This is a genomic window from Streptomyces sp. NPDC050549, assembly GCF_040655035.1.
In the GTDB taxonomy this organism is placed as follows: domain Bacteria; phylum Actinomycetota; class Actinomycetes; order Streptomycetales; family Streptomycetaceae; genus Streptomyces.
Window position 1 is genome coordinate 1 of record NZ_JBFAJD010000025.1, and the last position, 56,129, is coordinate 56,129.

Genomic DNA, 56,129 nt, shown 5'->3' on the forward strand with positions numbered 1-56,129 from the left:
GCGCCCTTACGCTACGCCGCCCACGGGCTCCCGGCGCGCGCCGGGAGCCCTTCGCCGTCGTAGCGGAGAGGCCTTTAGAAGGTGCCCAGTTTCACGATCGACAGCAGGGCGATCAGCTGGATCGCGGAGGCGCCCAGGGCCTTGGGCCAGGGAAGGTCGTGGGAGCGGCTGACCATCATGGTGAGGAGGGCACCGGCCGCTACCCAGGTGGCCCAGCCGAGGGCCTGGACGAAGGTGGCGTCGCCGCCGAAGAACATGGCGAAGACCAGGCGGGGGGCGTCCGTGATCGACATGATCAGCATGGACAGGCCGACCGTGGGCTGCCAGGCTCCGTCGCCGCCCAGCTGGCGGGCCAGGGTGTGGGTGACCACGCCCAGGACGAAGGACGACAGCACCAGCGCCACGGCGGTGATGAGGACGATCGGGACCGCGTTCGCCAGTGTGGCGTTTATGGCGTCCTTGCGGGCGCCGTCGAAGCCGAAGACCGCGAGCAGGCCGTAGAGGAACGTCACGATCAGGGCGGGGCCCCACATCGTGTAGTCCCGCATCTGGAGGAACGTCTGCTGGGGTGCGAGGACGATGCCCCGCAGCAGGTCCTTCCAGTGCAGGCGGGGGCCGACCGGGCCGGTGGGGGTCTGGGCCGAGCCCGCGCGGTACGTACCGCCCTGGGTGTACGGGTCCTCACCTACGGAGAACGCCTGGGTGTTGCCCGGATTGTTCGCCGCGTACGGGTCGGGGGTGGTCGGGTGACCGCCCTGGCCGTATGCGCCGCCGTCGCCGAAATACTCCGGCTCGTCGCCGTAGCCGCCGTTGCCGGCGTTCCCCTGGGACCACTGCCGGCCGCCGCCCGCGGGGTTTCCGTACTGCGGTTGCTGCTGCGGGTAGGGCTGCGGCGCAGAGGGGTAGCCGTACGGCTGTCTCTGCGGCGCTCCCTGCGGTGCCGGGGGAGCCTGCTGCCCGTACGGAGGTTGTTGAGGGCGCGCTTGCGGGGCCCGGCCGTCCCGGCCGCCGCGTCCGATCCTGAATCCAGCCACGTCATCGAACGTACCTGGTTCCGCAGAGTCAGGGGCCGGGCCGGGGGTTTCGGGCGGGGCTTTGCTGCCGAGCTGTGACATCCCCTAAGGGACGTAAGGGGGCGGGAGAGGACGGGGGCCGGGCCCGCGGCGGACGGCCGCGGGTCCGGCGTGGAAGAGGGGCTGGAGGAGCTGGAGGAGCTGGGGTCTAGTCGGCGAACAGTGCGCCGAACTGCGGTGTGCCTGCCGTCGAGACGCCCGCGGCGCCCGCGGAGATGGCACGGGAGCCGGTTGTGACGATCTTCGTTCCGTTGGAGGGCAGGTAGGTCACCGCGCCGTCGGCGCTGTTCTCGTACGAGCCCACGATCAGGTCCGCCCTGCCGTCGCCGTTGACGTCGTCGAGCTTGACGTCGGCGCCGAAGAGGTCGCTCTTCTCGTCGGCGCCGGGGACGCCGGCCGTGCTCTGGGCGAAGGACTGGACGCCGGTGGTGGTGTCGGCGCCGGACGCGGAGCCGTAGATGACCGTGACCATGCCGGCGTTGGTGGCGGCGCCGAGGTCCTCGTCCGGGGCGGAGACCACGACGTCCTGGTAGCCGTCGCCGTTGACGTCACCCAGGTCCAGGTCCCAGCCGAAGGAGTCGCCCTTCTCCGAACTGCCGGGTATGTTCCCGGAGTTCTGGGTGATGCCGGTGGTGGAGGCGGGGCCGGACGCGGAACCGTAGGTGATGTTCACCTTGCCGCCGTTCGCCGAGTCCGGGACGGTCGTACCGTCGCTCGTCGTGGCGTCCCAGCCTGCGCCGGTGACGATGTCGCCGTAACCGTCGCCGTTGATGTCGCCGATACCGGTGACGATGCCGGGCTTGAGGGTCTGCACGCCCGCGACGCTCAGACCGCTCGCGGTGCCGGGCACGAAGTAGTTGGTGTTCCAGCCGTTGCTGGTCTGGGTCTCGTAGCCGTCGACCACCAGGTCGGTGCGGCCGTCGCCGTTGACGTCACCGGCCGTGAGGTGGTGCGGGCCGTACGGGAAACCGGTCGAGCCGGAGTGGATCGGGGGCTTGATCGTGTAACGGCCGCCGGGCTTGCCGGTGGAACTGCTGAAACCGCCCTTGTAGACGTAGACGGTCGCGGCCGAACTGCCCACCGCCAGGTCCGCCTTGCCGTCGCCGTCGAAGTCGCCGGCGGCCAGGGTCTGGCCCCAGTTGTCGTGCCCGGACACGGCCGGGTCCGGTACGTCGCTGCTCTTGCCGGTGAGGCCGTTCTCCGAGCCCCACAGGATCGCGAGCGCGCCGCCGTCGGTGTCGGTGCCGACCTTCTCGTACGGCGAGCCGACGGCGAGGTCGTCGTATCCGTCGCCGTTGAAGTCGGCGTACGCCGTGGAGTAGCCGAAGTAGTCGCCCTTCTCGGCGGTACCGGGCACGTTGCCGGAGTTCTGGCTCAGCGTCGAACGCTTCATGGACGACACTCCGGTGGCCGTGCCGTACAGAGCCACGACCTGGCCGGCGTCGGCCTTGCCGGTGACGTAGGCGCCGGGCGCGGAGACGACGACGTCACCGATTCCGTCGCCGTTGAAGTCGGCCTTCGCGATCTTGAAGGAGTCGGCTGCGGTCGCTGTCGTCACCGAGAGGGTGAGCAGACCGCCCGTCAGCGAGGCCGCGGCGGCCGTCGCGAGGGCGAGTCGCAGGTACTGCTGCATGCGGGGTCTCCTGGCATGCGGGGGATGCTTGGCGGGCATCCGCGTCGATGGGGTGCGTACCGGCCGTGTTCGCTGGGAGTTGCCCTTGGATTCACGGGTAGTTGGCGATCAGGAGACCCTTGGTGGGGCGTAAGGGTTGTGCGTGAGCTCGGTAAATGTCTGAGGTTGGTGTGGGTAGGGGTGGGCCTGGGGTGGAGTGGGGTGGTGTTTGCGTGAGTTGCCCAACGGTCACTGTCGTCATGACGTACAGACGTTCTTGAGCCTGTCGGCTGCCGCGTCGATCTTGCTGGAATCCGGGTTCGTATCGCCGTTCAGGATCGCCTTGTTGTAGTCGGAGATCGCCTTGTCCAGGTCGTCGACCGCCTTGTTGACCTTGTCGTCGTCCGAGTTCGCGTTGATCTTGTCGAGGTTCTTGTCGATCGTCGTGATGGATTCGTCGGTCCGGGTCGGGTCCTTCGCCGCGTCCACGCCGGCCTCGTGGATCGCCCTGAGGCTGTCGGAGATCGTGTTCCAGTTCCCCAGGCAGTCAAGCGAGTTGGGAGTGTCCGTGGGGTCGCAGGCCGTGAGGAGTCCGGTGGTGAGCGCGGTGGCGGCCATGAGTGTGGCCATGGTGGCCGTACGGCGTGCACGCGGGCTGTGCGCGGTCATGGGAGGCCTTTCGGGGGCAGGGCAGGGCAGGGCAGGGCAGGGGTGGTGTGGGGTCGTGGGTCTGGGCGTCAGGCCCAGGGCTCGTCCGCCGGGGTTCGGGGTGACGTCTTGGGCGGCCCCTTGCGGAGGCTGGAGATCAGGCCGCCTGCCGCGCCCAGGGAGACCAGGCCCATTCCGGCGGCGGTCGCGATGCCCTTGGCGCCGTCCATGGCGAAGCAACTGGCCACGGCCACACCGCCGTTGAACAGGAACAGGAACCACAGGGTCGACGTCTTCGACAGGAACGCCTTGATCTTCGGCTTCTTCGCGATGCGCGAACCCGTCAGCACCGAGACGGCGATACCGGCGAAGGTGGCCGCGGTCTTCGCGGTGCCGTCGAGTACGGCGCCGGAGGCCGTGCTCGCGGCGAGGCCGCCGACGAAGAACGACCACAGCAGCAGGTTGGCGATGAACGACTTCACGGTGGCGAGCAGCGATTTCACGGGATTTCCTTCGGGGAGGGCCGCGGGAGGGGAGGGATCGGCGGGGCTTGATCTCTGCCCTTTACGATTCCGTCGCGCGCTCGCCGTCACGAGGGACCGTTCTCCCGAATGCGTGGTGTAGCGCGCTACACCATGGGGAGCTGGGGGGTGGGGTTTGTGCGCGCTGGGCTGGTGTGGACCGTGCGGCTGTGCGGGCTGGTGGGGTGGGTCGCTGTCGCGGTGGCCTGCACGTGGCTGCTCGGGGTCGGGGCCGTACGGCCGCCGTGGAACGGGCTGTTGGCGTGGGGAGTTGTTGCGGCGGGGTGCGCAGTGGTCCGGGCGGGGGCTCTGTGGGGGGTGCGGCGGATTGCGGGGGCCGGTGGTGGGTTTTCCCTCAACAAGTCGGATGGCGAAGGGAGTTGGGGGGTGTATGGCCTGCCGGGGTCCGAAGTGCCCGGTCGTCGGGCGCCCTTGGGTGACGTTCTCGGGATCGACTTCGATTCCCGGGGCTGGATCAGGGGCCGTACGTGAGCCGTGTGGCTTCTCGTGGGGTTTGCCTCCGGTGCGCTGTTCGTCGGGCTGCTGGGCACCGGCGGCGGTGACGACCGGGTCGACGCCCTGCGGGACGCCGGTGCCAGGGTGAGTACCGCGAGCGTTGTGGAGCGGCCGGGCGGGGTGCGGGCGGACCTGAGCGAGGACGTCGTACGGGGGTATTCGGCACGGCTGGTGGCCGCCGTGCCCGGCGGCCCCGAGCGGCTCGTCGTGAAGGGGGCCCACACGTACGACAAGCCCCGTGCCGGTGCCGGTGCCGGTGCCGAGGTCGAGGTCCTGTGGGCTCCGTCGGCGCCGGAGCTGGGCGGATACGTGCATGAGCGCGAGGATCTGCGCGCGCTCGCCGGGGCCGCTGGAGTGCCTTCTCGGGTGGGGCGGACGGCAGGGACGCCCTGGTCGCCTTTGTGCTCGTCATGGTCATCGGGTGTGTGCCGGTCGCCGTGTTCACTTTCACGGCCGGGCCGGGGGCCCTTCAGCGGCCGGCCTGGTCACCTGGGGTCCAGACGGTGCGTGCCGCCCTGGGCGTGGCGGTGTTCCTGGGCCGGCGCCCGTTCCTCCTGGGGCACGAGGCGAGCCTGCTGGAGGAGTTGTTCGCCGGGGGCGGTTTCATCCTCGTCCTCCTCGTGTACGTGTTCACGTCCGTGGGGACCATCGGGGACGACTGACGGGACGACGACGCCCCGCGCCCTCCGGTGAGGGTGCGGGGCGTCGACGTAGCGGACTGGCCGGTTGTTACTCGACCGGCTGGGGCTCCGGGGCGCTCTCCGGTTCCGCGGTGCCCGCCGGGGGTTCGTCGTCGGCCGGCTTCTTGACCGAGTCCAGGAGGAGTTGGGCCACGTCCACGACCTGGATGGACTCCTTGGCCTTGCCGTCGTTCTTCTTGCCGTTGACCGAGTCGGTCAGCATGACGAGGCAGAAGGGGCAGGCCGTCGAGACGATGTCCGGGTTCAGGGAGAGGGCCTCGTCCACGCGCTCGTTGTTGATGCGCTTGCCGATGCGCTCTTCCATCCACATGCGGGCGCCGCCCGCGCCGCAGCAGAAGCCGCGTTCCTTGTGGCGGTGCATCTCCTCGTTGCGGAGGCCGGGGACGCTGGCGATGATCTCGCGCGGGGGCGTGTAGATCTTGTTGTGGCGGCCCAGGTAGCACGGGTCGTGGTAGGTGATGATGCCCTCGACGGGCGTCACCGGGATCAACTTGCCCTCGTCCACGAGGTGTTGGAGCAGCTGGGTGTGGTGGATGACCTCGTAGTCGCCGCCGAGCTGCGGGTACTCGTTGCCGATGGTGTTGAGGCAGTGCGGGCAGGTCGCGACGATCTTCTTCGCGGACTTCGGTTTCGCGGACTCCGCGACCACCTTGCCGTCGTCGTCCAGTTCCTCGCCGAACGCCATGTTCAGTGCCATGACGTTCTCCATGCCGAGCTCCTGGAAGAGGGGCTCGTTGCCGAGGCGGCGGGCGGAGTCGCCGGTGCACTTCTCGTCGCCGCCCATGATGGCGAACTTGACGCCCGCGATGTGGAGGAGTTCCGCGAAGGCCTTCGTGGTCTTCTTCGCGCGGTCCTCCAGGGCGCCGGCGCAGCCGACCCAGTACAGGTACTCGACCTCGGTGAGGTCCTCGATGTCCTGGCCGACGACCGGGACCTCGAACTCGACCTCCTTGAGCCACTCCAGGCGCTGCTTCTTGGCCAGGCCCCAGGGGTTGCCCTTCTTCTCCAGGTTCTTGAGCATCGTCCCGGCCTCGGACGGGAACGCGGACTCGATCATCACCTGGTAGCGGCGCATGTCGACGATGTGGTCGACGTGCTCGATGTCGACCGGGCACTGCTCGACGCAGGCGCCGCAGGTGGTGCAGGACCACAGGACGTCCGGGTCGATGACGCCGTTCTCCTCGGCCGTGCCGATGAGCGGGCGCTCGGCCTCCGCCAGAGCCGCGGCGGGGACGCCGGCCAGCTGCTCCTCCGTCGCCTTCTCCTCGCCCTCCATGGACTTGCCGCCGCCCGCGAGCAGGTAGGGCGCCTTGGCGTGGGCGTGGTCCCGGAGGGACATGATCAGGAGCTTGGGGGAGAGCGGCTTGCCGGTGTTCCAGGCGGGGCACTGCGACTGGCAGCGGCCGCACTCGGTGCAGGTGGAGAAGTCGAGCAGGCCCTTCCAGGAGAACTGCTCGACCTGGGAGACGCCGAAGACGTCGTCGTCGCCCGGGTCGGTGAAGTCGATCGGCTCGCCGCCGCTCGTCATCGGGAGCAGGGCGCCGAGCGAGGTCTCACCGGTGGCGTTGCGCTTGAACCAGATGTTCGGAAACGCCAGGAAGCGGTGCCAGGCGACGCCCATGTCGGTCTTCAGGGCGACCGTGATCATCCAGATGAAGGAGGTCGCGATCTTCACGCCGGCGAAGAGGTAGGTGAGGTTCTGGAGGGTGGAGACGTCCAGGTGCTCCAGCGACGACACCACGGGGTACGAGATGAAGAAGGACGCCTCGTAGGCGTCGACGTGGTGCTGGGCGCCTTCGAGCGCGTGCAGCATGAAGATGCAGACGCCGACGATGAGGATGACGGCCTCGACGAAGTACGCCTGGCCGAAGTTGGAGCCGGCGAAGCGGGACTTGCGGCCCGGCCTGTTCGGCTTGCTGAGCTGGCGGATGACGATCAGGGTCAGGATGCCGAGGACCGTCATGGTGCCGATGAACTCGACGAAGACGTTGTACGGCGCCCATTCGCCGATGACCGGCAGCAGCCAGTCGGCCTGGAAGAGCTGGCCGATGGCGTTGACGATCGTCAGCAGCAGCGAGAAGAAGCCCACCGCCACGAACCAGTGCGCGACCCCGACGACGCCCCAGCGGTTCATCCGGGTGTGGCCGAGGAACTCCTTGGCCACGGTGACGGTGCGCTGGACGGGCTCGTCGGTGCGGGTGCCCGCGGGCACGTTCTGGCCGAGTCGCATGAAGGTGTAGATCTGCAGGACGGCGCGGGCGAACAGCGCCACACCGACCACGATCAGAACCAGCGACACGATGATCGCGGCGAGTTGCATTTCAGGGCTCCTCGGGCCTGCGAGGGGTCATTACCGAACCCAGAACATTACTAAGCGGTAACTTAATCGGTCGGACCGAGATTACCCCCATTCTCTGTCGCACTGTAGCCAGCCGTGCGGTGATCTATGTCGCTGAGGGTCGCCTTAAAAACCTGTGACGGTCCGATCGTGTTATTCATACTGAATTGGTACATTTGCGTCTAATTTGGAACCGTGCTCTACGGGATTCTCGCCGCCACGACCGCCCTGCTCCTCTCCGCCCTCCTCGCCGCCCTGCTCCGGGTGCCCGCCCTGCGCGCCCGGATCGTCGACCGGCGGCGGCGCGCGCGCCCGGTACCGCTGCTCGGGGGACTGGCCGTAGTGATCGCCGTCGCGGCGGTCACCTGGGGGTGCGACTGGACCGGCGTCGCGCCGCTGGGTGACGACGTCGGCGGCCTGCTGGTCGCCGGGTCCGCGGTGGCCGCGCTCGGGCTCGTCGCCGACGTGTGGCGGCTCAAGACGCGGGTCCTGGTCATCGGTACGGCGGTGGCGGCGGCCTGTGTCGTGCCGTACGGGGAGCTCGGGGTGCCCGGCGGGCTGCTGGCGGCGGCCTGGATCGTGTTCGTCGCCGCGGCCTTCAAGGGGCTCGATCACGCCGACGGGCTGGCGGGGACCGTGGGGGTGGTCACCGCCTTCGGGGTCGGGGCCTGCGCCGCGATGGAAGTGATGGACGGACTCGCGGTGTTGCTGAGTGTGCTGGCCGCCGCGCTCACCGGGTTCCTGATGCACAACTGGCATCCCGCGCGGATCGCGCTCGGTGCGTGCGGGTCGCTGTTCACGGGCTTCGTGCTCGCCTCGGCGGCGGTGCTCACGCGGGCCGGGCACGATCTCGCGTCCAGCGCGGGCGTGCTGTTCGCGCTCACCGCCCTCGCGAGCGCCGACGCCGTCCTGGTGCTGCTGTCGCGGCGGCTGGCCGGGCGGGCGCTGCTGCGGGGCGGCCCGGACCATCTCGCCCACCGGCTGCGGCGGCTGGGGCTCACTCCGCAGGGGGCGGTGGTGCTCCTCGGGGTCGCGGGGTTCTCCGGAGTGCTTGTCGGAGTGCTCGTGCACAACGGGTGGGCGGGTGAATCCGCCGTGATGTGGGTGGTGGGCGGGGCCCTGATCGTCGTACTCGGACTGCTGAAAGTATCTGTCTACGGCGTGCGGCGGGCAGGATCGTCGCAGGTCAGGGCTCAGTTGCGTGTAAGGAACGGATAAGAGTTGAGTCTGCTCGACTCAGCTCTGTTGACCCAGCGATGAGTGTGGTGCACACTTGAGTCCGTTCCACTCAAGTCATTGCTGGAGGAATCAACCATGGCACGTGCGGTCGGCATCGACCTGGGCACGACTAACTCCGTCGTCAGCGTTCTTGAAGGCGGCGAGCCCACCGTCATCACCAACGCAGAGGGCGCCAGGACCACGCCGTCCGTCGTCGCCTTCGCCAAGAACGGCGAAGTGCTCGTCGGCGAGGTCGCCAAGCGCCAGGCGGTCACGAACGTTGACCGGACCATCCGCTCCGTGAAGCGCCACATGGGCACGGACTGGAAGATCGAGCTCGACGGGAAGCACTTCAACCCGCAGCAGATGAGCGCCTTCATCCTGCAGAAGCTGAAGCGCGACGCCGAGGCCTACCTGGGCGAGAAGGTCACGGACGCGGTCATCACCGTCCCGGCCTACTTCAACGACTCCGAGCGCCAGGCGACGAAGGAGGCCGGCGAGATCGCGGGCCTGAACGTCCTGCGCATCGTGAACGAGCCGACGGCCGCCGCGCTGGCGTACGGGCTCGACAAGGACGACCAGACGATCCTCGTCTTCGACCTCGGCGGCGGCACCTTCGACGTGTCCCTCCTGGAGATCGGTGACGGCGTCGTCGAGGTGAAGGCCACCAACGGCGACAACCACCTCGGTGGTGACGACTGGGACCAGCGGGTCGTCGACTACCTGGTGAAGCAGTTCGCCGCGGGCCACGGCGTGGACCTGGGCAAGGACAAGATGGCCCTGCAGCGGCTGCGCGAGGCCGCCGAGAAGGCCAAGATCGAGCTGTCCAGCTCCACCGAGACCTCGATCAATCTGCCCTACATCACGGCGTCCGCCGAGGGCCCGCTGCACCTGGACGAGAAGCTCACCCGCGCCCAGTTCCAGCAGCTGACGGCCGACCTGCTGGAGCGCTGCAAGACGCCGTTCCACAACGTCATCAAGGACGCCGGCATCTCCATCAACGAGATCGACCACGTCGTCCTCGTCGGTGGCTCCACCCGTATGCCCGCCGTCGCCGAGCTGGTGCGCGAGCTGACCGGTGGCAAGGACGCCAACAAGGGCGTCAACCCGGACGAGGTCGTCGCCATCGGCGCGTCCCTCCAGGCCGGTGTCCTCAAGGGCGAGGTCAAGGATGTCCTGCTCCTCGACGTCACCCCGCTGTCCCTCGGTATCGAGACCAAGGGCGGCATCATGACCAAGCTGATCGAGCGGAACACGACGATCCCGACCAAGCGGTCCGAGATCTTCACCACCGCCGAGGACAACCAGCCCTCCGTGCAGATCCAGGTCTACCAGGGCGAGCGCGAGATCGCGGCGTACAACAAGAAGCTCGGGATGTTCGAGCTGACCGGTCTGCCGCCGGCCCCGCGCGGTGTCCCGCAGATCGAGGTCTCCTTCGACATCGACGCCAACGGCATCATGCACGTGACCGCGAAGGACCTCGGCACGGGCAAGGAGCAGAAGATGACCGTCACCGGTGGCTCCTCGCTGCCGAAGGACGAGGTCGACCGCATGCGCCAGGAGGCCGAGCAGTACGCGGACGAGGACCACCGCCGCCGCGAGGCCGCCGAGTCCCGCAACCAGGGCGAGCAGCTCGTCTACCAGACGGAGAAGTTCCTCAAGGACAACGAGGACAAGGTCCCCGGCGAGGTCAAGACCGAGGTCGAGGCCGCCGTCGAGGAGCTGAAGGCCGCGCTCAAGGGCGAGGACACCGCCGAGATCCGCACCGCCACCGAGAAGGTCGCCGCGGTCTCCCAGAAGGTCGGCCAGGCCATGTACGCCGACGCCCAGGCCTCCCAGGCCGCGGGCGGCGACGCCCCGGGTGCCGAGGCGCCCAAGGCGGACGACGACGTGGTGGACGCCGAGATCGTGGACGACGAGCGCAAGGACGGTGCCGCGTGACGGAGGAGACCCCGGGCTTCGAAGAGAAGCCCGACGTCCCCTCCGGCGCCACCCCCGACGACGCCGAGCCGCAGGCCGCCGCCTCCTCCTCCACGGGAGAGGGGGCGGCCCCGGCCGGGGACGCATCAAGTGCACAGATCGCCGGTCTGACGGCCCAGTTGGACCAGGTGCGCAAGGCGCTCGAAGAGCGCACGGCGGACCTCCAGCGGCTCCAGGCCGAGTTCCAGAACTACCGCCGCCGGGTCGAGCGTGACCGGGTCACGGTCAAGGAGATCGCCGTCGCGAACCTCCTGACCGAGCTGATGCCCACGCTCGACGACATCGGCCGCGCGCGGGAACACGGGGAACTCGTCGGCGGTTTCAAGTCCGTGGCGGAGTCACTGGAGACCGTCGCCGCGAAGATGGGACTGCAGCAGTTCGGCAAGGAGGGCGAGCCCTTCGACCCGACGATCCACGAGGCCCTGATGCACTCGTACGCGCCGGACGTCACCGAGACGACCTGCGTGGCGATCCTTCAGCCCGGGTATCGCATCGGCGAGCGCACCATCCGCCCCGCGCGGGTGGCCGTGGCCGAACCGCAGCCCGGTGCGCAGGCGGTCAAGGCCGAGGACGAGTCCGAGGCCGGCGACGAGAAGGACAACGGCCCTGAGGAGGGCTGACGCAGACACCGGGCGGGCAGACACCGGGTGGAAGGAGGGACGTCGAGGATGAGCACCAAGGACTTCATCGAGAAGGACTACTACAAGGTCCTCGGCGTGCCCAAGGACGCCACCGAGGCCGAGATCAAGAAGGCGTACCGCAAGCTCGCCCGCGAGTTCCACCCGGACGCCAACAAGGGCAACGCCAAGGCCGAGGAGCGCTTCAAGGAGATCTCCGAGGCCAACGACATCCTCGGTGACCCCAAGAAGCGCAAGGAGTACGACGACGCCCGCGCGCTGTTCGGCAACGGCGGCTTCCGCCCGGGGCCGGGCGGCGCGGGCGCCGGCAACTTCAACTTCGACCTGGGCGACCTCTTCGGAGGCGGTGCGCAGGGCGGCGGCGCCGGGGGTGCCGGCGGATTCGGCGGCGGGATCGGGGACGTGTTCGGCGGCTTGTTCAACCGGGGCGGCGCGGGCACGACCCGGACCCAGCCCAGGCGCGGCCAGGACATCGAGTCCGAGGTCACGCTCAGCTTCACGGAGGCCATCGAAGGAGCCACGGTGCCGCTGCGGATGTCCTCGCAGCAGCCCTGCAAGGCCTGTTCGGGCACCGGCGACAAGAACGGCACACCGCGCGTGTGCCCGACCTGCGTCGGCACCGGCCAGGTGGCGCGCGGCTCCGGCGGCGGCTTCTCGCTCACGGACCCGTGCCCGGACTGCAAGGGCCGGGGTCTGATCGCCGAGCACCCGTGCGCCGAGTGCAAGGGCAGCGGACGCGCCAAGTCCTCGCGGACCATGCAGGTCCGGATCCCCGCGGGGGTCACCGACGGCCAGCGCATCCGGCTGCGCGGCAAGGGCGCACCGGGTGAACGGGGCGGTCCCGCGGGCGACTTGTACGTCATGGTGCACGTCGACACACACCCCGTGTTCGGCCGCAGGGACGACAACCTGACGGTGACGGTCCCGGTGACGTTCGCCGAGGCGGCGCTGGGCGGCGAGGTCAGGGTGCCCACCCTGGGCGGGCCCCCGGTGACGCTGAAGCTGCCGCCGGGCACGCCCAACGGCCGTACGATGCGGGCCCGCGGCAAGGGCGCCTTCCGCAAGGACGGCACCCGGGGCGATCTGCTGGTGACCGTCGAGGTGAGTGTCCCCAAGGACGTCACGGGGAATGCTCGTGACGCACTTGAGGCGTACAGAGAGGCCACCGCGGGCGAGGACCCGCGGGCGGAGCTGTTCCAGGCCGCGAAGGGAGCATGAGAGAGATGGACGGCCGTCGACGCAACCCGTACGAGCTGACCGAGGAGACCCCGGTCTACGTCATCTCGGTGGCGGCCCAGCTCTCCGGACTGCACCCGCAGACGCTGCGCCAGTACGACCGCCTCGGCCTGGTCTCCCCGGACCGCACGGCCGGGCGCGGCCGGCGCTACTCGGCCCGCGACATCGAACTGCTGCGCACCGTCCAGCAGTTGTCGCAGACCGAGGGCATCAACCTGGCCGGCATCAAGCGCATCATCGAGCTGGAGAACCAGGTCGTGGCGCTCCAGCAGCGCGTCGCCGAACTCCAGGCGGCGGTCGACGGAGCGGCGGCGGCGATCCAGCAGCGCGAGGCCGCCGTGCATGCCTCCTACCGCCGGGACCTGGTCCCGTACCAGGAGGTCCAGCAGACCAGCGCGCTGGTGGTGTGGCGGCCGAAGCGGCAGTCCTCGGACTGACGCGCCGACAACCGTGCAGGGGCCCGGAGGCTCACCCGCCTCCGGGCCCCTGCACGGTTGTGGCGATCTTTGCCCTTTCCTGAACTCCCGTTGAGTGGAGGGTCGGTAAAGAGCGTTTGGATGGGATTCCGCAAGGTCTCCACATCCAAACGGAACGTGGTGTTGCCATCTCGTTAAGTAGTTCCGCTTGACGCCGACGGCCGCAGCCGCGTTGGCTTTTCAGTCTCCTGGGTTGCAACGCTGCACCCACGTCCGGACGGCACCAGAAGTGAGCTCACCAATGCGTCGTATCGCCATATCCGTGGCCGCGTCCTCGCTGGCCCTGCCCCTGGCCGCCTGTGGCGTGCTCAACTCGTCGGGGAGCAGCTCGGACGCCACCCCGGCCAAGGGCAACGACATCACGGTGGGCGTCCTGATGCCGGAGACGACGAACACGCGGTACGCGGAGTTCGACTACCCGATCATGAAGTCGACGATCAGCGACCTCACCGACAAGAAGGGCAAGGCCGAGTACCAGAACGCCGGCGGTGTCGCGAGCGTCCAGAACAAGCAGATGCAGAAGATGATCGACGAGAAGGTCGACATCATCGTGCTCGACGCCGTCGACTCGCACCTCATCCTGCCCATGGTGAAGAAGGCCAAGGCCGCCGGCATCCCGGTCATCGCCTACGACCGCCTGGCCGAGGGACCGATCGACGCGTACGTCTCCTTCGACGGCGAACTCGTCGGCGAGGTGCAGGGCCGCTCCCTGGTCGAGGCGCTCGGCAGCAATGTGGACACCTCCGACAAGGTCGTCATGATCAACGGCTCGCCGACCGACCCCAACGCCGGGGTGTTCAAGGCGGGGGCGCTGTCCGAGCTGCAGGGCAAGGTGACGGTCGCCGCGAGCTACGACACCAAGGCCTGGGACCCGGACATCGCCCAGTCGGAGATGACCAAGGCGATCGACAAGCTCGGCAAGGACAACATCGCCGCGGTGTACTCCGCCAACGACGCCATGGCCGGCGGCATCATCAAGGCCCTGCAGAACGCGGGCGTGACGAAGATGCCGCCCATCACCGGCCAGGACGCCGAACTCACCGCCGTGCAGCGGATCGTGACCGGCGAGCAGTACATGAGCGTCTACAAGCCGTACCCGGACCTGGCCGAGGCCGCCGCGAAGATCGCGGTCGCCAAGGTCCAGGGCAAGGACATCGAGTTCGACGCCCTCACCCGGGACTCGGTGGACAGCCCCACCAACAAGAAGATCCCCTCGCAGCTGGTGTCCGTGGTCGCGCTGACGAAGGACAACATCAAGACGACGGTGGTCGCGGACGGGATCTACAAGATCTCCGACATCTGCACCAGCAAGTACAAGTCGGCGTGCGTGGCGGCCGGGCTGAAGTAGGGCGGGTTCAGCCGGCGGCAACGACGGCGTGGAGCCGGGTGTCGTCGCTGCCCACGTACAGCACCCCGTCGGCGACGACGGGCGAGGAGACGACGGGCCCGCCGGTGGGGAAGCGCCAGCGCTCCCGGCCGGTGGTGACGTCCACGGCGTAGATGTTGCCGTCGTCGCTGCCGAAGTGGACGGTGGTGCCGGTGACGGCGGCGGTGGTGCGGACCGCGCCCATGGCCGTGAAGCGCCACTTGACCTCGCCGGTGGCCGCGTCGAGGGCGTACAGGCGCTCGTCGTCGTTTCCCGCGTAGACGGTGCCGTTCGCGACCGTCGGGGCGGAGCGGATGGCGCTGCCGGTGTCGTGGCGCCACTTCCGCTGGCCGTTCGAGGTGTCGAGGGCGTGCAGCTCGCCGCGCTGGTTGCCGACGTAGAGGATTCCGTCGGAGAGGGCGGAGGGGCCGGAGACGGGGCTGTCGACGACTCGGGTGCCCCACTTCCTCCGCTGGGCGTAGGCGTCGACTGCGTACACGTGGTTGCCCGTGTTGCCGACGATCGCCAGCGGACCGTCCATCACCACCCACCGGTGCGGCGTCATGCCCACGGCGTATCCCCAGTGCCTGGTTCCCGTTTCGGCGTCCAGCACGAACAACGTGCCGCTGTTGGCGACGCATACCCGGTCGGCGACGACTCCCACCGTTGCGGACACGTCGGCCCTCCTCTCGCCGAAGTCCCAGCGCCCCTGTCCGGTGCCCGTGTCGGTGGCGTACAGGGTCCGGCCGGCGGTGGCGTACACGAGATCGCCCCGGACGGCCGGGGTCGACCGCACGGGCCCGGCGTTGAGCGCGCGGCTCCACCTCCGCCGCCCGGTGACCGCGTCCACGGCGTGCAGGGAGCCGCCGTCGCCGCCCACGTACACCACCCCGTCCACCACGGTCGGCGTGGACCGAACGCAGTTGTCGGTCTGGAAGCTCCACAACCGGGTGCCGGACGCCGGGGGAACGGCCCTGGCGGGGGTGGGAGCCGGCGCGGGCGCGGGAACGGCCTTGGCGGGGGCGGGTGTTGGCGCGGGGACCGGTGGGGCGGCCGGGGCCTCGACGGCGGGCCCGTCCTGGAGATGCGCGGCCGCCGCGCCCGACACGCTGCGGCTGTCGTCCTCGGTCAGGCGCCGGAGTTCCTCCTCCGCGCGGTGGCGCACCGTCGCGTTGCCGAAGCGGCGCAGATGGGCGAGCGGCTCCACGGCGCCGAGCCGTACCAGGGCGATCGGGCTGTCCAGCGCGACCTGGATCTGTGCGGGCAGCGTCCAGTTGACGTTGCGGGCGATGACGATACGGCCCTCTACGTTGTCCTGTTTCTTGGGCCGCTGCTGCGGCAGTTCGGCCACGACGCGGTTGTGGACGTAGGAGTACAGCTCGTCGAGGGTGATGTCGCCGTCCCCGTCGAGGTCGGCGCTGCCGTCGCGCAGACCCTGCACCAGATGGCGGGTGAAGACGGACTGCGGGGCGCTGCCGCTGACCCGGTCGCCCTCGAAGGAGTACTGGGTGGCGTCGGAGGCGGTGAGCACCGTACGGCCGCGGCCGTGGAACGTGTCCAGGGTCCGCACGTCGGTGTCGCCCTTGGCGGTCAGCCGGGCGGCCGGGAAGGCGCCGCTGTAGCAGCAGTCGAGGATCAGTACCTGCCGGCGTGACATGCAGGCCGTCATCGCCCGGTCGATCCGTTCGGCGGGCAGCGAGGTGAACAGCAGGTTGTCGCGGCGGGTGTCGGCCGTGGCGAGGTGGAGCTGGCCCTCGTCGTCCTTGAGGCCGTGGCCGGTGAAGTACAGCAGGGTGAGGTCGTTGTGGGCGCGGTCGCTGAAGAACTCGCCGATGACCTGGCCGATGCGGTGGTGCGGTTCGTCGACCAGGACGGTGACCTCGTCGAAGGCGGCGATGTCCGGGTCGCGCAGTACCTCGGCGAGCGCCTCCGCGTCGTGGGCGGGCGCGGTGAGCCCGCGCAAGCCCTCGTCCTCGTAGGTGTAGTTGGCGATCAGGAGGGCCAGTTTCCGTCCCACGGCTACTCGGCGTCCCTTCCGTGCCGGCGGACGAACGCGTCGACCAGTTCCCGGCGTTCGTCGGCGGACGCCCGCTCCAGTTCGATGGTGTCGCCGTCGATGGTGACCGAGACGCGGTGCCGGGCCGACTGCCGGCCGAGCCAGTCCCGCAGGGTCTCGACGAGCGCAGTGAGGACCCCGCCCGGCGCGCTGAGCGCCAGCACCACGGCGCCGACGGTCACCGGGTCGACGCCCCCCTTGGCCCCGGCGGGCTCCACCGTGCCCGGCACGGTGTGCAACTGCAGCGAGTCCAGGTCGAGTTCGCGCAGTTCGGTCCGGACCCGGGCGAGAAGCCGCTCGGTCTCCTCACGGTCCGCGTCGGCGGCCGGAGCCAGTCTCAGCAGCACGTCCATGGCACACCTTCCCCGTAACTCCCCCTGTCGGCCAACATGATGCCTGCCGGGGGAAGCTACGGGAAGTCGATCAGACATGCCGTCAAGAGCCGGCCCCGCCGCCGTTCGCTCATGCCACGCGGGTGAACTCCACCGTCACCTCGGGCGGTCCGCCCGCCACCCCCCGGTAGATCCCCTTGTGCGGGGTCACGTCGTCGTAGTCGCGCCCGCGCCCGACGACCACATGGGACTCGTCGGGGCGGGTCCGGTTCGTCGGGTCGTAGCCGCACCAGTCGCCCGCCCAGTACTCGATCCAGGCGTGGCTCTGGCCGGCCACCGGGCGGTGCAACTCGGCCTCGCGCTCCGGGTGGAGGTAGCCGGAGACATAGCGGGTGGGCAGGCCGAGGCCCCGCAGCAGGGCGATGGTGACGTGCGCGATGTCCTGGCAGACGCCGGCGCCCTGCTCCCAGGCCTCGGCGGCGGAGGTGTTCACTCCGGTGACACCGGGGAGGTACGCCACCCGGTCGGCGACCAGCGCGGAGACCGCGACGGCCGTCCCGTGCGGATCGAGTCCCACGGCCGCCTTGCGCGCCTTCTTCAGCAGCCTGGGCGGGACCGTCGTACGGACGGTGGGGCCGATGAACTCCAACAGGCGGGAGTTCGTGGTCCGTTCGGTCACCTCCTGCCAGCTGGGCGCGGGGCTCAGCGCGTCCGGCGGGGACGTCTCGACCAGGCTCGACGCGGTGATCGTGAGGTCGGCGTGCGGGTCCATGAGGTCGAAGCCGGTGACCTGGGTGCCCCAGTAGTCCCAGTACGACCAGGTGGGTGTCGTGGGGTTCACGGTGACGCGCGCGTCCAGCGTGGTCTGGCCGGGCAGCGTCAGCGGGGTCATCCGCACTTCGTTGTGGGAGGAGACGGCCGCCTGGGCGTACGACACGCGGGTGGTGTGGCGGATGCGAAGCCTACGGGTCATCTCAGGCTCCTTCCTGGGCCCACTCGACGGGCCCCTGGTACGGGAAGAACAGTTCCGCGACGGCCTCCGCCGAGGCCATGCAGGCGTGCTGCAAGTCCTTGAGGAGGGCGGGGAGTTGTTCTTCCAGGGCGTGCGAGTCCAGGTATTCGAGGCGGGTGCGGAGCCGGCCGATGGGGCGGCGCGCGGGGTCCTGGCGGGGGCGGCCGAGCGCGGTGAGGCACTCCTCGGCGGTCGTCAGCGCGTGCAGTGCCGAGCGTGGGAAGTCCCGGTCCAGGAGCAGGAATTCGGCCACGCGCGGGGTGTCGCCGAAGCCGCCGTACACCCGCGCGTACGCCTCGTCGGCGCCCGAGGCGCTCAGCAGCGTCGGCCAGTCGGGCGCGTGCGCGGCGTCCAACACCCGTACCGACAGCAGCCGTACGGTCATGTCCACCCGTTCGAGACTCCGGCCCAGGACGACGAAACGCCAGCTGTCGTCGCGGCTCATCGTGGAGTCGGCGAGGCCGAAGAACAACGCGGCGCGTCTGCGCACGAGTTCGAGATAGGCGTAGGGGCCGGTGCGGCGGGCCGCGAGGCGCTGGTCGGCCAGGGCGTGCCAGGTGGAGTTGAGGCACTCCCACATCTCCGAGGAGACGGCCTCCCGCGCGCTGCGGGCGTTGAGGCGGGCCGCGCCGAGGGCGCCCTCGATGGAGCAGGTGGAGCGGGCGTCGAAGGCGAGCTGGTCCAACACCTGCTGCATGTCGACGCGTTCACCGCCCGCGTCGACCCCGAGGATCGCGTACAGCGACCGGCAGGCCACGTCCTCGTCGCGCCAGGGGTCCTCCAGCAGGCGGTGCAGATAGGCGTCGAGGATGCGCCCGGTGGCGTCGGCGCGCTCGACGTAACGGCCCGTCCACGTCAGGGCCTCGGCTATCCGGGAGAGGATCACGTCGTTCACTGCTGCTGCGCCCCTTCCTGTACGACCGTGGGGTTGCCGTCGGGGCCGAGCTGGCGGGGTGCCACCTCGGGCAGGTCGCCCTCCGCGGTCGGCGTGGCGGGCTGTTCGGTGGGACCCTCGGCGAGCACCCAGGTGTCCTTGGAGCCGCCGCCCTGGCTGGAGTTGACGATCAGGTTGCCCTCCTGGAGGGCGACGCGGGTGAGGCCGCCGGGGAGCACCCAGACGTCGGTGCCGTCGTTGACGGCGAACGGGCGCAGGTCGATGTGGCGGGGTGCCATGCGTTCACCCGCGAGGGTGGGGGAGGTGGAGAGGGCGACGGGACGCTGGGCGATCCAGCCGCGCGGGTCGGCGGCGACGGCTTTGCGAGTGCGTTCGAGAGTCTTGGCGTCTGCCTTGGGTCCGATGACGATGCCCTGGCCGCCCGCGCCGTCCACCGGCTTCACGACCAGCTGGTCGATCTGGTCGAGGACCGCCTCCAACTGGCCAGGCTCGTCGGGGCGGTAGGACTCCACGTTGGGGAGAATCGGTTCCTCGGAGAGGTAGTAGCGGATGAGGTCGGGGACGTAGGTGTAGAGGAGTTTGTCGTCCGCGATGCCGTTGCCGACCGCGTTCGCGAGTGTGACGTTCCCGGCCTGGGCGGCGTTCATGATGCCCGGGCAGCCGATCACCGAGTCGGGGCGGAAGTGCAGCGGGTCGAGGAAGTCGTCGTCCAGACGCCGGTATACGACATGGACGGGCACCTCGCCGCGGGTGGTCCGCATCCACACCCGGTTGTTGCGGCACACCAGGTCGTGGCCCTCCACCAGCTGCACGCCCATCAGCCGTGCGAGCAGGGCGTGTTCGAAGTAGGCGGCGTTGCTCGGGCCCGGGGTGAGGACCACGACCCTCGGGTCCGTCGTCCCGGCGGGCGCGGCGGCCCGCAGTGCGGCGAGGAGCCGGCCCGCGTACCCGTCGACGGGGACCACGTGCTGCTCGGCGAAGAGGGACGGGAAGATCCGCGTCATCGCTCTGCGGTTCTCGATGACGTACGAAACCCCGCTGGGGACCCGCACGTTGTCCTCCAGGACCCGGAAGTCCCCGGCCTCGTCCCGGACGAGGTCGATGCCGGCGACATGGATGCGGATCCCGCCCGGTGGCTCGACGCCCTGCGCGGCCCGGTGGAAATGGGCCGAGTTCAGGAGCAGCCGCCAGGGCACCACTCCGTCCTCGAAGGCGCGGCAGTGCGAGTAGGCGTCGGAGAGATAGGCCTCGAGTGCCCGCACTCTCTGTGCCACCCCGCGCTGGATGAGGTCCCACTCCAGCGCGTCGATGATCCTCGGCACCAGGTCCAGTGGCCAGGGCCGTTCCTCGCCCGCGAAGGCGTAGGTCACCCCTCGGTCGGTGAAGGCGCGGGCCATCTGGTCCGCGCGGAAGCGCAGTTCACTCGGCTCGATCGGCTGGAGTGCCGCCAGTACCGGCTCGTAGGCGGTTCTGACCTCACCCGGCCGCACAAACATCTCGTCCCACGCATCGGCCAATGCGTATGCGTCAAATATGTCCGCCATGAGGGGACGTTAAGTGCGGTACGTAACACGGCGATCTCTGAGTGATTTCCGGCAGCTCACGCGGAAAGTGATACGCCGAAGCGGCCGGCGGCCGAGGCCGGGTACCCCCCAGCTTGTTGCAAGGTGACGCGCGGAGGTGGGGAGATCGCGGGCGATATCGGTAGTTTTCGGGGCGCGTTCGAGCGGGAGCCGTGTTGCGGAGCAGGTCGGGTCCGCGCATAGTTGCGCTGCAAAGAGCCGGGAACCGGGGGTGGGATGGGCAATGACCGGGCACGGGACGGACGCGCATCCACACGGTGCTGACCAGCTCTGCGACGCCGGGGACCTCGTGTACTCCCGGGCCGTACGGCGGGGCCGGGTACCGCGCACGGACGCCGAACCGGTGCCGTGCCTGCTGGAACTCGCCCTCCTCCACCCCGACCCCGACGACATGGACTGGCTGGTGCCGACCTCCCCGCAGGAGGTCATGACCCGGCTGCTGCGCGGGGTCTACGAAGAGTTCAGCGAGAGCCACCGGCGGGTGGGCTCGGCGGTCGACGCCTTCGAGCGGTACGCCGGTCTCGGCCGCCGCATCGAGGCGTTCACGCCGGCGTCGGGGGCTCTGGAGGGCGCCGCGATCCGCGTCCTGGACGGGCTCGCCCGCATCCAGGCGGCGATGGACGCCGCGACCGAGGCCTGCACCGGCGAGGTACTCACCGTCCAGCCCGGCGGCATCCGCCGCGAACCCGAACTCACCGAGGGCCTGCACCGCGCCCTGGCCCTGCGCTCGCGCGGGGTGCGGATGCGCGACCTGTACACCCATGTCGCCCGGCACGGCCAAGGCCTGCTGAACTACCTGGAGCTGATGGGCGACGCGGTCGAGGCGAGGACCCTCGACGAGGTCGTCGACCGCCTCATCCTCTTCGACCGCACGGTCGCCTTCATCCCCGCCAACGCCGACCACACCATGGCGCTCGAACTGCGCCACCCCGCGCTGATCGACTACTTCGTCACGGTCTTCGACCGCCTGTGGCGCCTCGCGATCCCCGTCGCCGCCCCCCTGCCCGACACCGGCATCGAGGGCATCTCCCACCGCGAACAGTCCATCGCGGCCCTGCTCGCGGAGGGCCACCAGGACGCGGTGATCGCGGAACGGCTCGGCATAAGCGTCCGCACCTGCCGCGCCCACATCGCCCGGCTGTCGGAGACGCTCGGCGCGGCCAGCCGTACCCAACTGGGCGTCCGCATCGCCCAGGTAGGCCTGGACGGCGCCGCGTCACGGATGCCGGACGTCCCGGCGCAGCTCACTCCCGTTGATCAAGAATCCCCGACTGTCCGATGAGGTAGCCGAGTTGGGCCCGGCTCTCGCTGCCGAGGGCCGTGATCGTCGGGGTGCCCATGGCCGCCGTACAGGAGCCGCCGGGCAGCGGTGCGAGGACGGTCCCCGTTCCTCCGCCCCGTGTGAACGGTCTCTGGTCACGGGTGGCTTTCTTCTCCGTGCGCAGAGTGATCCTGCTTCAGCATCCCCGACTGGGCTATGAGGAAGCCGAGCTGCGCGCGGCTGCCGCTGCCCAGGGCTGTCGCCAGTTTGGCGATGTGGGCGCGGCAGGTGCGCACGTTCATGCCCAGCCTGCGGGCGATGGCCTCGTCGACGTGGCCCTCGACGAGGAGCTTGGCGATGGAGTGCTGGATGTCGGTGATGCCGTCCGGGTCGGTCTCGTAGGGAGTGCCCGCGCTCAGCGGCACCGCGCGGCCCCACATGAATTCGAAGACCTTGACCAGGTAGCGGACGAGACCGGGATGCCGGAGTTCCAGAGCCACCTGCCGGTCGTTGCGGATGGGGATGAAGGCCACGGTCTCGTCGCAGATGATGAGGCGCTCGACGAGCTCGTCGATGGTGCGGTACTCCACCTTGCCGTCGGCGAACTGGTCCACATAGGCGAGCCGGTCGGGGCTGTACCTGGCCGTGTGCTGGTAGAGGGTCCGGATCCGAACTCCGCGATCGGCCATGGGCTTGTCGCGCTCCAGCGCCTCCAGAAGCCTGTTCTCGGGGCTGCGGTGGCCGCCGGGCTGGACGGCGAGCATCTCGGTCTGGCACTGGGAGGTCGCGAGGTCGAGCGCCGAGTTGATGCGGTCGAGACCCTCCAGCACCGTGATCGAGTGCGCGGGAGCCGTCTCCTGGGCGCTGAGAGCCATGAACGGCTCGAAGGCTTCCGAGAGGGCGATCGACAGCCGCCGGTGCTCGGTGATCTCCCGTTCTATGGGATTGAGCCGCTGGGCCAGGGCGACCGACGGCGGAAGCGGAAGCAGCCAGCTCGGATCGTCAGGATCAGGGTGAAGCAGGGCAAATTCCATCAGGCAGGGCGCGGGCTCGACCTCGCCTCGCGCGATGCGCCCTGTACGCAGGGCGTTCGCGTAAAGACGGTTACCCTCCTCGCACAGTTCGGTCACCGCATGGGGATGTGTCGCCTTAGTCCCATTTGTTGCCAAATCTCCACCCCCCAGGGTCCTGAACATGCAGGAACATGATGCACCGATCGTGTGGCCATGACGTGCCTGAATAAGCCATCGTCTTACATGACGGGGGAAGAGGGGACCTTCAAGTGAGGACGAAGCCGACTATGCGTAACAGAATGCTTCGCTCGGTGCTTGTTGCCGCCTTCTCCGCCGTTGTGGCCTTCGGAACGCTGGCCGGCCTCTCCGGTGTGAGGAGCGACGCGCACAGAGCGGGTAGTAGTGCTCAGTCCGTGACTGTCGCGGCCGACACCGACGAAACACTCGTGTACCCCCTCGACAGCAGGTGGGACTGAATACGATGACGACCCCACCCGACGACCGCAGCTTCCGACGCGAGATGGCCACGGCCTACCGCTCCGGCTGGCACTTCATCGATCTGGCCACCGCCATCCCCCACAGCGGTGACTCGCTCATGGTGACAGTGTTCGGCGAGCCGGTGGTGGTGACCCGCGACGAGGACGAGGACGTACGGGCGTACCGGTGTCTGCGACGGCCCCGGGGGGCGCCGCAGCCAGTGCGATGTGCCATCCGGTACGGAATGATCTTTGTGAATCTTGACCAGAGAGACCACCGGCTGGTGGAAACGGATGCCCCCGACGTCCAGACCATCTCAGCCACCCCCCGCAGTGCCTGACGCGATTCCCCCGTCGTAACAGATCGCTCAGGTGCTTCCCCCCCGCAGCGGCGTCACCGTGACCTGAACACGGTGACGCCGCTGCAGTTTGGGCGAAATGTCAGGGTATGGGGCCGACCGTAGTGGCCTGAACTGATCGTTTCAGCCTCTCCCCAGTGCCCGCGTCAGCTCGATCTCGATCACCACCCGGGACGGGTTCGGCGACGGTGTGCGCCCGTAGCGCCCGGCGTACCGGCGCTCCGCCTCCGCGACCCGGTCCGGCTCCGCGCGTACGAAGGCCCGGCCCTCCAGCGTCGCCCAGCGCCGCCCGTCCACCTGGCACACGGCGACCCGTGCCCCGGGCGGGCCCGCGGCCAGCACGTTCGCCACCTTCCGGCTCGACTTGTCCGCGATCACCCGAGCCAGCCGCGCCTGCGGGTCGTATGTCACTCCGACAGGGACGACATGCGGGCTGCCGTCGGGTCGCGGGGTCGTGAGGGTGCACAGATGCCGTTCCTGCCAGAAGGTGAGATACGACGGGTCGGGATCGCCCGGGTCGACGGGATATGAGGCCATGGCCCCGGAACTTAGTCTCCCGATCCGCCCCGCCACCGCCTTGAGTGGAATAGACTCAACTTTGTGCACGTTGACCCAGTCAGTCCGTGCACGAAGGCTGCAGGAGGAGGAGTACGGGAACGTGGACGCCGAGCTGACCAACAGGAGCCGGGAAGCGATCAACGCGGCCAGCAGCCGCGCCGTCACCGGGGGGCACGCCGATCTGACCCCGGCGCACCTGCTTCTCTCGCTGCTCGCGGGGGAGGACAACGAGAACATCACCGACCTGCTGGCCGCCGTCGACGCCGACCAGGCCGCTGTACGGTCCGGGGCCGAGCGGGTCCTCGGCGCGCTGCCCAGCGTGACCGGGTCGACCGTCGCGCCCCCGCAGCCCAGCCGCGAACTGCTCGCGGTGCTCGCGGACGCCGACGAGCGCGCGAAGGAGCTCGGCGACGAGTACCTCTCGACCGAGCACCTGCTGATCGGCATCGCCGCGAAGGGCGGCGCGGCCGGGGACGTACTCTCCCAGCAGGGGGCCAGTGCGAAGAAGCTGCTGGACGCGTTCCAGAAGAGCAGGGGAGGGCGCCGGGTGACCACACCCGACCCCGAGGGGCAGTACAAGGCGCTGGAGAAGTTCGGTACGGACTTCACGGCCGCCGCGCGCGAGGGCAAGCTCGACCCCGTCATCGGGCGGGACCAGGAGATCCGGCGGGTCGTCCAGGTGCTGTCCCGCCGCACCAAGAACAACCCCGTCCTCATCGGCGAGCCCGGCGTCGGCAAGACCGCCGTCGTCGAGGGGCTGGCCCAGCGGATCGTCAAGGGGGACGTGCCGGAGTCCCTCAAGAACAAGCGGCTGGTCTCGCTCGACCTCGGTGCGATGGTCGCGGGCGCGAAGTACCGCGGCGAGTTCGAGGAGCGGCTCAAGACCGTCCTGTCCGAGATCAAGGACTCCGACGGCCAGATCATCACCTTCATCGACGAGCTGCACACCGTCGTGGGCGCGGGCGCCGGCGGCGACTCCTCGATGGACGCCGGCAACATGCTGAAGCCGATGCTGGCCCGCGGTGAACTGCGCATGGTCGGCGCGACGACCCTCGACGAGTACCGCGAGCGCATCGAGAAGGACCCGGCGCTGGAGCGCCGCTTCCAGCAGGTGCTGGTCGCCGAGCCGTCCGTCGAGGACACGATCGCCATCCTGCGCGGTCTGAAGGGACGCTACGAGGCGCACCACAAGGTCGTCATCGCGGACAGCGCGCTGGTCGCCGCCGCGACCCTCTCCGACCGCTACATCACCTCCCGCTTCCTCCCCGACAAGGCGATCGACCTCGTCGACGAGGCCGCGTCCAGGTTGCGCATGGAAATCGACTCCTCCCCCGTCGAGATCGACGAACTCCAGCGCTCCGTCGACCGGTTGAAGATGGAGGAGCTCGCGCTCGACAAGGAGACCGACGCCGCCTCCATCGAGCGCCTGGAGAAGCTGCGCCGCGACCTCGCCGACCGCGAGGAGGAGCTGCGCGGCCTCAACGCCCGCTGGGAGAAGGAGAAGCAGTCCCTCAACCGGGTGGGCGAGCTGAAGGAGAAGCTCGACGAACTCCGCGGCCAGGCCGAACGCGCCCAGCGCGACGGCGACTTCGACACCGCCTCCAAGCTGCTCTACGGCGAGATCCCCTCCCTGGAGCGGGACTTGGAGGAGGCCTCCCAGGCGGAGGAAGAAGCCGCCAAGGACACGATGGTGAAGGAGGAGGTCGGCCCCGACGACATCGCGGACGTGGTGGGTTCCTGGACCGGCATCCCCGCAGGCCGCCTCCTGGAGGGCGAGACGCAGAAACTCCTGCGCATGGAAGAGGAGTTGGGCCGCCGGCTCATCGGCCAGCAGGAGGCCGTACAGGCGGTCTCCGACGCGGTACGGCGCACCCGCGCCGGCATCGCGGACCCCGACCGCCCCACCGGCTCCTTCCTGTTCCTCGGCCCGACGGGCGTCGGCAAGACCGAACTCGCCAAGGCCCTCGCGGACTTCCTCTTCGACGACGAACGGGCCATGGTCCGCATCGACATGTCGGAGTACGGCGAGAAGCACAGTGTGGCCCGGCTGGTCGGCGCGCCTCCCGGCTACGTCGGCTACGAGGAGGGCGGCCAGCTCACGGAGGCGGTGCGCAGGCGCCCGTACTCGGTGATCCTGCTGGACGAGGTCGAGAAGGCGCACCCGGAGGTCTTCGACGTCCTGCTCCAGGTACTGGACGACGGCCGTCTGACCGACGGGCAGGGCCGCACGGTCGACTTCCGCAACACGATCCTGATCCTCACGTCCAACCTCGGCAGCAACTTCCTGATCGACCCGAGCACCGGCGAGGCCGAGAAGAAGGAACAGGTCCTCCAGGTGGTCCGGGCCTCCTTCAAGCCGGAGTTCCTCAACCGGCTGGACGACCTGGTGGTCTTCTCCGCCCTGAACCGGGAGGAGCTGGGCCGGATCGCCGCGCTCCAGATCGGCCGCCTGGCCAAGCGCCTCGCGGAACGCCGCCTGACCCTGGAGATCAGCGACGAGGCCCTGACCTGGCTCGCGGACAACGGCAACGACCCGGCGTACGGCGCGCGACCGCTGCGGCGTCTCGTCCAGACCGCCATCGGAGACCGGCTCGCCAAGGAGATTCTGGCGGGCGAGGTCAAGGACGGCGACACGGTACGGGTGGACGCGTTCGGCGACGGGCTGATCGTGGGGCCGGCGACCGGCAAGACGCTGTGACGCCCGGCGCTCAGTAGGAACTCGCGTCGAAGCTGACGAGGGCGGTGTCCCCCGCGGACCCGCCCTCGTAGTGCACGCTCACCGTCACGGCGTAGGCACCGGGCGTGTGCGCGTGCGTTTCGCGGACGACATGGACACACCTGTCGTCGTCCCCGTCGCAGGGGAAGTCCGTCGCGTCGGGGAAGGACTCGGCCAGCCAGCCTCGCACCGCCACGCGCGGCATGCGGAAACTGCCGTCGTAGGCCTGGCCTCCCCAGGTGTACGAGGTGCAGTCCTCGTCGCGGGTGCCCTCGGGCAGCGCGGCGCCGGAGAAGTCCATGGCCTCGGCGCAGCCGGCGCCGGTGACGGTGCCGGGAGGGTCGTCACCGGAGGCGGCGTGGAGCATCGTGCGTCCGAACCACCAGCCCGCCCACACCACGAAGACCAGGCAGGTCCACCACATCCCCCACAGCGGCCACCGCAGCCCCCTCTGCATGGGCATGACCGTATATCGGTCAGCCCGTGGCGGACAGACCCGGCAGGGGTTGCCACGCCCCTCCCCGGATGGGGGAGGATGGCGGAATCCGTACGAAGGGAAATACACGGTGAGCATCGACCCGTCCTCGATTCCGAACTTCGGGGGCCAGCCCGAGCCTCAGCAAGGACCGGCGGGCCCCGTCGTCCCGGATCAGGACCTCGTGAAGCAGCTCCTCGACCAGATGGAGCTGAAGTATGTCGTCGACGACGAGGGAGACCTCGCGGCGCCGTGGGAGCAGTTCCGTACGTACTTCATGTTCCGCGGTGAGGACGACCAGCTCGTCTTCTCCGTCCGGACGTTCTACGACCGTCCCCACGAGATCGACACCAAGCCGCAGCTGCTGGAGTCCATCGACGACTGGAACCGTCGCACCCTGTGGCCCAAGGTCTACAGCCACACTCACGACGACGGCACCGTCCGTCTGATCGGTGAGGCGCAGATGCTGATCGGCACCGGCGTCGACCTGAACCACTTCGTCTCCTCGACGGTCAGCTGGGTGCGCGCCGCCATCGAGTTCGACCGCTGGCTCGTCGAGCAGCTCGGTCTGACCGAGGAAGTCGACGAGGCCACGGAGAAGCCGGAGGACGACGAGGAGTAGTCCTCGGTCCCGTAGCACCCGTAGCACCCGTTGTACCTGCGTGAACGAGGGCCCGGCCCGGTATGCGACCACCACCGTCGCGTGCGGGGACCGGGCCCTCGTCGCTTCCGGAGTTGACGTCCAGAAGGTGTTCGGGTTCGCTGCCGGGATGCCTGGCCTTCGCATTCAACAGCCGGACGACGACGCCACGTTGAAAGACTGGCAGCACGTCCACAACGTGATCATCCCTACCCACACCCTCTCCCTGGACGACGTACGGGAACGCGCCCGGCGCCACCACTTGGAGATCGCCTACCTCGACGGCGAAGGCGACGACCTCGTGGGCTGCAGCACGGTTCGCCCGCCGGTGGACGAGACTCGGACGGCCACGGTCATCGCCCGCGTTCTCGCCCAGCACCGCGGGCGTGGGTTCGGCCAGGACCTCTACGCCCGCGGGCTCGACCGCGCCCGCGCGCTGGGCGCCGAAGTGATCGAGACCGTCGTCCTGTCCTCCAACGAGGCCGGACTCAGGTTCGCGCTGCGGCACGGCTTCGTCGAGACCGAGCGGTATCTGCTGCCCGGGGAGAGTGTTCCCTGGATAGACCTCCGGCTCAGCCGGCCAGTGACTTGAGCCGCCCCACGGCCTCCTCCAACACTCCCACCCGCTTGCAGAACGCGAACCGCACGAACGGCGCCCCCGCCTCCCGGTGGTCGTAGAAGACCGCGTTGGGGATGGCGACGACCCCGGCGCGCTCGGGCAGCGCGCGGCAGAAGGCGAAGCCGTCGGTCTCGCCGAGCGGACGGATGTCGGTGGTGATGAAGTACGTGCCGGCCGGCCGGAAGACCTCGAAGCCGGCCTCCGTCAGGCCCGTCGCCAGGACGTCCCGCTTGGCCAGCATGTCCGCGCGGAAGGCGTCGAAGTAGGAGTCGGGGAGGGAGAGGGCTTCCGCGACCGCGTACTGGAAGGGGCCCGACGCCACATACGTGAGGAACTGCTTCGCCGAGCGGACAGCCGTCACCAGGTCCGGGGTTCCCGTCACCCAGCCCACCTTCCAGCCGGTGAAGGAGAACGTCTTGCCGGCCGAGCCGATCGACACCGTGCGCCCCCGCATCCCGGGGAGCGTAGCGAGCGGGATGTGCTCGGCCGTGTCGAAGACCAGGTGCTCGTAGACCTCGTCCGTGATCACCAACAGATCGCGTTCTACGGCGAGTTCGGCGATGGCGGTGAGTTCCTCGCGGGTGAGGACGGTGCCGGTCGGGTTGTGCGGGGTGTTGATCAGGAGGAGGCGGGTGCGGTCGGTGACGGCGGCGCGCAGTTCGTCGAGGTCGAGGCGGAACGACCCTTCGTGCGGTCGGAGCGTGACCGGTACGCGGGTGCCGCCCGCCATCGCGATGCAGGCGGCGTAGGAGTCGTAGTACGGCTCGAACGCGATGACCTCGTCGCCCGGCTCCACCAGTGCCAGCAGCGCCGCGGCGATGGCCTCCGTCGCGCCCGCCGTGACCAGGACCTCGGCGTCGGGGTCGTAGGACAGGCCGTAGCGGCGTTTTTGGTGGGCGGCGATCGCGGTGCGCAGTTCGGGGACGCCGGGGCCCGGCGGGTACTGGTTGCCGCGTCCGTCGCGCAGCGCGCGGACCGCCGCCTCGCGGATCTCCTCGGGGCCGTCCGTGTCGGGGAAGCCCTGGCCGAGGTTGATCGACCCGGTCTTCAGGGCGAGGGCGGACATCTCGGCGAAGATCGTCGTTCCGAACTCGGCGAGCCGGCGGTTGAGGAGGGGACGTGAGCTGGAGGTCATGCCCGTCATCCTGCGCCCAAGCTCTGGAGTTCCTCAACTCTGCTTTGGCTGGTGAGACGGCCGGGCATCCCTGCTTCACGCACCACACGAGGCGCCCACGGGGGGCCGCTTCGGGGGAATCGGAAGGAGGGTGACGCCATGTTCTTCTTCGTCATCCTGGCAGTGATCGCGGCCGTCTTCGTGGGGGCCGTCGTTCGCGCGGCGCGCAAGTCGGACCGCAGGACGGGGGCGTACGGGGGCGGCGGTGCCGCCGGTACGAGCAGCTGGTGGGCCGGGGACGGGGGGTCGTCGTCCTCGGGCGGCGGTCACTCCGGGGGACACCACGGGGGCCACTCCTGCGGTGGCGGGCACTCCTCCTGCGGTGGCGGCTCGTCGTGCGGCGGCGGTTCGTCCTGCGGGGGCGGCTGCGGCGGGGGCAACTGACCGGCGCGGCGGGGGCGCGGCGCCCGTCGGGAGACCGCTCCCGGCGGGCGCTCCGGCGCGCGTCCGACACGCCTGGGCGTACGCCTTGGTTGAACAGTTGAGCTGTGGAGCCCCCTGAGGGATGGAAACCCCACGAAGTTGGGTAAAAAGACTGTGGTGGCGCCACCGTTCATGATTCCCTCTACATCACCGACGCAGCCCCTCGGGCGCCTGCAGACACCTTCTCCTGACTGGGCCGACCGGGTGGATGTCCCGGTGTCGGCCGGGGTGTGCCAGACCCCCACACCTCCCCCTGCCTTTTCTTTGCGTGCTAGCGGAGCCGATCCATGCTCACGACCCTGAACACCTCCTACACCGACACGCGCGCGGCCGACCTCGCCTGGACCCTGGGGCGCGAGCCGCTTCCCGCGCTGGCCACACTCGACCTGGAACTCGCCGGTGCGCGGCTCCAGTTGAGACTGCTCGGCGCGTCCCACCAGGTACTCCTGGACGAGGCGCGGGGCAGCTGTTCGGAGACGGTCGCGTGCATCCCGGGTTCCAGCACACCGCTGCCGCTCGGGGTCGCCAAGCGGGTGGGCGACTGGGAGTACGAGTTCGCGGCCCGGGTCGAGTTGCTGTCCCCGGGACAGTTCGCGGGCCGCGCCCAGGAACTGCTGGCCCTGGTCGCCGACCATCCCAACGGTCTGGCGGGGGTCTTCCCCGGCAGCCCGCACGCCTTCACCGCGCTGCTCGCCCAGCGGTACGAGGGCCAGGTGCACTGGCGCACCTGGCACGCCTATCCGCAGGACGGCCAGCTGGTGGCGACGCGGACGAGGGTGGGCGTACGGGTGCCGGTGGCCTACCCGGTGCCGTCTCCCGTCTGAGCCGCAGGCGGGTTGCGCCAACTCCCGCGGTCGTAAACACATTCCACACGTGTGGGTGACGAAGCGTGCCCGTTCCGTGACGTAACGTCGCAGCGTGATCGAACCGCACGCGCCGGCCCGGCCGAGTACCCAGCCGCCCTGGGCAGGCCCCGCGCGGCTGCCCGTACGGCCGGGCACGGGCCGGTTCCTGGTGCTCGCGGGGGTCTTCGTCTGCGCGGCCTGCGGACTCGTGTACGAACTCGAACTCGTCGCGCTCGCCTCGTACCTGATCGGCGACTCGGTCACCCAGGCATCTGTCGTCCTGTCCGTGATGGTCTTCGCGATGGGCATCGGCTCGCTCGCCGCGAAGCGGCTGCGCTGGCACGCGGCGGCCGGCTTCGGCGCGGTCGAGGCGGCCCTCGCGCTGATCGGCGGCTACAGCGCGATGGCGTTGTACGCGGTCTTCGCCTGGACCGGGAACTGGGGCGGCCTGTGGGCGCAGGGCCCACGCTGTCTCCTGGTCGCCTTCTCCCTCGCGATCGGTCTGCTGATCGGCGCCGAGGTCCCGTTGCTGATGGAGCTGATCCAGCGGATCCGCCGCCAGGACGCGGGCGGCGCCGTCGCCGACCTCTTCGCGGCGGACTACGTGGGTGCACTGGTCGGCGGCCTCGCGTTCCCCTTCCTCCTCCTCCCGTTCCTGGGCCAGCTGACCGGCACCCTGCTCACCGGCACGGTCAACGTGGTCGCCGGCAGCTGTCTGGTCCTCGGCCTGTTCCGCCGCGACCTCACCCGCCGGGGCCGCTGGCTCCTGGTCCTCGCCAACCTCACCGTCCTCGGCCTGCTCGCCTCCGCCGCCGTACTGGCCGACGACTTCGAACGGGCCGCGCGGCACGCCGTCTACGGCAAGGACGTCCGGGTGGCTCTCCAGACGGACGTCCAGGAGATCGTCCTCACCGGCGGCGACCACGGCCGCCCCCTCGACCTCTTCCTCGACGGCCGCCTGCGCGTCAGCGGACGCGACGAGCGCCGCTACCACGAGGCCCTCGTCCACCCCGCGATGGACGGCCCCCACGCGCGCGTGCTCGTCCTCGGCGGCGGCGACGGCCTCGCCGCCCGCGACGTCCTCCGCCGCCGGGGTGTGCGCCGCGTCGACATCGTCGAACTCGATGCGGAGGTCGTCCGGCTGGCCCGCCAAGACGCCGCCCTGGCCGCGCTCAACGACCACGTCTACGGCGACCCGCGCGTCCACGTCACCACCGGCGACGCCTTCGACCTGCTGCGCCGGGTCCACCCCGGGACGTACGACGTGGTCATCGCCGACCTCCCCGATCCCGGCATCACCGCCAGCACCAAGCTGTACTCCCAGGAGTTCTACGGCCTCGCCCGCCGAGCCCTCACCGAGCGGGGCCGGCTGGTCGTGCACGCGGGGCCTGTCGCCTCCCGGCGCCGCGTCTTCTGGACGGTGGTCTCCACGGTCCGCGCGGCCGGTCTCCACCCCGTCCCCTACCGCGTCGGCGGCCGGGCCTCGGGCTTCGCGGCGGGCCCCGACCGTACGGCGGGAACGTCCCGTTCCCCGCGCGACTGGGGGTTCGTGCTGGCGGCACGGGGGGCGGTGCCCGCGGAGCCGGGGCTGGAGAGCGACGAACGGGCGGCGGAGCGGACCCGGTTGCCGGGGCTGCCGGCCTCGACGCTGGTGCACCCCCGGTACTGATGCGACGCGCACCAACACGGCGGCACTTCCGGGCAACGGCAGGTGTACCCGGGGTCAACCTAGGTAGGCTCCGCAAACATGGAGCATGAGGTGCACGTTCCGGTTTCGCCCGAGCGGCTGCGATCCGCGCTCGGCGACCCCGCCCGGGTCGCCCGCGCCGTCCCCGGCCTCCAGCAGGACGCCGGCACCGAACCCGTCGCCGGACGCCTGAAGGTCCGCGTCGGCAGCCACTCCATCACCTACCGCGGGTCCGTCCGCGTCTCCGCCCGGGACGACGGCTCCTACGCCGTCGAGGGCGACGCGACCGAGGCCCGCGGCACCGGTTCCGTCAAACTCGCCCTCACCGTGCGCGTCCGCGAGTCCGACGGCGGCTCCACGATCACCTTCGACGGCACGGCGACGGCTGACGGCCGGGTCACCGAACTGGCGCCGGACGCGGTGCACGCGGCGACGACCAGACTGCTGGAGCGGTTCGCGGCGAACCTGGGGGCGGAGGCGGACCCGGAGGAGGAACCGGAACAGGCGGTGGTCACGGACGGCATCGACGACATTGAAGACATTGACGACATCGACGAGGTGGACGTGGACGACGTGGTGGGCGCCATCGAGGAACTCCACGTCTCCGAGACCTTCGCCGAGACCCCCCAGCCCCCCGCCGAGGCCGCACACGCCCGCCGCACGATGATCGGCCGCAGCGCGGAGGAGGTCGACCACGCGCCGCCGCGCGGGCGTTACGCCCCCGTCCCCGCGCCGCAGACCGTCTCCGCGAACGCCACGCTGCGCTGGGCGGCCCCCGCCGCCGCGCTGGTCCTGGCGTCGGCGATCGTGGTGAACAGGGTGCTGCGCAAACGCCGTTGAGCGGCCCAGTAGGGTCGTGCCGTGAGTAACGAAGAGATCACGCTGACCGCGGGCGACGCGGAAGTGACGGTGCAGCCGGGCAACGGCGGCCGTATCGGAGGACTTCGCGTCGGCGGCGTCGAACTGCTGCGCCAGGGCGAGCGGTTCGGGTGCTTCCCGATGGTCCCCTGGTGCGGGCGGATCCGCGACGGCCGCTTCCGGGACGGCGGAACCGTCCACCAGATGCCCCTCAACTCCCCGCCGCACGCCATCCACGGCACCGTCCGCGACGGCGCCTGGCGCACCGCCCGCAGGACGGCCGACGAGACGGTCATCACGTACGACCTGGTCGAGCCGTGGCCCTTCCCGGGCCGCGTCACCCAGGCCGTCGCGCTGACCGGGGACTCCCTGACGCTCACCATGGCGATCGAGGCGTACGACGACTCGTTCCCGGCGCAGATCGGCTGGCACCCGTGGTTCAACCGCAACCTCGGCGCCGAGGACGTGCTCGTCGACTTCAGCCCCGCCTGGCAGGAGGAGCGCGGCGCCGACCACCTGCCCACCGGCAACCGCATCGACGTGAGGCCGAGCCCCTGGGACGACTGCTTCGGCATGCCGGACGGCGTCGACGTCACCCTGACCTGGCCGGGGCAGCTGGAGCTGAAGGTGAGGAGCCCGGAGAAGTGGGTCGTCGTCTACGACGAGCAGGAGGCCGCCGTCTGCGTGGAACCGCAGACCGGCCCGCCGAACGGCCTGAACACCCTGCCCCGCCTGGTCACTCCGATCGAGCCGCTGGAAGCCACGACGACCTGGGCCTGGACGCGCTTCTAGGCCGGCGGGCATCGCCTCTAAGCTGGCAGGCATGACGGACGTACGCGGCGCGCTGCTGCAGGAGATCAAGGACAAGGCCGTGGTGCACGGCAAGGTGACCCTGTCGTCGGGGCTGGAGGCCGACTACTACGTCGACCTCCGCCGCGTCACCCTCGACGGGGTGGCCGCCCCGCTCGTCGGGCAGGTGTTGCTGGACCTGACCGCCGACCTCGACTTCGACGCGGTCGGCGGGCTGACCATGGGCGCCGACCCGGTCGCCACCTCGATGCTGCACGCCGCCGCCGCGCGTGGACGGAAGCTGGACGCCTTCGTCGTGCGCAAGGCCGCGAAGGCGCACGGCATGCAGCGTCAGGTGGAGGGCCCGGAGATCGCGGGCCGCCGGGTCCTGGTCGTCGAGGACACCTCGACCACCGGCGGTTCCCCGCTCACCGCCGTGGAGGCCGTGCGCGCGGCCGGTGCCGAGGTCGTCGGCGTCGCGACCATCGTGGACCGGGCGACCGGCGCCGCCGAGAAGATCGAGGCGGGCGCGGGAGTGCCGTATCTCTTCGCCTTTTCCAAGGACGAGCTGGGCCTGGACTGACCGCACGCTCCTAGCATCGGGCCACGTCTGGAAAGATGGGGCCGACGATGACGTCGCACCCAAGGTCTAGGTCAGGGCCGTAGTACGCAGATCGCGAAGATCGCCAACCCGCAGATACCAAGGAGCGGACCATGCCCATCGCAACCCCCGAGGTCTACAACGAGATGCTCGACCGGGCGAAGGCAGGCAAGTTCGCCTACCCGGCCATCAACGTGACCTCGACCCAGACCCTGCACGCTGCGCTGCGCGGCTTCGCGGAGGCCGAGAGCGACGGCATCGTCCAGATCTCCACGGGTGGCGCCGAGTTCCTGGGCGGCCAGTACGCCAAGGAGATGGTCACGGGCTCCGTGGCGCTCGCCGAGTTCGCGCACATCGTCGCCGAGAAGTACCCGGTCACGGTCGCGCTGCACACGGACCACTGCCCCAAGGACAAGCTCGACGGCTACGTCCGTCCGCTGCTCGCCGTCTCCGAGGAGCGCGTGAAGGCCGGCGGCAACCCGCTGTTCCAGTCCCACATGTGGGACGGCTCGGCGGAGACCCTCGCCGACAACCTCGCCATCGCGCAGGAGCTGCTGGCCCGCGCCGCCGCCGCGAAGATCATCCTTGAGGTGGAGATCACTCCGACCGGCGGTGAGGAGGACGGCGTCTCGCACGAGATCAACGACTCCCTCTACACCACCGTCGAGGACGCGATCCGTACGGTCGAGGCGCTCGGCCTGGGCGAGAAGGGCCGCTACCTGCTGGCCGCGTCCTTCGGCAACGTGCACGGCGTGTACAAGCCGGGCAACGTCGTCCTCCGCCCCGAGCTTCTCAAGGAGCTGAGCGACGGCGTGGCCGCGAAGTACGGCAAGGCGTCCCCGTTCGACTTCGTCTTCCACGGCGGTTCCGGCTCCACCGAGCAGGAGATCGCCACCGCGCTGGAGAACGGCGTAGTGAAGATGAACCTCGACACCGACACCCAGTACGCGTTCACGCGCCCCGTCGCGGACCACATGTTCCGCAACTACGACGGTGTCCTGAAGGTCGACGGCGAGGTCGGCTCCAAGAAGACCTACGACCCGCGCACCTGGGGCAAGTTGGCCGAGGCGTCGATGGCCGCGCGCGTCACCGAGGCGTGCGCGAACCTGCGCTCGACGGGCACGAAGATCAAGTAGTCGTTACGGTCTGCTCCGAGCCCGGTGCTACGGCACCGGGCTCGTTGTATACCTGGGGCATGTCCTCCGACGTCCGGCTCGCCTCGACCCAGGGCAAGTGGATCCTGCTGACCACGGTGCTCGGCTCCAGCATGGCCATGGTGGACTCCACCGTCGTCAACGTGGCCCTGCCGCGCATCGGCCGCGATCTCGACGCCGACCTGGCCGCCCTCCAGTGGACGGTCAACGCGTACATGCTGACGCTGGCCGGACTGATCCTCCTCGGCGGCTCCCTCGGCGACCGCTACGGGCGCCGCAAGATCTTCGTCCTGGGTGTGGTGTGGTTCGCGGCGGCCTCGCTGCTGTGCGGGCTGGCCCCCAACGCCGGGGTCCTGATCGCCGCCCGCGCGCTCCAGGGCATCGGCGGCGCGCTCCTCACCCCCGGTTCCCTCGCCCTCATCCAGGCATCCTTCCACCCCGACGACCGGGCCAGGGCGGTCGGCCTGTGGTCAGGTTTCGGGGGTATCGGCGCGGCGATCGGCCCGTTCCTGGGCGGCTGGCTGGTGGACGGCCCCGGCTGGCGCTGGGTGTTCCTGATCAACGTCCCGATGGCGCTGGTGTGCGCCCCGATCGCCGTACGCCATGTCCCCGAGTCGGCGGACGGCCGCGCACACGGCCGCTTCGACGTACTGGGCGCGGCGCTGGGCGCGATCGCACTCGCCCTGGTCACGTACGCGCTGATCGAGGCGGGCGACGGCTCACTCGTCGTCGTGATCGTCACCGCCGTGGCGGGCGTGGCCGCCGGGGTCGCGTTCGTCTACGTCGAGAAGCGCAGCCCCGATCCGATGATGCCGCCGGGCATCTTCGCGTCCCGCCAGTTCACGGCGGTCAACCTGGTCACGCTCTGTGTCTACGCGGCCTTCGGCGGTTTCTTCTTCCTCACCGCGCTCCAACTCCAGGTCGTGGCGGGCTACTCGGCGCTGGAGGCCGGCACGGCCCTGCTCCCGACGACCGCCCTCATGCTCCTGTTCTCGGCCCGCTCGGGTGAACTGGCCCAGCGCATCGGCCCCCGCATCCCGCTCACCGTCGGGCCGTTGCTGTGCGCGGCGGCGATGCTGCTGATGATGCGGGTCGGCCCCGACGCCTCCTACCTCGCCGACGTCGTACCGGCCCTCCTCGTGATGGGCAGCGGCATGGTCATCCTGGTCGCGCCGCTCACGGCCACCGTCCTGGCCTCCGTGGACACCGCGCGGGCGGGCCTGGCCAGCGGCATCAACAACGCGGCGGCCCGCGCGGCCGGCCTCATCGCGATCGCCGCGCTGCCGCTGCTCGCGGGGATGGGCTCGGAGGCGTACCGGTCGGCGAGCGCCTTCGACCACGCCTTCGACCGGGCGATGGGGTGGTGTGCCGGAGTGCTGGTGGTGGGGTCGGTCCTGGCCTGCGCGACCGTACGGCGCCCGGCCCCGGGCTGCCGCCGTCCCGAGTGCCTGACCCACGGCTCGATCACGGCACCGCCGCTGGAACCGCGGGTGGGGAAGGGGCGGCTCGACGCGGGGTAGCGACCGGATGCCGGGCAATGGCCGCGGCTGGGGGAGACTGGAACCCATGACGATTCACGAGAACCTCCTCGGGGACCGCCCCCGACCCACCTCCCCGAAGACCCCGGGCCGCGCGACCTCCTCGCGAGCGGGGCCGCGCCCGCCGAGGTCGCCGCGAAGTTTCCGACCTCCTCGCTCGCCTGGGCCCTGCTGGCCGACGACGCGTTCGAGCGGGGCAGCGTCGTGGAGTCGTACGCCTATGCGCGTACGGGTTACCACCGCGGGCTGGACTCGTTGCGGCGCAACGGCTGGAAAGGGCACGGTCCGGTGCCCTGGGAGAACGGCGCTACATGTAATCGTTCAATTTCTGCATTCCGCGCCGCCGTCGCTGCCTGAGTAACGGCGGCACAGACGTCTCAACTGCGGTGACTACCGCTTCAGTTCGGCGTACGCCTCGGCGCTGCTGTCCTTGAGGAACTGCCAGCAACGCTCCGTCTCGTCCTTCTCGTCGATCGCGCCAGCGGCACGGGCGAGGCCCGCGAGGCAGCGCAGGAACCCACGATTGGCCCGGTGGTCCCAAGGGATGGGGCCGTGCCCCTTCCAGCCGGCCCGGCGCAGCGAGTCGAGACCCCGGTGATAGCCGGTGCGCGCGTACGCGTACGACTCGATCACTTGCCCCGCCTCGAAGGCGTCGTCCGCGAGCATCGCCCAGGCGAGCGAGAACGTGGGGTGCTTCGCCGCGACCTCGACCGGAGGCTGGGACTCCTCGCCCAGGAGGCGGTATGCCTCTTCGTTCTCCGGCAGGTAGGTCGGGTCCGGGCCGCCGAGCAGGTTCTTGTGCGTCGTCATGCAATCAGTCTGCCACTCGGGGACGGACGTTCGGGACGCCTTCATGGGATATCGGCCGTGGATCGAGTTGATATGAGAATGGCGCTTGATGTACCTGATCGTGATATGCAACGCTCCGGCACATGGCAGCACGACGGGGGTCCTCCGGGGCCATTCAGGTGGGCATCTACACCCGGATCAGCAAGGACGACGAGGCCGAAGGGCTGGGCGTCGCGCGGCAGGAGGAAGACTGCCGACTGCACTGCGCTGCCCGGGGGTGGGAGGTCGCCAAGGTCTACGAGGACAACGACCTCTCCGCGTACAAGCGCAAGACGGTACGGCCCGAGTTCCGGCAGATGCTGGAAGACCTCAAGGCCGGGCGGATCGATGGGGTCGTCGCCTGGGACATCGACCGCTTCACGCGTCAGCCGCGTGAACTGGAGGCATGGATCGACGAGTACGAGGACGCCGAGCGCCGGAAGCGCCACCTCGTCTTCGACTCCGTGTCGGCGTCGGACATCGATCTGTCCACGGAGAACGGCCGGTTCATCGCGCGGATCAAGGTGACCATCGCAAACAAGTCCTCGGCGGACACGTCGAAGCGGACGAAGCGCAAGCACCTGGAACTGGCGGCGAAGGGCAAGCTTCCCGGTGGTCGGGCGCCGTACGGATGGAACCGCGAGGACCGCAGGACGCTGGTGCCGGAAGAGGCCGAGAACCTCCGCAAGGCGGTGAAGGACTTCCTGGGCGGCATCCGCTGGGCGTCCATTGCGCGTGAGTGGGGGGAGAAGGGGATCAGGTCGCATAGCGGCGGCGTCTTCGACGACTCCAAGATCAAGCGGATGCTGATGAACCCGCGGATCTGCGGCTACCGGATGCACCAGGGCGAGCTGTTCCTGGACGAGAGCGGCGCTCCCGTCGTCGGTGACTGGGAGCCGATCATCGCCCCCGACGACTGGTACCTGCTGACGGAGAAGGTCAAGCGGGAGTCGGAGGGGCGTGTCCCACGGGACAACGCCACCAAGTACCTGCTCTCCGGCATCGCTCGGTGCGGGCGGTGCGGTACGAAGATGCGGGCTTTCCCGTCGTACCGGAAGTCGAAGACGTCATCGCAGTTCAAGTACGCGTGTCCCGGTAGGAACGACGGTGGATGCGGGGGAGTGGCCCGGGCCGGTGAGCCGGTCGACCGTCTCATCAGGAATGCCGTGTTTCTCAGCTCGGACAAGGCGCTGGCGAACGTCCGCGAACGTGCGCCGGAGTGGACCAAGGAGGAGCAACTGGCCTCCCTGGAACGGGATATGGCCGAGTTCAAGCAGGCGTGGCAGGAGAAGCGCATGTCGGCCTCCCGCTACATCGCACTCACCGAGGATCTGGAGCGGCAGATCGCGGAACTGCACCGGGAGCGAGCCCTGCACCGGGCCGAGGCCGCGACCTTCGCGGCCGGCCCCATCGACATACGGGGCCGGTGGGAGAACCTGGCGATCGAACAGCAACGCGCTGCGGTCCTCAAGTTCTTCCGCGCGGTCATCATCAAGCCCGCGTCCAACGGGCCGATCTTCGATCCGGCGGATATCGAGCCGGTGCTCCGGTGATACGACGATGCCGGGTCCCCGTTGTGGCTGGGGACCCGGCTCCGCTCGTTCATGACTGGTCTGGTGCGGCGGGAGGCGACGTGCAGCACCGTGATCTCGTGCGCGAGCGCGTCGTCGGCGGCCTGCCGGGCATGGCGGGCGGCCTCGCCCTCGCGCCACGCGTAGTAGGAGGAGCGGGCGACGTTCAGCACCCGGCACAACAGAACGATCGGGTAGTTCGCCTTCTCCGCATGGATGAACCGGCACAACTCGCTCACCGGTCGTTGTCCTTCACGAAGAAGGCGGTCTTGGGTTCAGTCGCTGCCGACACCGGCTGTCTGGGCCGTCCGCCAAGTTCTGGGACTTCGACGTACGGCCCTGTCCTGCTTGCCGAGCATCAGTAAGCCTGCTGACGAGTGTCAGCTGGCCGGCCCCCAATCCCCGGGCCTGGAAGACAACCGAACCACAGGGAAAACCGGAACCCGCCTCTCGCGAACGATTGCGCGGACCGCGATTCCTCGTCCTCCAGCCCGTTCGAGTGGGGTGCACTCCCGCACGCCCTGCGGGTCATGAGGACGATCCCGCGCGAGACTTTGCGGCCTTGGGGGGACGCGAGTCCTCGCACAGGCGGCCGTCGTCATCGCCGACGAAAGGGCGACGGCCGCCACACCCGGTGTTCTCGGGCGCCCTCTTCAGTTGTCGGCGCCAAACCGATGCGCGGCGTGTCTCCAGCAGAACGAAGTCCGCACCTGTGCGACTGGTCCGGCCACCGCCTCCATCAGCCCGACGACGTCCGAACCACCACGACTTCACAGAAAGAGGCATCAGGGTCTGGCACCAGGACAGCACGCTGCCCGGCGGTACGGGCACCGATTGCCGTGCCATGAGCCCGCGCCGGGGTACCGGAATTTCCGGTGTGCTTCAGTCCGTGCTGGTCGTGTCGCGATCGGCGGCCGGGTTCCCGGACCTGTGCTCGAAGTGACGGACATGCGCGTCGGGGCCGGGGAACACCAGCGTGACCTCGTGCGTGTCCGACCAGCGCACGTCGTAGGGAGGCGTTCCGTCGTCGTGGTGCAGCGCGACGATCTCGCCGTCGCGCTTAGCGACGCCGGTGGTCGGGCTTTCTACAACAAGCACATCACCGAGTTGAGCTCGCATGATCGCCACCCGCTTCCTCAGGGTTGTTTCTGTACCCAGGCTGGCCCGCATGACATGCCGCCGCATGGGGTCGACAAGTCTCGTCACACGGGGCCAAGTGGCCCGGTTTTCAGGGCCGTCCGGCCCTCATCAGGCCCTGGGCGGCTCTCTCTGGGACCGGTCGGCTCCTGACAGGCTGAAATGCGATGGCCATCGCCTGTCACTCTTGGAAGAGGAAGGGCGCCGTGCAGCACCGTACTGTCGCCGACCTGATGACCCATGATGTCGTCCGGGTCCGGCGCGACACGCCGTTCAAGGAGATCGTCGAGCTGCTGGCGGCGAACGATATCGCTGCCGTACCCGTGGTGGACGAACTGGACCACCCCGTCGGTGTGGTGTCCGAGGCCGACCTGCTGTGCAAGTGCTCCGCCCAGGCCGACGCGTCCAGCCGGACGCCGGTTCCCCATAGAGAGGCATGGGAACGGGCCAAGGCCGAGGGTGCCACGGCCGAGGAGCTGATGTCGGCTCCCGCTGTGTGTGCACGTCCTGAGTGGCCCGTGGTCGAGGCGGCCCGTCTCATGGCGCTCCGGAACGTCAAGCGGCTGCCCGTGGTGGACGAGGCCGACCGGCTCATGGGCATCGTCAGCCGGGGTGACCTGCTGCGCATCTTCCTGCGCCGGGACGACGCCATCCGTGACGAGATCACCCCCGACGTGCTGCAACGGACACTGTGCCTCGCTCCTTCAGAGGTCACGGTCGAGGTGTACGAGGGACAGGTGACTCTCCGAGGATCCGTCGAGTCGAACAGCCTGATCCCCATCATCGAACGGCTGTGTCGGAATGTTGACGGCGTGGTCTCGGTCCGCGCGCACGTCGGGTACCGGATCGATGCCTCCCGGACATCTTCCACCACGGCATGAGCGCCTCCGGGCTTCCACGCACGGTTCGGCATGATCGCGAGCCGCACTGGCCGGTGGGTCCGCGAGTGACAGGAGAGGCGGAACGATGACCGACATCCAAGCCCTGCTGGGCGACGACGCCAAAGATCTGCTGACCCACACCGCCGAGGGGATTCGCAAGGAGGACCTGGTGCTGCCCGGTGACGACTTCGTCGACCGAGTCGTGGCCGCGACCGACCGCTCGCCGCCGGTACTGGGCAGTCTGCAGTCCCTCTTCGACCACGGCCGGCTGACCGGCACGGGGTATGTGTCGATCCTGCCGGTCGACCAGGGCATCGAGCACTCCGCAGCGTCCGCGTTCGCCGCCAACCCCCGCTACCTCGACCCCAAGAACATCGTCGAACTCGCCCTGGAAGGCGGCTGCAACGCGGTCGCCAGCACGCTCGGCGTCCTCGGGGCCGTGTCACGGCGCTACGCGCACCGGATCCCGTTCATCGTGAAGCTCAACCACAACGAGCTGCTGACCTACCCCAACCATCACGACCAGGTCATGTTCGGCAGCGTCCAGCAGTGCTTCGACCTCAGCGCGGTCGGCGTGGGCGCCACGGTCTACTTCGGCTCCGAGGAGTCGGACCGTCAACTGCGCGAGACCAGTGAGGTCTTCGCGCGCGCCCACGAACTGGGCATGTTCACCGTGCTGTGGTGCTACCTGCGCAACCCCGGGTTCAAGAAGGACGGCACGGACTACGCGGTGTCGGCCGACCTCACCGGGCAGGCCAACCACCTCGGCGTGACCATCGAGGCGGACATCGTCAAGCAGAAGCAGGCGGAGAACAACGGTGGTTACCGGGCGTTGGGCTTCGGCCGGACCGACCCGCTCGTGTATGACAGGCTCACCACCGACCACCCCGTCGACCTCACCCGCTGGCAGGTGGCCAACTGCTACATGGGCCGGGCGGGGCTGATCAACAGCGGCGGCGCCTCGGCCGTCCAGGACGACCTCGCGCAGGCCGTCCGCACCGCGGTGATCAACAAACGGGCCGGAGGCACCGGCCTCATCACCGGCGCAAAGCCTTCCAACGGCCCGCCGCCGAAGGCGTCGAACTACTCAACGCGGTCCAGGACGTCTACCTCGACGACAGCATCACCATCGCCTGACGGAAGCCCCGACGGCAGCACGGCCGGAGGCACCGGGATCACGGATCAGGTATCTCCGGCCGTCCGTATCCGCACCCAACTCACACGGGCGTCAGCTCGTCGACGGGATACGGGTCGGTGGGTGCCTCGGCGTGCCGCAGGAGCTGTTCAGCCCCTTCCGGGGAGGGCAGTTCACGCGTGAAGACGTCCTGTCCGACAGACGTGGCCTCCCAGGCGCTGGTCGCGATCGCGGACGCGGTGAGCAGCCAGGTGACATAGATTTTCTCCCCACCGTCCTCGTAGTACTGGCCGCTCCAACTGGTCACCGACCCGGCGTCGGTCCGCCCGTTGCGCCAGGCAACCGCCCAGCCGAGCGGGGTCCCGTGGCCAGGGACGGCGGCCGTGTCGTAGCGTCCGACCAATGGGTAGGTGCCTACGGCGTGGCCGGTGGCCGAGATGTAGGTGCCCCTGATGCTGCCGTTCGGGTCCGCCGTGATCCGCAGGTGCGAACCGAACTCGTTGTACCAGTCGCCGCTGATGCTCATCGTTCGTCCTTCCATCGTTTCCTGTCGCCCTTCCCGCACGGCCGTCGCACCCGAAGCAGCTGTCTCAGCCAGGGATGTCGTCGGCCTTGCCCACGACGACGGCGAAGAGGTCGGCGATGCCCGCAAGGGACGCGGCCTGGAGCGCCGCGGCCGGTACCTGCGTGCCGTCGGCTCCGGTCAGTGCGCGGGTCGCGGTGGCGGAGGCCACGATCGTGGAGTGGTAGCCCAGGTTGAAGGCGTCGCGGGCGGTCGAGTCGACGCACATGTGGGTCATGAATCCGGCCAGGACGAGGTCGCCGCGCCCCGTCGTCCCCAGGCGCTCGTCCAGGTCGGTCCGGAAGAACGAGCTGGGGAAGTTCTTGACGACGACGGGTTCACCGGGCCGCGGTGCGACTTCCTCGCTGATCCGGCCGATGGGGGCGGTGATGTCGTACGCAGATCCCTTGCCCGCGTCGTGCATGACGTGGAAGACCGGGATGCCCGCCGCCCGTGCGCGGGCCAGCAGGCGGGCCGCCTCGGCGAGGGCTTCCTCGACGCCCTCAAGGCGCATAACGCCCTGCCGGTAGGTGTTCTGACAGTCGATCATGACCAGTACGGAGTCCTTCAGCGCGGCGGGCTCGTCGCTCAGGCCGAGCAGGCTGCGGAGTGTCACGGCAGGAGACATGGTTCTCAGCTCCCTTGGCTGCAGCTCCTTCTGCTGATGCCGAGGCTAGGACGAGGGACGCTGCAACCCCGCTGCATGGCCGGTACTCGGGCCGGTCCAGGGACGTCCCGGCCCCTGCGCGGGGGACGTTCGGTACCTGCCTGGCGGGCCGTGTGGGGCGCCGTATGGAGGCATGACGAATCTGCGAGGTGTGCCGCCACAGGCCGCGGCGCCGGAGGACCGCGGTGCGGCGGGCCGCTGGGTGGCACTGGTCGTGCTCTGTGTGTCGCTGCTGATCGTGACGCTGGACAACACGATCCTGAACGTGGCGCTGCCGACTCTGGTCAGGGAACTCGGAGCGACGACCACCCAACTGCAGTGGATCGTGGACGCCTACGCGCTCGTCTTCGCCGGGCTGATACTGGTGGCGGGCAGCACCGCGGACCGGTTCGGCCGTCGCCGGGTGTTCACGGCGGGGCTGGCGGTGTTCGGGGTGACGTCGGCGTGGGGCCGCGTACTCCGGCTCGACGGGGATGCTCATCGCGGCAAGGGCCGGCATGGGCGTGGGCGCGGCGATGATGATGCCGGCCACTCTGTCGATCATCACGGACCTGTTCCGTGACCCAGGTGAGCGGCGCCGGGCTATCGGCGTGTGGGCGGCGACCAGCGGACTCGGGATCGCCATCGGGCCGGTGGCCGGCGGGCTGCTGCTCGGCCACTTCTGGTGGGCGTCGGTGTTCTGGGTCAACATCCCCTTCGCCGCCGTCGGTCTGGTGTGCGCGCTGCTGCTGGTGCCGGATTCCCGCAATCCCGCGGCACTGCGGCCCGATCCGGCCGGGGCGGTCCTGTCGATCGTCGGGCTGGGGCTGCTGCTGTGGGCGGTCATCGAGGCGCCGGTGCGCGGCTGGACGTCGGGCGTCGTGCTCGGCGCGGGCGGCGGCGGGCTGGTGGTGCTGGTGTGCTTCGCCCTGTGGGAGCGGGCCAGTACCCATCCCATGCTGAACCTGGACTTCTTCCGTGAACGCCGCTTCTCGATCGCCACCTCCTCCGTGTCCCTGGCGATGTTCGGGCTGTTCGGAGCCCTGTTCGTGCTGACCCAGTACCTGCAGTTCGGCCTCGGCTACAGCGCCCTGCAGACCGGGGGGGCGCATCCCTGCCGGTGGCCGGACTGCTGGCACTGGTCGCGCCGCTGTCCCCTCTCCTCGTCCGCTGGGCGGGCACCAAGGCCGTGGTCGGGACCGGGCTGCTGGCCGTCGCGGGCGGCCTGTGGCAGCTGTCCGCCGCGGACGTCTCCGCCACCTACGGGGACGTGCTCCCCGGCATGCTGCTGCTCGGGCTCGGTGCAGGGCTGGTCGTACCGGCCTCGCTCGACTCCCTCATGGGCACCCTGCCGCAAGGGGACACCGGGGTGGGCTCGGCCACCAACGGCGTCTCCGTCCAGCTCGGCGGGGCGCTCGGCGTGGCGGTGATCGGCAGTCTGCTGACGACTCGCTACCAGGACCGCATGGGCCCGCCGCTGGCCCCCTACCGGCTGCCGCAAGGCGTGTCCGACACTGTGCTCGGCTCGCTGGGCGGAGCGCTGGGACTGGCCGGACGAGTGGGCGGTACTGCCGGACGGATGCTTGCGGAGCTGGCCCGCTCGGCATTCGTCAGCGGCATGGGCCTCGGGCTGTCCGTCGGGGCCGTGGTCGCCGCGGGCGGGGCCGTCCTGGCCTTCGCCGCGCTGCCGTCCCGGCCACGACACCGCAGGCCGGCGGATTCGTCCGGAGACTGACGCTCTCGTGTCGTTCGTCTCCGTTCGCGCCCTTGTCGGACAGGGGCCGGATGGTCCACAGCCAGGGCCGGTTGTCCTTGCCGGACCCGTCGACAGCGCGCTGCAATGGAGGAGGCAGGGAGGAAGGAACCTGAAGGCAACGCCCGCAGCAGGGCGGCCGAGTGCTGCCGGGCCGCGGTCCATGGTCCGCGCGGGGAGGCTGCGTCATGCGTTTCGACGATCGCAGGGCGGCCGGCCGGCGGCTGGCCCGTCGTCTGGATGTTCTGCGCGGCCAGGACGTGGTGGTGCTGGGGCTGCCGCGCGGCGGGGTGCCCGTGGCGTACGAAGTGGCCCAGGCGCTCGACGCGCCGCTGGACGTGCTCGTTGTGCGCAAGCTGGGCGTGCCGTGGCAGCCGGAACTGGGATTCGGCGCCGTCGGGGAGAACGGGGTACGCGTACTCAACGAAAACGCTGTCGACGACACCCGGCCGAGCCCGGCGGAGCAGGCGGCCGTGGAGCGCACAGAGCAGGCCGAGGTCGGCCGACGCGTGCGCCGCTACCGTGCCGGGCGGCCTCGCGTCCCGGTCGCCGGGCGGACGGTGGTCGTGGTGGACGACGGGCTGGCCACCGGGGCCACGGCAGAGGCGGCCTGTCGGATCGTACGCGGCCAGGGCGCGGCCCGGATCGTCCTCGCGGTACCCGTCGGACCAGCCTCCACCGTCGAGCGCCTGCACGAGGTGGCCGACCGGGTCGTCTGCTTGCGGTCGGTCCAGTACCTGGGCTCGGTCGGCGCCTGGTACGAGGACTTCACGCAGACGACCGACGCCGAAGTGATCGCGCTTCTCACCCGTTCCGCCCGGCCCGCGTCCGCACCCCGCGCCCCGGTCGGTCCTCATCCGCCGCCCAGCCGGGAAGTCGAAGTGCCCGCCGCAGGTGTGTCGCTGGCCGCGAGTCTGACACTCCCCGACTCGGCCCGGGCGGTGGTGGCATTCGCACACGGCAGCGGCAGCAGCCGGTACAGCCCGCGCAACCGGTACGTCGCCGCGACCCTCAACAGGTCCGGGCTGGCCACGCTGCTGCTCGACCTGCTCACCGAGGAGGAGGAAGCGGACCGGAGCAACGTCTTTGACGTGCTGTTGCTCGCCCGGCGCCTGCACGCCGCCTCCGTCTGGCTGCGCCACCGCACCGCCCTCCCCGTGGCCTACTTCGGGGCCAGTACGGGAGCCGCCGCCGCGCTGGAGGCAGCCTCGGCCCACGGGGCCGACATCCGCGCGATCGTCTCCCGCGGCGGGCGCCCCGACCTGGCCACCCCCGCCGCACTGGCGCAGGTGAAGGCGCCGACCTTGTTCATCGTGGGCAGCCGGGACTCCCGGGTCCTCAGCCTCAACCGTCTCGCCGCCGACCGGATGCACTGCGAACACGGCCTCTCCGTCGTCCCGGGTGCCACCCACCTCTTCACCGAGCCCGATGCCCTCGCCATCGTCGCCGAACTGGCCCGGGACTGGTTCACGGCCCATGTCGCCTCTCCCGAGGCCCACGTACCGCCACGGCGCTCGGCCTGACGACCGCCGGAGCCCCGGCGCGGGCGCATCGAAGGCAGCCGTCAGGGGATGCCGAACGGCTCTCTTTCCAAGGCCACTTGGCCCTCGGTCACCGTGACGCCGAAGCGGTGTACTGAAAGTGAGGAATGCCTTTGGCCCCCGCACGGACGAGGGGAGGAGAGGACCATGCCGACGTCCCGTGCGTTACACCATGTCTGCCTGGGTGCCGCGGTGCTGGCGATCGGACTGATCGCACCGGCGGCCCTGGTCGGTGACACAGCGGATGCAACGGCAACGGCCACTGTCACCGCTCCGAGCCGCAGCGGCAGCCCGCAGTCCACCGTCGACCACGTCACCGACTTCTACGGTGCGTACACCGACGCCCTCTACGACTCCGGTCACGGACGCCTGACCGACGCCCTCCGCAGCCACTATCTGACCGCGGATCTGCGCCGCAGCCTCGCCCGCTGGGAGGCGGTCCACCACATGGACGGCGTGCTGCGCGGCAAGAGCGTTCCGACCGAGTGGAAGGTCGTCTACAACGACAGCGGTATGGGGCACTGCTGGACCCGGGCCACTCTCACCTGGCAGGACGCCGGCCACCGGGTCCACCACACTCGCTTGATGATCCAGTCCGACCTGGCCACACGGCTTATCTCGGACATCCGGACCGACCGGTGACCGCCCCCGGTGATGGGCCGATCGGCCGGGTGACGGCCCGGTCGGCCCCTGCCGAAGCTCGCGTCCGGAGGGCAGGGTGACGACACGCCCGGCCGTACAACAGCACGACGCACCACACGGGTACTGCGGGGAGGGCTTCTGAGGAGGTCACCATGAGCACAATCCCCTGGCGTCGATCGCGTGAGCGTCCGACGGCCGTTCTGGCCCTGCGGTGCGCGCAGCGCACCGTCGGAGTGGAGGCGGCGCTCCAACTTCCGAGCGTGATGGTGCTGGTCGTCGAGGACGCGTGCACAGCCTTCGCTCTTGAGGACTGGCGACGGCGGGAGCCGCCCCGCCGGCATCTCCAGGCTCGTCGTGGCTGGCAGGCCGAGGGCAGGCGGTTGCGGACCAAGGAGGGCCGGCTGAGGGAGCTGGCCGCCCAGTGCCTGGATACGCCGGAGTGAGCGGGTCACATCCGTCCCGCCTGCCCATACGAGGCAACGCGCTCGGCCTCGGGGCGGACGGGACGGGAATCCGGCTTCCGGGACCGGGCGCGGAGAGGCGGGACGACCGATGAAGGAAACCGTCTCCCTGAAGCGGATCGCCGGTGTCCGCGTCGGCCTGCACTGGAGTGTGCTCGTCATCGTCATGCTGGTGACCGTGACGCTCGCGGCCGGTCGTTTCCCCGACGCCCATCCCGGACGTCCCGCCTGGGTGTACTGGTCCCTCGGCCTGCTGGCCGCAGTGGTGTTCCTGGCCTCGCTGCTGGCCCACGAACTCGCGCACGCGGTAGTGGCCCGCCGCAACGGCGTTCAGGTCGACGGCATCACCCTGTGGATGCTCGGCGGCGTCGCACGGCTGCGCGGCGAGGCACCCACACCCGGCGCGGAGCTGCGCATCGCCGCGGTGGGCCCGCTCACCAGCGCTGTGGTCGGTGTGCTGTTCACCGGGCTGGCGTTGTGGCTGGACGCACTGCGTGCATCGGGGCTGGTGGTCGAGGCGGTGGCGTGGCTGGCCGCGATCAACATCGTGCTGGCCGTCTTCAACGCGCTGCCTGCTGCCCCCTTGGACGGAGGCAGGCTGCTGCGCGCGTTCCTGTGGCACCGCACCGGCGACCCGGTCCGCGCCACCCGAGGTGCTGCCGCGGCGGGCCGGGTACTGGGCTGGTTCATGATCATCAGCGGCTTCGCGGCGATGCTCTTCGGCGGTGATCTGTCAGGACTGTGGCCCGCGCTGATCGGCTGGTTCCTGATCACCACCGCGACCGCGGAGGAGCGGCAGGCCCAACTGCGCGGCGCCCTGGACGAGATACCGGTGAGCCGTGTGATGACCCGTGACCCCGTCACTGTCCCGGCCAGGGCCTCCGTCGCTGGATTCCTGGCCGAGGGCCCCTTCGGCCGCTACCGGCACTCCGCTTTCCCCGTCCTCGCCCCGGATGGCTCGGCGGTCGGCCTGGTCACGGTCACGCTCGTCAACCGGGTCCCCCTCCAGGCCCGTTCGACCACGCTGATCGGTGACGTGATGCGCCCGCTGTCCGACGTGATCAGGGCCGTACCGGACGACCTGGTCGTGGACCTGCTGCCCCGTCTGGAGGCGAGCAGGGACCGCAGGGCCCTGATCTTCGGCGACGGGGATCTCGTCGGCATCGTCACCCTCGCCGACATCGGCCGCGCTCTGTCCTGGCTCACACCGGCCCCCGGACCCGATTCCGGAGTGCGGCGGGCACACGGCAGCTTCGGTGAAGGAGATACGAGATGACCGCGACCTCACCGACCCGCGATTCCCGCTTCCCGTACTCCGCCCACTCCGTTACGGCGTCACCCGGGCGGATTGAGGTCGCACATGTCTCGGACCACTTGTTCGCCGCCTTGGTGCGCGGCCACGAACTCACCGTCGACGAGCCGGTCGAGGCAGGTGGAGACAACGACGGCCCCACGGCGGTGGAACTGTTCGTCACTTCCCTCGCCTCCTGCGCCGCGTGCGACGCGGTCCGGTTTCTCCGGCTCCTCCACCTGCCGTACGACCAGCTACGGGTCGAGGCGGACTTCGCGACGGCACAGGACGGAGCACCTCGCCTCTTATCCGTTCGCATACGCATCCTGCTGCCTGCTCCGCTCAACCCGGTCCTGCGCGAGACCCTGTGCGCGGTGGTCGGCCGCTGCGCCGTCCACAACACGCTGCGCGTCCCGCCCGAGGTCACGGTCGAGTTCGGCTGACAAGGCGGCAAACGCCCTGCCAGACGCCCGAGCAGCGGAACGTTCCGGCCTCAGTGACACTGGTTCGGCCCGCACCGGGATTCCCGCGACATCCAGTGCGCCCCAGGGCCGCTCGGCCCCACTGCGAGAGCCGGGAAGCCCTGCTGCCCACCACCGCGCTCCCGCGAGGGTGGAAGCGGCCCCCTCTCTCCCGCAAAGGCGGGGATCGAGTCCGTGGCTCCTCTCCGGGAGCTCCGTCCGCACCACCGATCGGAGATGCGTGATCATGAGCCGACCCGTCATCGTCGGGATCGACGGCAGCGCTGCCAGCCTTGCTGCCGCGGTCTGGGCAGCCCGTGAGGCCGAACTCCGCAGCAGCCCACTGCACCTGGTCGCCGCCTGGCCCGCGTCAGCGGGTACGCCGCCCGATGCGCCCGAGGCGTCCGCGCGCCGGCGCTGGGCCACCCGCTCCCTCGACCTGGCGGTCGACCGGCTGCGCGCTCGCCACCCGGTGCTCGACATCGACACCGAACTCCTGAACGCGCCGCCCCACGAGGCACTGCTGACCGCCGGCGCCGAAGCGGAACTCCTCGCCCTCGGCTCCCACGGCCTGGGCACCACGTCCAGCCTCCTGCTGGGCTCCACCAGCACCAGGACCGCCGCTCTGGCCGACTTCCCGGTCATCCTCATACGCTCCGCCGGCCCGGCGCCCGAGCCACCAAGCGGCCCCGTCCTGCTCGCACTCGACGCCGGTCATCACCCGCAGGACAGCCTCATCTCCTTGGCCTTCGAGGAAGCGGCCCTGCGCGACGTCCCCGTGCGCGCCCTGTACGCCTGGCTGCCGCCCGGCCTCCTCCCCGCATACCCGGTCATGGCAAGGCGTCACGGTCATGCGCCTCATGCCAGGCGGGCCGAGAACCTGCTGACCCGGGCCCTGCTGCACTGGAGGCTGAAGTTCCCGGACGTGCGGGTGGAGGAGGTCTGCCTGGAGGATGTCCCCGCCGGCGCCGTCGTCGCGGCAGCCCGGCAGTCGTGTCTCACCGTGCTCGGCCACCGCTTGGGGCCGGCCGCCACCGGTCCTAGGCTGGGCACGGTCGCACAAGCCGCCGTACGCGACGCGACAGGTCCTGTGGTGCTGGTCCCGGACACGTGACCGCGCCGGCGCGGGCTGTGCACGGACAGTCGTCGCCCGCGTAGACCCGGCAGGGGCAGGCCGGGGCAACCCGACCCGCCCCTCCCAAGGTGCCGCCATGGGCGGCCGACGCCGGTCCCCAAACCGGCGTATGAGTGGCTTCCTCCCCAGATTCACACCGCAAGCGGTGCCGGAGCAGGGGCCGAAAGACACGTGCCAGGGGCCGTTCGGCCCCCGGAACGGGCCTTCGGGCCTCTGCCGAAGCCCGCTCCCGGGGTACACGCTCGACACTGACCCCGTGAGGCGGCCGTACGGACTCTCCCGAGCCCTCACCAGAAGTTCGCACGCGACGCGATCCGGTGGGCCGGTTCTCGCACGACGGACCTGGACGTGACTTCCGCCTCACGGGCTCCACTCTCACAGGTTCGCTCCCGCCGTCTGGAAACGGCGCACGAACCCGACGGCAGAAACGGCGGTACCGGTCATGACCGCCACCTTTGCACCGCCCGATCCCGCGGCCCAGTACCTCGTCCGCGCGGCCGTCACGGCGCCTTCCCCCTGTAACACCCAGCCCTGGCGCTTCGTCAGCCGGGACGGCGAGTTGCAGCTGCACGCCGATCCCATCCGCCGCCTCCCGGCCGCGGACCCGGACGGCCGGGAGATGCTCATCGGCTGCGGCGCGGCCCTGTTCAACGTGCGGCTGGCCATGCGGCACCTCGGCTTCCTGCCCCGGCTGCGCCTCCTCCCCGATCCCGGACTGCCGTGGCTCCTGGCCACCGTCCGCTGGGGTCCGTATGCCCGTCCCACCGCGGACGAGGAGGCGATGTTCGCCGCGCTGCCGCGGCGCCACACCCACCGCGGCCCGTTCCAGCCCGATCCGCTCCCTCCCCACCTCATCGAACAGCTGCGCGGACACGCCCGCCACGAAGGCGCGGAGCTCTGCACCACCCTGACCCGCGCGGAGGACCTACGTCGGCTCGCCGGCCTCATCCGCACAGCGGAGTCCGTACAGCGGACCCACCCCCTCTTCACCACGGAGCTCGCCAACTGGGCCCCGCCGAGAGGCAGTCGCCGCCGCGACGGCATCCCGGCCGGCGCGTACCCGCGCAGCCCCGACACCACCGCCTTCGCCGGACGCGACTACGCCGGTCACGCGCGGATGGGCTACGAACAGGAGCGGGCACGGCACATCGCTCACCCGGCTCTCGGCCTGGTCGTCCTCCTGACCACTCGGCACGACCTGCGTGACGACTGGCTCAGGACCGGACAGAGCCTCCAACGCGTCCTTTTGTATGCCACCGTCCACCGCGTCGCCGCGGCCGTGCACACTCAGCCGCTGGAACTGCCCGAACTGCGCGAGCAGGTACGGCGGATGGTCATCGGCCGACAGCATCCGCAGATGATCCTGCGGCTCGGCTACGACAACAAGACGCACGCCACGCTCGCCACCTCCAGGCGGCCCGTCCCCGATGTCATGGGGCAGCACGAGAAGCACCGTGTCCCGCCCCGGTCCCGCCGCCGGGAACAGGCGGCGGGGCGCTGACGGACCTAGACGTGGCCTGCGGGCCCGGTGGTCGGGCCCGGTGGCCTGGAGTCGTCCGGGCGGTAGGTGAGTTGGTCGGTGACCACCACGACCCCGTCCACCCGTCCGGCGATCCGCGCCGCGAGCGCGGCGTCGCTTCGGCCGTCCAGATGTCCCTTCAGCGTCACCACCCCGTCGTCGACGGTGACGTCCACCGCGTACCGGGGACAGTCGATCCCCTGGGTCACCTGGTTGATGACGTCCCGGCGGATCTCGTCGTCCGGGCGCAGGAAGACCTGGAGCAGGTTGCCACGGGTGACGATGCCGACCAGGTGGTCCTTGGCGTCCACCACGGGCAGCCGCTCCACATCGTGTTGCTCCATGGTCTGTGCGGCCTCCGTCACGTACTGATCCGGGGCGGTGATGACGGCGGGCCGTGTCATGAGATGTTCCGCCGTCGTGGCATGGGCCTTGTCCGCGGTCACACGCGCGGAGCGGGTCAGCTTCGGCAGGTGGAAACGCCTGTGCCCGTATCGCGGTTCCTGCCGCACCTGGTGGTACAGCAGATCGGTCTCGGAGATCACTCCGACGACCTTCTCCTCGTCGTTCACCACGGGCAGCCCGCTGATGCGGTGTTCCGCCAGCAGCCGGGCGACTTCCTTGAACTGCGCGTCGCATCGCGTGGACACGACTTCGCTGGTCATGACCTCCTTGACCCTGCAGTACCGCATTACCGCTTCCTCCTGCTCCTCTTGGTTCGGGTTCTTCACGGTTCCCAGGCGACGGGCACGAGCGCGACCGGGCAGTGCGCGCGGTGCAGCAGCGCGTGCTCGACCGGGCCGAGTTGCCTGCCGTGGCCTCGTCCGCTGTGGCGATGCGCCGTGATCACGACCGTGTCGGCCGCGCGGGTGGCGTCCACGAGGGCATCGGCCGCATCGCGCCACACGGTGTCGAACCGGACCCCGACCTCCGGGAACTTCTCGCGCAGCGCGGCGACGGTCGCACGGGGTACGGCGTCCCCGGTTTCCTGTATGCGGACCGGGTTGTTCGGTTCCGGCTCCGGCCGCCCGGGGCGAGGTGCACCCGGACTGCCCGACAACTCCGGTACGGAGCACATGTGCAGGACCCGTACCCGCGCTCCCAGTTGGTGCGCCTCCTCGAACGCGAAGCGCGCGGCACCAGCACCGGCATCCGTTTCGTCGGCGATGCCCACCAGGACCGTGGCGTCCGCCGGCCCCCCTTGTTCCGACTCGCCACGCACCACCAGCAACGGGCTGCCGCAGTGAGCGGCGACACTCAGGCTCACGGAGCCGGCCAAGAGCCCGGTGGCCCGTCCCAGACCTCGGTTGCCGACGACGGTCAGCGCCGCTCCCTCACCGCGGCGAACCAGCTCCGACGCCGCTGGTTCGGGGCTCAGTGTGGTCACCACGTCGAGCCCGGGTACCCTCTCGTGCACCCGTCCGGCGGCGAACTCCAGCACGCTCTGCGCCCTGTCGATGAGGCACCGCACGTCCTCCTTGCCGGGCTGCGCCACTGCCACGCCATGCCTGGCCCACGGCCAGCCGTGCAGGATCTCCAGCGGCGTCCGGCGCACCCGTGCCTCCTCGGCCGCGCGATCCAGGGCCCGTGTTGCCCTCTCCGACCCGTCCACCCCGACCAGCACATGCCCGCTCAGGGGAGGACCGGGAGCGTGTGCGCCGTAGTCCCAGAGGGTCTTCCGCTCGTCGTTCATCGCTCACTCCTCCTTGTCTGTTGCTCCTAGCCCTTGGGTGTCCCCGGTTCCTCCTCAGCCCAGTCGGCGCAGGTAAGGATCCCGGAACGGTCGGTGTCCAGCGTCAGCACCGGCACAAACCTGGCCGCTGACGTCGTGTGTCTTGCCGAGAGCGACAAACGCGGATACGCCGATCCCCAGCCGGAACAGACCGACCGGTAACCCGATGCCCACCCCGCCCGACCGCACCACCATCCCGGCAATTCCAGGGCGCGGGCGGTGCGCGACCGTTACCGACAGGGTCGACGCCTCGGCCGCACGGAGCCTGGAGGTGACGGTGACCAGGAAGCGGATCGCGGACCGACCGCACTGCTCGGTGACTTCGGCCACGGCTGGAGCGGCCATGTCTGCGCGCTCGCGGGCCTCCACCGCGGACAAGTAGTCCTCGCTCTGTTCCAGGCTCAGTGTGCAGTGGACCTCGGTGCCGTCCTGGCGCCACGAAACGGGCAGACCCAGATCACGGAACATCCGCAGCACCGCACGGTTGTCCGCGAGGGCGTCCGCCGTGAAGCGGCGGACGCCCTCCGCCTGCGCCGCGCGAACCAGGTGCTCGATCAGCAGCGTGCCGACCCCGTGACCGTGCCATTCGTCCGCGACGGTGAGAGCTATCTCCGCGCACCTCGGCTCGCCCGGCTGACCGACGGCGGTGTCGTACTCCGCGATTCCCACGATCCACTTGCCGTCGTCGGCCACCAGTGCCAGATAGCCGTCGCGCGGCAGCGAGCACGCCTTGTCCGCGGCCCGTTCCATCAAGTGCCGGCTGGGGCCGAAGAACCGGAACCGCAGGCTCTCCATCGAAAGCTCCTGGTACAGCCGCAGCACCTGCTCGCGGTCACCGGGCCGGGCGGGCCTGATCCGCAGGGCGGAGCCATCGGCCAACAGTGCGTGAACCTCCTGGGGCACGGACAGCGTCTTCGGCATCACAGCTCTGCCTCTTCCTCCCCGCGCGCCCCTTTGCCGGACTCGCGGGGACTCTCGTGTCGGCGTGCTGGTCACATCTCCCTCAGCCGACAACTCCAGCGTTGTCGCACCGCAACACACGCTGCTTGGGTCCAACGGGCCACCGGTATGGACGACCGGCTCCTTCCCCGCCGGAGTCGACGTCTCACCGTTGTCGAACCACCACCCCCCGCCCCGGTCTGCGGACCAGTCGGCGTGGATCGGTCCTCGGCGTGCCGGTGGTGTTTCCCGGCAGGTTCAGCCGTCGGCGGGGAGGGGGACGGTCCACTCCAGGGTGGTGCCGGTGGGCAGTCGGGGAGCGAGGGTGAGGGTGCCGCCGAGTTCCGTGGCACGGGCGTGGAGGCCGGCCGGCACGCTGCTGCGAGCGCGGGTGGGGTCGATGCCGTGGCCGTCAGCGGCGACTCGTAGCGTCAGGTGGGTGGCGGTGGCCTCGGCGGCGACGTCCACTGTGCTGGCGTGGGCATGCTGGGCGGTACGGGTGAGGGCT

General features: G+C 70.0%; 53 protein-coding genes and 3 pseudogenes (1 of these 56 running past the window's edge). 34 read left to right on the forward strand and 22 right to left on the reverse strand.

Going from position 1 to position 56,129, the window contains the following annotated elements; genetic code table 11:
* Positions 1-74: 74 nt before the first annotated feature.
* The 4 genes from AB0I51_RS30570 to AB0I51_RS30585 all read right to left on the reverse strand — a co-directional run bounded on the left by AB0I51_RS30570 (position 75) and on the right by AB0I51_RS30585 (position 3,836).
* Positions 75-1,115 carry a YIP1 family protein gene (locus AB0I51_RS30570; RefSeq protein WP_362980643.1) on the reverse strand — a complete coding sequence of 347 codons (1,041 nt, stop codon included), beginning with the start codon at positions 1,113-1,115 and terminating at the stop codon, positions 75-77.
* Between the two features lie 106 nt (positions 1,116-1,221).
* Entirely contained in the window at positions 1,222-2,706 is a 1,485-nt protein-coding gene (locus AB0I51_RS30575; protein WP_362980645.1) for an FG-GAP and VCBS repeat-containing protein, read from the reverse strand.
* Positions 2,707-2,943: 237 nt separating this feature from the next.
* Positions 2,944-3,354, reverse strand: coding sequence for a hypothetical protein (locus AB0I51_RS30580; protein WP_362980647.1), 411 nt, complete (start codon positions 3,352-3,354; stop codon positions 2,944-2,946).
* Positions 3,355-3,422: 68 nt separating this feature from the next.
* Entirely contained in the window at positions 3,423-3,836 is a 414-nt protein-coding gene (locus AB0I51_RS30585; protein WP_362980649.1) for a hypothetical protein, read from the reverse strand.
* A gap of 1,037 nt (positions 3,837-4,873) precedes the next feature.
* Between AB0I51_RS30585 and AB0I51_RS30590 the strand changes: the two genes are divergently transcribed.
* On the forward strand, positions 4,874-5,032 hold the full coding sequence (locus AB0I51_RS30590) for a hypothetical protein (RefSeq protein ID WP_362980651.1): 159 nt from the start codon (positions 4,874-4,876) through the stop codon (positions 5,030-5,032).
* A 67-nt stretch (positions 5,033-5,099) separates the two neighbouring features.
* Here the strand turns inward: AB0I51_RS30590 and AB0I51_RS30595 are convergent, their stop codons facing one another.
* Positions 5,100-7,391 carry a (Fe-S)-binding protein gene (locus AB0I51_RS30595; RefSeq protein WP_362980653.1) on the reverse strand — a complete coding sequence of 764 codons (2,292 nt, stop codon included), beginning with the start codon at positions 7,389-7,391 and terminating at the stop codon, positions 5,100-5,102.
* A 213-nt stretch (positions 7,392-7,604) separates the two neighbouring features.
* Between AB0I51_RS30595 and AB0I51_RS30600 the strand changes: the two genes are divergently transcribed.
* The 6 genes from AB0I51_RS30600 (at position 7,605) to AB0I51_RS30625 (ending at position 14,305) form a co-directional block, all read left to right on the forward strand.
* The gene (locus AB0I51_RS30600) at positions 7,605-8,627 is read left to right on the forward strand and encodes an MraY family glycosyltransferase (RefSeq protein WP_362980655.1); all 1,023 of its coding nucleotides are present in this window, start codon (positions 7,605-7,607) and stop codon (positions 8,625-8,627) included.
* Between the two features lie 96 nt (positions 8,628-8,723).
* Positions 8,724-10,568 carry a molecular chaperone DnaK gene (gene dnaK / locus AB0I51_RS30605; RefSeq protein ID WP_019070408.1) on the forward strand — a complete coding sequence of 615 codons (1,845 nt, stop codon included), beginning with the start codon at positions 8,724-8,726 and terminating at the stop codon, positions 10,566-10,568.
* A complete protein-coding gene (gene grpE, locus AB0I51_RS30610; RefSeq protein ID WP_019070407.1) occupies positions 10,565-11,227 on the forward strand; it encodes a nucleotide exchange factor GrpE in 663 nt (220 codons plus the stop codon). The genes dnaK and grpE overlap by 4 nt, the downstream gene beginning before the upstream one ends.
* A 48-nt stretch (positions 11,228-11,275) precedes the next feature.
* Positions 11,276-12,463 (forward strand): molecular chaperone DnaJ, encoded by a 1,188-nt coding sequence (gene dnaJ / locus AB0I51_RS30615; protein WP_359611579.1) that lies wholly within the window; start codon positions 11,276-11,278, stop codon positions 12,461-12,463.
* Positions 12,464-12,468: 5 nt separating this feature from the next.
* A complete protein-coding gene (locus AB0I51_RS30620) occupies positions 12,469-12,918 on the forward strand; it encodes a helix-turn-helix transcriptional regulator (RefSeq protein ID WP_019070405.1) in 450 nt (149 codons plus the stop codon).
* Between the two features lie 280 nt (positions 12,919-13,198).
* Positions 13,199-14,305 carry a substrate-binding domain-containing protein gene (locus AB0I51_RS30625; RefSeq protein WP_362980659.1) on the forward strand — a complete coding sequence of 369 codons (1,107 nt, stop codon included), beginning with the start codon at positions 13,199-13,201 and terminating at the stop codon, positions 14,303-14,305.
* 7 nt (positions 14,306-14,312) lie between these two features.
* On the opposite strand, the gene AB0I51_RS30630 is transcribed toward AB0I51_RS30625, so the two are convergent.
* From AB0I51_RS30630 to AB0I51_RS30650, 5 genes are all read right to left on the reverse strand, one after another.
* On the reverse strand, positions 14,313-16,340 hold the full coding sequence (locus AB0I51_RS30630) for a PQQ-binding-like beta-propeller repeat protein (RefSeq protein WP_362980661.1): 2,028 nt from the start codon (positions 16,338-16,340) through the stop codon (positions 14,313-14,315).
* Between the two features lie 2 nt (positions 16,341-16,342).
* A complete protein-coding gene (locus AB0I51_RS30635; protein ID WP_362980663.1) occupies positions 16,343-16,732 on the reverse strand; it encodes a hypothetical protein in 390 nt (129 codons plus the stop codon).
* A gap of 109 nt (positions 16,733-16,841) precedes the next feature.
* Positions 16,842-17,684, reverse strand: a complete 843-nt coding sequence (locus AB0I51_RS30640; RefSeq protein ID WP_362980665.1) for a transglutaminase family protein — start codon at positions 17,682-17,684, stop codon at positions 16,842-16,844.
* Position 17,685: 1 nt separating this feature from the next.
* Positions 17,686-18,618: an alpha-E domain-containing protein gene (locus AB0I51_RS30645; RefSeq protein ID WP_362980667.1), complete on the reverse strand. Its 933-nt coding sequence runs from the start codon at positions 18,616-18,618 to the stop codon at positions 17,686-17,688.
* On the reverse strand, positions 18,615-20,162 hold the full coding sequence (locus AB0I51_RS30650; RefSeq protein WP_362980669.1) for a circularly permuted type 2 ATP-grasp protein: 1,548 nt from the start codon (positions 20,160-20,162) through the stop codon (positions 18,615-18,617). Before AB0I51_RS30650 ends, AB0I51_RS30645 begins: the two co-directional genes overlap by 4 nt.
* A 262-nt stretch (positions 20,163-20,424) precedes the next feature.
* Between AB0I51_RS30650 and AB0I51_RS30655 the strand changes: the two genes are divergently transcribed.
* Positions 20,425-21,483: a helix-turn-helix transcriptional regulator gene (locus AB0I51_RS30655; protein ID WP_362980670.1), complete on the forward strand. Its 1,059-nt coding sequence runs from the start codon at positions 20,425-20,427 to the stop codon at positions 21,481-21,483.
* Between the two features lie 134 nt (positions 21,484-21,617).
* Here AB0I51_RS30655 and AB0I51_RS30660 read toward each other — a convergent pair whose 3' ends face one another.
* Positions 21,618-22,658, reverse strand: coding sequence for a helix-turn-helix transcriptional regulator (locus AB0I51_RS30660; protein WP_362980672.1), 1,041 nt, complete (start codon positions 22,656-22,658; stop codon positions 21,618-21,620).
* Positions 22,659-22,956: 298 nt separating this feature from the next.
* On the opposite strand from AB0I51_RS30660, the gene AB0I51_RS30665 reads away from it, so the two are divergent.
* Positions 22,957-23,292: a hypothetical protein gene (locus tag AB0I51_RS30665; RefSeq protein ID WP_026178811.1), complete on the forward strand. Its 336-nt coding sequence runs from the start codon at positions 22,957-22,959 to the stop codon at positions 23,290-23,292.
* A 141-nt stretch (positions 23,293-23,433) separates the two neighbouring features.
* Here the strand turns inward: AB0I51_RS30665 and AB0I51_RS30670 are convergent, their stop codons facing one another.
* The gene (locus tag AB0I51_RS30670; protein ID WP_362980674.1) at positions 23,434-23,847 is read right to left on the reverse strand and encodes a TIGR03618 family F420-dependent PPOX class oxidoreductase; all 414 of its coding nucleotides are present in this window, start codon (positions 23,845-23,847) and stop codon (positions 23,434-23,436) included.
* A 121-nt stretch (positions 23,848-23,968) separates the two neighbouring features.
* On the opposite strand from AB0I51_RS30670, the gene clpB reads away from it, so the two are divergent.
* Complete coding sequence (gene clpB / locus AB0I51_RS30675; protein ID WP_362980676.1) at positions 23,969-26,566, forward strand: ATP-dependent chaperone ClpB; 2,598 nt, start codon at positions 23,969-23,971, stop codon at positions 26,564-26,566.
* A gap of 10 nt (positions 26,567-26,576) precedes the next feature.
* On the opposite strand, the gene AB0I51_RS30680 is transcribed toward clpB, so the two are convergent.
* The gene (locus tag AB0I51_RS30680) at positions 26,577-27,041 is read right to left on the reverse strand and encodes a hypothetical protein (protein ID WP_362980678.1); all 465 of its coding nucleotides are present in this window, start codon (positions 27,039-27,041) and stop codon (positions 26,577-26,579) included.
* Positions 27,042-27,150: 109 nt separating this feature from the next.
* Here AB0I51_RS30680 and AB0I51_RS30685 point away from each other — a divergent pair, with 109 nt between their 5' ends.
* Both AB0I51_RS30685 and AB0I51_RS30690 read left to right on the forward strand, forming a co-directional pair.
* Positions 27,151-27,681, forward strand: coding sequence for a YbjN domain-containing protein (locus AB0I51_RS30685; RefSeq protein ID WP_362980680.1), 531 nt, complete (start codon positions 27,151-27,153; stop codon positions 27,679-27,681).
* A 148-nt stretch (positions 27,682-27,829) separates the two neighbouring features.
* The gene (locus AB0I51_RS30690; RefSeq protein ID WP_362980863.1) at positions 27,830-28,291 is read left to right on the forward strand and encodes a GNAT family N-acetyltransferase; all 462 of its coding nucleotides are present in this window, start codon (positions 27,830-27,832) and stop codon (positions 28,289-28,291) included.
* Here the strand turns inward: AB0I51_RS30690 and AB0I51_RS30695 are convergent.
* Positions 28,272-29,462 (reverse strand): pyridoxal phosphate-dependent aminotransferase, encoded by a 1,191-nt coding sequence (locus AB0I51_RS30695; protein WP_362980682.1) that lies wholly within the window; start codon positions 29,460-29,462, stop codon positions 28,272-28,274. The two genes, AB0I51_RS30690 and AB0I51_RS30695, sit on opposite strands and share 20 nt — an antisense overlap.
* Before the next feature lie 129 nt (positions 29,463-29,591).
* On the opposite strand from AB0I51_RS30695, the gene AB0I51_RS30700 reads away from it, so the two are divergent.
* The 9 genes and pseudogenes from AB0I51_RS30700 to AB0I51_RS30740 form a co-directional block, all read left to right on the forward strand.
* Positions 29,592-29,876, forward strand: coding sequence for a hypothetical protein (locus AB0I51_RS30700; protein WP_362980684.1), 285 nt, complete (start codon positions 29,592-29,594; stop codon positions 29,874-29,876).
* A 326-nt stretch (positions 29,877-30,202) separates the two neighbouring features.
* Complete coding sequence (locus tag AB0I51_RS30705; RefSeq protein ID WP_362980686.1) at positions 30,203-30,739, forward strand: DUF2617 family protein; 537 nt, start codon at positions 30,203-30,205, stop codon at positions 30,737-30,739.
* Between the two features lie 94 nt (positions 30,740-30,833).
* The gene (locus tag AB0I51_RS30710; protein ID WP_362980688.1) at positions 30,834-32,429 is read left to right on the forward strand and encodes a polyamine aminopropyltransferase; all 1,596 of its coding nucleotides are present in this window, start codon (positions 30,834-30,836) and stop codon (positions 32,427-32,429) included.
* A 90-nt stretch (positions 32,430-32,519) separates the two neighbouring features.
* Positions 32,520-33,287, forward strand: a complete 768-nt coding sequence (locus AB0I51_RS30715; protein WP_362980690.1) for an SRPBCC domain-containing protein — start codon at positions 32,520-32,522, stop codon at positions 33,285-33,287.
* 21 nt (positions 33,288-33,308) lie between these two features.
* Positions 33,309-34,097, forward strand: a complete 789-nt coding sequence (locus AB0I51_RS30720) for an aldose 1-epimerase (RefSeq protein ID WP_362980692.1) — start codon at positions 33,309-33,311, stop codon at positions 34,095-34,097.
* 31 nt (positions 34,098-34,128) lie between these two features.
* Positions 34,129-34,677 carry an orotate phosphoribosyltransferase gene (pyrE, locus tag AB0I51_RS30725; protein WP_362980694.1) on the forward strand — a complete coding sequence of 183 codons (549 nt, stop codon included), beginning with the start codon at positions 34,129-34,131 and terminating at the stop codon, positions 34,675-34,677.
* A gap of 131 nt (positions 34,678-34,808) precedes the next feature.
* Positions 34,809-35,831, forward strand: a complete 1,023-nt coding sequence (gene fbaA / locus AB0I51_RS30730) for a class II fructose-bisphosphate aldolase (RefSeq protein ID WP_362980696.1) — start codon at positions 34,809-34,811, stop codon at positions 35,829-35,831.
* A gap of 59 nt (positions 35,832-35,890) precedes the next feature.
* Positions 35,891-37,369 (forward strand): MFS transporter, encoded by a 1,479-nt coding sequence (locus tag AB0I51_RS30735; RefSeq protein WP_362980698.1) that lies wholly within the window; start codon positions 35,891-35,893, stop codon positions 37,367-37,369.
* A 46-nt stretch (positions 37,370-37,415) separates the two neighbouring features.
* Positions 37,416-37,690 (forward strand): annotated as a pseudogene (locus AB0I51_RS30740) (DUF3151 domain-containing protein); the annotation flags it as partial.
* 87 nt (positions 37,691-37,777) lie between these two features.
* On the opposite strand, the gene AB0I51_RS30745 reads toward AB0I51_RS30740, so the two are convergent.
* Positions 37,778-38,197, reverse strand: a complete 420-nt coding sequence (locus AB0I51_RS30745) for a DUF3151 domain-containing protein (protein WP_362980700.1) — start codon at positions 38,195-38,197, stop codon at positions 37,778-37,780.
* 122 nt (positions 38,198-38,319) lie between these two features.
* Between AB0I51_RS30745 and AB0I51_RS30750 the strand changes: the two genes are divergently transcribed.
* Positions 38,320-39,768, forward strand: a complete 1,449-nt coding sequence (locus AB0I51_RS30750) for a recombinase family protein (RefSeq protein WP_362980703.1) — start codon at positions 38,320-38,322, stop codon at positions 39,766-39,768.
* Between the two features lie 951 nt (positions 39,769-40,719).
* Here AB0I51_RS30750 and AB0I51_RS30755 read toward each other — a convergent pair.
* Positions 40,720-40,905 (reverse strand): annotated as a pseudogene (locus AB0I51_RS30755) (DUF1918 domain-containing protein); the annotation flags it as partial.
* A gap of 224 nt (positions 40,906-41,129) precedes the next feature.
* On the opposite strand from AB0I51_RS30755, the gene AB0I51_RS30760 reads away from it, so the two are divergent.
* Positions 41,130-41,804, forward strand: coding sequence for a CBS domain-containing protein (locus AB0I51_RS30760; protein WP_362980705.1), 675 nt, complete (start codon positions 41,130-41,132; stop codon positions 41,802-41,804).
* Between the two features lie 85 nt (positions 41,805-41,889).
* Positions 41,890-43,122, forward strand: a complete 1,233-nt coding sequence (locus AB0I51_RS30765; RefSeq protein ID WP_362980707.1) for a class I fructose-bisphosphate aldolase — start codon at positions 41,890-41,892, stop codon at positions 43,120-43,122.
* Here the strand turns inward: AB0I51_RS30765 and AB0I51_RS30770 are convergent.
* Together AB0I51_RS30770 and AB0I51_RS30775 are read right to left on the reverse strand one after the other, a co-directional pair.
* On the reverse strand, positions 43,022-43,465 hold the full coding sequence (locus tag AB0I51_RS30770) for an avidin/streptavidin family protein (protein WP_362980709.1): 444 nt from the start codon (positions 43,463-43,465) through the stop codon (positions 43,022-43,024). The genes AB0I51_RS30765 and AB0I51_RS30770 overlap by 101 nt on opposite strands.
* Before the next feature lie 64 nt (positions 43,466-43,529).
* A complete protein-coding gene (locus AB0I51_RS30775; RefSeq protein ID WP_362980711.1) occupies positions 43,530-44,129 on the reverse strand; it encodes an isochorismatase family protein in 600 nt (199 codons plus the stop codon).
* Positions 44,130-44,301: 172 nt separating this feature from the next.
* On the opposite strand from AB0I51_RS30775, the gene AB0I51_RS30780 reads away from it, so the two are divergent.
* The 10 genes and pseudogenes from AB0I51_RS30780 to AB0I51_RS30825 all read left to right on the forward strand — a co-directional run bounded on the left by AB0I51_RS30780 (position 44,302) and on the right by AB0I51_RS30825 (position 52,932).
* On the forward strand, positions 44,302-44,730 hold the full coding sequence (locus AB0I51_RS30780; protein WP_362980713.1) for an MFS transporter: 429 nt from the start codon (positions 44,302-44,304) through the stop codon (positions 44,728-44,730).
* A pseudogene (locus AB0I51_RS30785) lies at positions 44,684-45,190 on the forward strand (MFS transporter); the annotation flags it as partial. The gene AB0I51_RS30780 and the pseudogene AB0I51_RS30785, both read left to right, overlap by 47 nt.
* Positions 45,191-45,267: 77 nt before the next feature.
* The gene (locus tag AB0I51_RS30790) at positions 45,268-45,882 is read left to right on the forward strand and encodes a hypothetical protein (protein WP_362980872.1); all 615 of its coding nucleotides are present in this window, start codon (positions 45,268-45,270) and stop codon (positions 45,880-45,882) included.
* A 206-nt stretch (positions 45,883-46,088) separates the two neighbouring features.
* A complete protein-coding gene (locus AB0I51_RS30795; RefSeq protein WP_362980715.1) occupies positions 46,089-47,423 on the forward strand; it encodes a phosphoribosyltransferase family protein in 1,335 nt (444 codons plus the stop codon).
* A gap of 165 nt (positions 47,424-47,588) precedes the next feature.
* Positions 47,589-48,083: a hypothetical protein gene (locus AB0I51_RS30800; protein ID WP_362980718.1), complete on the forward strand. Its 495-nt coding sequence runs from the start codon at positions 47,589-47,591 to the stop codon at positions 48,081-48,083.
* Positions 48,084-48,235: 152 nt separating this feature from the next.
* Positions 48,236-48,526: a hypothetical protein gene (locus AB0I51_RS30805; protein ID WP_362980720.1), complete on the forward strand. Its 291-nt coding sequence runs from the start codon at positions 48,236-48,238 to the stop codon at positions 48,524-48,526.
* A gap of 109 nt (positions 48,527-48,635) precedes the next feature.
* Positions 48,636-49,820 (forward strand): site-2 protease family protein, encoded by a 1,185-nt coding sequence (locus AB0I51_RS30810; RefSeq protein WP_362980722.1) that lies wholly within the window; start codon positions 48,636-48,638, stop codon positions 49,818-49,820.
* The gene (locus AB0I51_RS30815) at positions 49,817-50,278 is read left to right on the forward strand and encodes an OsmC family protein (RefSeq protein WP_362980724.1); all 462 of its coding nucleotides are present in this window, start codon (positions 49,817-49,819) and stop codon (positions 50,276-50,278) included. Before AB0I51_RS30810 ends, AB0I51_RS30815 begins: the two co-directional genes overlap by 4 nt.
* A gap of 265 nt (positions 50,279-50,543) precedes the next feature.
* Positions 50,544-51,410, forward strand: coding sequence for a universal stress protein (locus AB0I51_RS30820; RefSeq protein WP_362980726.1), 867 nt, complete (start codon positions 50,544-50,546; stop codon positions 51,408-51,410).
* Positions 51,411-51,873: 463 nt separating this feature from the next.
* Complete coding sequence (locus AB0I51_RS30825; protein ID WP_362980728.1) at positions 51,874-52,932, forward strand: hypothetical protein; 1,059 nt, start codon at positions 51,874-51,876, stop codon at positions 52,930-52,932.
* Between the two features lie 5 nt (positions 52,933-52,937).
* Here the strand turns inward: AB0I51_RS30825 and AB0I51_RS30830 are convergent, their stop codons facing one another.
* The 4 genes from AB0I51_RS30830 to AB0I51_RS30845 form a co-directional block, all read right to left on the reverse strand.
* Positions 52,938-53,615 (reverse strand): CBS domain-containing protein, encoded by a 678-nt coding sequence (locus AB0I51_RS30830; protein ID WP_362980730.1) that lies wholly within the window; start codon positions 53,613-53,615, stop codon positions 52,938-52,940.
* Positions 53,616-53,677: 62 nt separating this feature from the next.
* Positions 53,678-54,643, reverse strand: coding sequence for a universal stress protein (locus tag AB0I51_RS30835; RefSeq protein WP_362980732.1), 966 nt, complete (start codon positions 54,641-54,643; stop codon positions 53,678-53,680).
* 54 nt (positions 54,644-54,697) lie between these two features.
* Positions 54,698-55,561, reverse strand: coding sequence for a GNAT family N-acetyltransferase (locus AB0I51_RS30840; RefSeq protein ID WP_362980734.1), 864 nt, complete (start codon positions 55,559-55,561; stop codon positions 54,698-54,700).
* 318 nt (positions 55,562-55,879) lie between these two features.
* Positions 55,880-56,129, reverse strand: partial view of a histidine kinase gene (locus AB0I51_RS30845; protein ID WP_362980736.1) — the final stretch only. The gene runs 518 nt beyond the window's last position; 250 of the gene's 768 nt are visible here — the last part of the coding sequence; the start codon falls outside the window, past its right edge; it ends in the stop codon at positions 55,880-55,882.

Excerpts from the sequence above, each read along its gene's own strand:
- AB0I51_RS30570 (WP_362980643.1), bottom strand. The coding sequence starts at position 1,115 with ATGTCACAGCTCGGCAGCAAAGCCCCGCCCGAAACCCCCGGCCCGGCC.
- AB0I51_RS30575 (WP_362980645.1), bottom strand. The coding sequence starts at position 2,706 with ATGCAGCAGTACCTGCGACTCGCCCTCGCGACGGCCGCCGCGGCCTCG.
- AB0I51_RS30580 (WP_362980647.1), bottom strand. The coding sequence starts at position 3,354 with ATGACCGCGCACAGCCCGCGTGCACGCCGTACGGCCACCATGGCCACA.
- AB0I51_RS30595 (WP_362980653.1), bottom strand. The coding sequence starts at position 7,391 with ATGCAACTCGCCGCGATCATCGTGTCGCTGGTTCTGATCGTGGTCGGT.
- dnaK (WP_019070408.1), top strand. The coding sequence starts at position 8,724 with ATGGCACGTGCGGTCGGCATCGACCTGGGCACGACTAACTCCGTCGTC.
- dnaJ (WP_359611579.1), top strand. The coding sequence starts at position 11,276 with ATGAGCACCAAGGACTTCATCGAGAAGGACTACTACAAGGTCCTCGGC.
- AB0I51_RS30620 (WP_019070405.1), top strand. The coding sequence starts at position 12,469 with ATGGACGGCCGTCGACGCAACCCGTACGAGCTGACCGAGGAGACCCCG.
- AB0I51_RS30625 (WP_362980659.1), top strand. The coding sequence starts at position 13,199 with ATGCGTCGTATCGCCATATCCGTGGCCGCGTCCTCGCTGGCCCTGCCC.
- AB0I51_RS30635 (WP_362980663.1), bottom strand. The coding sequence starts at position 16,732 with ATGGACGTGCTGCTGAGACTGGCTCCGGCCGCCGACGCGGACCGTGAG.
- AB0I51_RS30640 (WP_362980665.1), bottom strand. The coding sequence starts at position 17,684 with ATGACCCGTAGGCTTCGCATCCGCCACACCACCCGCGTGTCGTACGCC.
- AB0I51_RS30650 (WP_362980669.1), bottom strand. The coding sequence starts at position 20,162 with ATGGCGGACATATTTGACGCATACGCATTGGCCGATGCGTGGGACGAG.
- AB0I51_RS30655 (WP_362980670.1), top strand. The coding sequence starts at position 20,425 with ATGACCGGGCACGGGACGGACGCGCATCCACACGGTGCTGACCAGCTC.
- AB0I51_RS30660 (WP_362980672.1), bottom strand. The coding sequence starts at position 22,658 with ATGTTCAGGACCCTGGGGGGTGGAGATTTGGCAACAAATGGGACTAAG.
- AB0I51_RS30665 (WP_026178811.1), top strand. The coding sequence starts at position 22,957 with ATGACGACCCCACCCGACGACCGCAGCTTCCGACGCGAGATGGCCACG.
- AB0I51_RS30670 (WP_362980674.1), bottom strand. The coding sequence starts at position 23,847 with ATGGCCTCATATCCCGTCGACCCGGGCGATCCCGACCCGTCGTATCTC.
- AB0I51_RS30680 (WP_362980678.1), bottom strand. The coding sequence starts at position 27,041 with ATGCAGAGGGGGCTGCGGTGGCCGCTGTGGGGGATGTGGTGGACCTGC.
- AB0I51_RS30690 (WP_362980863.1), top strand. The coding sequence starts at position 27,830 with ATGCCTGGCCTTCGCATTCAACAGCCGGACGACGACGCCACGTTGAAA.
- AB0I51_RS30695 (WP_362980682.1), bottom strand. The coding sequence starts at position 29,462 with ATGACGGGCATGACCTCCAGCTCACGTCCCCTCCTCAACCGCCGGCTC.
- AB0I51_RS30700 (WP_362980684.1), top strand. The coding sequence starts at position 29,592 with ATGTTCTTCTTCGTCATCCTGGCAGTGATCGCGGCCGTCTTCGTGGGG.
- AB0I51_RS30705 (WP_362980686.1), top strand. The coding sequence starts at position 30,203 with ATGCTCACGACCCTGAACACCTCCTACACCGACACGCGCGCGGCCGAC.
- pyrE (WP_362980694.1), top strand. The coding sequence starts at position 34,129 with ATGACGGACGTACGCGGCGCGCTGCTGCAGGAGATCAAGGACAAGGCC.
- fbaA (WP_362980696.1), top strand. The coding sequence starts at position 34,809 with ATGCCCATCGCAACCCCCGAGGTCTACAACGAGATGCTCGACCGGGCG.
- AB0I51_RS30735 (WP_362980698.1), top strand. The coding sequence starts at position 35,891 with ATGTCCTCCGACGTCCGGCTCGCCTCGACCCAGGGCAAGTGGATCCTG.
- AB0I51_RS30745 (WP_362980700.1), bottom strand. The coding sequence starts at position 38,197 with ATGACGACGCACAAGAACCTGCTCGGCGGCCCGGACCCGACCTACCTG.
- AB0I51_RS30750 (WP_362980703.1), top strand. The coding sequence starts at position 38,320 with ATGGCAGCACGACGGGGGTCCTCCGGGGCCATTCAGGTGGGCATCTAC.
- AB0I51_RS30765 (WP_362980707.1), top strand. The coding sequence starts at position 41,890 with ATGACCGACATCCAAGCCCTGCTGGGCGACGACGCCAAAGATCTGCTG.
- AB0I51_RS30770 (WP_362980709.1), bottom strand. The coding sequence starts at position 43,465 with ATGAGCATCAGCGGCGACTGGTACAACGAGTTCGGTTCGCACCTGCGG.
- AB0I51_RS30775 (WP_362980711.1), bottom strand. The coding sequence starts at position 44,129 with ATGTCTCCTGCCGTGACACTCCGCAGCCTGCTCGGCCTGAGCGACGAG.
- AB0I51_RS30780 (WP_362980713.1), top strand. The coding sequence starts at position 44,302 with ATGACGAATCTGCGAGGTGTGCCGCCACAGGCCGCGGCGCCGGAGGAC.
- AB0I51_RS30795 (WP_362980715.1), top strand. The coding sequence starts at position 46,089 with ATGCGTTTCGACGATCGCAGGGCGGCCGGCCGGCGGCTGGCCCGTCGT.
- AB0I51_RS30800 (WP_362980718.1), top strand. The coding sequence starts at position 47,589 with ATGCCGACGTCCCGTGCGTTACACCATGTCTGCCTGGGTGCCGCGGTG.
- AB0I51_RS30805 (WP_362980720.1), top strand. The coding sequence starts at position 48,236 with ATGAGCACAATCCCCTGGCGTCGATCGCGTGAGCGTCCGACGGCCGTT.
- AB0I51_RS30810 (WP_362980722.1), top strand. The coding sequence starts at position 48,636 with ATGAAGGAAACCGTCTCCCTGAAGCGGATCGCCGGTGTCCGCGTCGGC.
- AB0I51_RS30815 (WP_362980724.1), top strand. The coding sequence starts at position 49,817 with ATGACCGCGACCTCACCGACCCGCGATTCCCGCTTCCCGTACTCCGCC.
- AB0I51_RS30820 (WP_362980726.1), top strand. The coding sequence starts at position 50,544 with ATGAGCCGACCCGTCATCGTCGGGATCGACGGCAGCGCTGCCAGCCTT.
- AB0I51_RS30825 (WP_362980728.1), top strand. The coding sequence starts at position 51,874 with ATGACCGCCACCTTTGCACCGCCCGATCCCGCGGCCCAGTACCTCGTC.
- AB0I51_RS30830 (WP_362980730.1), bottom strand. The coding sequence starts at position 53,615 with ATGACCAGCGAAGTCGTGTCCACGCGATGCGACGCGCAGTTCAAGGAA.
- AB0I51_RS30835 (WP_362980732.1), bottom strand. The coding sequence starts at position 54,643 with ATGAACGACGAGCGGAAGACCCTCTGGGACTACGGCGCACACGCTCCC.